32 protein-coding genes and 1 pseudogene (1 of these 33 running past the window's edge) are annotated in these 57,671 nt (G+C 74.1%); 13 read left to right on the forward strand and 20 right to left on the reverse strand.

What is annotated here, in order from left to right; genetic code table 11:
• On the reverse strand, nt 1–1,681 hold a 1,681-nt coding region (locus AC5L34_RS26330), incomplete at its 3' end, for a type I polyketide synthase (RefSeq protein ID WP_494827426.1).
• Between the two features lie 284 nt (nt 1,682–1,965).
• On the opposite strand from AC5L34_RS26330, the gene AC5L34_RS26335 reads away from it, so the two are divergent.
• Nucleotides 1,966–2,727, forward strand: coding sequence for a thioesterase II family protein (locus AC5L34_RS26335; RefSeq protein ID WP_363905175.1), 762 nt, complete (start codon nt 1,966–1,968; stop codon nt 2,725–2,727).
• Nucleotides 2,728–2,797: 70 nt separating this feature from the next.
• On the opposite strand, the gene AC5L34_RS26340 is transcribed toward AC5L34_RS26335, so the two are convergent.
• The 3 genes from AC5L34_RS26340 to AC5L34_RS26350 all read right to left on the reverse strand — a co-directional run bounded on the left by AC5L34_RS26340 (nt 2,798) and on the right by AC5L34_RS26350 (nt 20,263).
• The gene (locus AC5L34_RS26340) at nt 2,798–3,685 is read right to left on the reverse strand and encodes a class I SAM-dependent methyltransferase (protein WP_441176696.1); all 888 of its coding nucleotides are present in this window, start codon (nt 3,683–3,685) and stop codon (nt 2,798–2,800) included.
• 29 nt (nt 3,686–3,714) lie between these two features.
• Nucleotides 3,715–5,286 (reverse strand): bifunctional 3-(3-hydroxy-phenyl)propionate/3-hydroxycinnamic acid hydroxylase MhpA, encoded by a 1,572-nt coding sequence (mhpA, locus tag AC5L34_RS26345; RefSeq protein ID WP_441176697.1) that lies wholly within the window; start codon nt 5,284–5,286, stop codon nt 3,715–3,717.
• Between the two features lie 76 nt (nt 5,287–5,362).
• Complete coding sequence (locus tag AC5L34_RS26350) at nt 5,363–20,263, reverse strand: SDR family NAD(P)-dependent oxidoreductase (protein ID WP_494827427.1); 14,901 nt, start codon at nt 20,261–20,263, stop codon at nt 5,363–5,365.
• A gap of 224 nt (nt 20,264–20,487) precedes the next feature.
• On the opposite strand from AC5L34_RS26350, the gene AC5L34_RS26355 reads away from it, so the two are divergent.
• The gene (locus AC5L34_RS26355; RefSeq protein WP_441176700.1) at nt 20,488–21,324 is read left to right on the forward strand and encodes a hypothetical protein; all 837 of its coding nucleotides are present in this window, start codon (nt 20,488–20,490) and stop codon (nt 21,322–21,324) included.
• A complete protein-coding gene (locus AC5L34_RS26360) occupies nt 21,305–22,345 on the forward strand; it encodes a 3-dehydroquinate synthase family protein (protein ID WP_494827428.1) in 1,041 nt (346 codons plus the stop codon). Before AC5L34_RS26355 ends, AC5L34_RS26360 begins: the two co-directional genes overlap by 20 nt.
• A gap of 123 nt (nt 22,346–22,468) precedes the next feature.
• Here the strand turns inward: AC5L34_RS26360 and AC5L34_RS26365 are convergent, their stop codons facing one another.
• The gene (locus AC5L34_RS26365) at nt 22,469–23,659 is read right to left on the reverse strand and encodes an ATP-grasp domain-containing protein (protein ID WP_494827429.1); all 1,191 of its coding nucleotides are present in this window, start codon (nt 23,657–23,659) and stop codon (nt 22,469–22,471) included.
• A gap of 1,111 nt (nt 23,660–24,770) precedes the next feature.
• Here AC5L34_RS26365 and AC5L34_RS26370 point away from each other — a divergent pair.
• Nucleotides 24,771–28,433, forward strand: a complete 3,663-nt coding sequence (locus AC5L34_RS26370) for a non-ribosomal peptide synthetase (RefSeq protein WP_494827430.1) — start codon at nt 24,771–24,773, stop codon at nt 28,431–28,433.
• A 121-nt stretch (nt 28,434–28,554) separates the two neighbouring features.
• Nucleotides 28,555–32,265, forward strand: a complete 3,711-nt coding sequence (locus AC5L34_RS26375) for a non-ribosomal peptide synthetase (protein WP_494827432.1) — start codon at nt 28,555–28,557, stop codon at nt 32,263–32,265.
• Nucleotides 32,266–32,825: 560 nt separating this feature from the next.
• On the opposite strand, the gene AC5L34_RS26380 is transcribed toward AC5L34_RS26375, so the two are convergent.
• The 5 genes and pseudogenes from AC5L34_RS26380 to AC5L34_RS26400 form a co-directional block, all read right to left on the reverse strand.
• Nucleotides 32,826–32,951, reverse strand: a complete 126-nt coding sequence (locus tag AC5L34_RS26380) for a hypothetical protein (RefSeq protein ID WP_441176706.1) — start codon at nt 32,949–32,951, stop codon at nt 32,826–32,828.
• 104 nt (nt 32,952–33,055) lie between these two features.
• Nucleotides 33,056–33,217, reverse strand: a pseudogene (locus tag AC5L34_RS26385) (SAM-dependent methyltransferase); the annotation flags it as partial.
• A gap of 226 nt (nt 33,218–33,443) precedes the next feature.
• Nucleotides 33,444–34,139 carry an HAD-IA family hydrolase gene (locus AC5L34_RS26390; RefSeq protein WP_494827433.1) on the reverse strand — a complete coding sequence of 232 codons (696 nt, stop codon included), beginning with the start codon at nt 34,137–34,139 and terminating at the stop codon, nt 33,444–33,446.
• Nucleotides 34,140–34,176: 37 nt separating this feature from the next.
• Complete coding sequence (locus AC5L34_RS26395; protein ID WP_494827434.1) at nt 34,177–35,310, reverse strand: Gfo/Idh/MocA family protein; 1,134 nt, start codon at nt 35,308–35,310, stop codon at nt 34,177–34,179.
• Nucleotides 35,307–36,470 (reverse strand): DegT/DnrJ/EryC1/StrS family aminotransferase, encoded by a 1,164-nt coding sequence (locus AC5L34_RS26400; protein ID WP_494827436.1) that lies wholly within the window; start codon nt 36,468–36,470, stop codon nt 35,307–35,309. The genes AC5L34_RS26395 and AC5L34_RS26400 overlap by 4 nt, the downstream gene beginning before the upstream one ends.
• Nucleotides 36,471–36,805: 335 nt before the next feature.
• Between AC5L34_RS26400 and AC5L34_RS26405 the strand changes: the two genes are divergently transcribed.
• The 4 genes from AC5L34_RS26405 (at nt 36,806) to AC5L34_RS26420 (ending at nt 39,200) form a co-directional block, all read left to right on the forward strand.
• Entirely contained in the window at nt 36,806–37,237 is a 432-nt protein-coding gene (locus tag AC5L34_RS26405; RefSeq protein ID WP_311413974.1) for a type II 3-dehydroquinate dehydratase, read from the forward strand.
• A 91-nt stretch (nt 37,238–37,328) separates the two neighbouring features.
• A complete protein-coding gene (locus AC5L34_RS26410) occupies nt 37,329–37,682 on the forward strand; it encodes a DoxX family protein (RefSeq protein WP_494827438.1) in 354 nt (117 codons plus the stop codon).
• A 9-nt stretch (nt 37,683–37,691) separates the two neighbouring features.
• On the forward strand, nt 37,692–38,627 hold the full coding sequence (locus AC5L34_RS26415; protein WP_441176712.1) for an ROK family protein: 936 nt from the start codon (nt 37,692–37,694) through the stop codon (nt 38,625–38,627).
• 12 nt (nt 38,628–38,639) lie between these two features.
• On the forward strand, nt 38,640–39,200 hold the full coding sequence (locus AC5L34_RS26420) for an NADPH-dependent FMN reductase (RefSeq protein WP_494827439.1): 561 nt from the start codon (nt 38,640–38,642) through the stop codon (nt 39,198–39,200).
• A 95-nt stretch (nt 39,201–39,295) separates the two neighbouring features.
• Here the strand turns inward: AC5L34_RS26420 and AC5L34_RS26425 are convergent, their stop codons facing one another.
• The 7 genes from AC5L34_RS26425 to AC5L34_RS26455 all read right to left on the reverse strand — a co-directional run bounded on the left by AC5L34_RS26425 (nt 39,296) and on the right by AC5L34_RS26455 (nt 48,150).
• Complete coding sequence (locus AC5L34_RS26425; RefSeq protein ID WP_494827441.1) at nt 39,296–40,804, reverse strand: MFS transporter; 1,509 nt, start codon at nt 40,802–40,804, stop codon at nt 39,296–39,298.
• Entirely contained in the window at nt 40,801–42,609 is a 1,809-nt protein-coding gene (locus tag AC5L34_RS26430; RefSeq protein ID WP_494827442.1) for an IucA/IucC family protein, read from the reverse strand. The genes AC5L34_RS26425 and AC5L34_RS26430 overlap by 4 nt, the downstream gene beginning before the upstream one ends.
• Complete coding sequence (locus AC5L34_RS26435) at nt 42,606–43,172, reverse strand: GNAT family N-acetyltransferase (RefSeq protein WP_441176821.1); 567 nt, start codon at nt 43,170–43,172, stop codon at nt 42,606–42,608. The genes AC5L34_RS26430 and AC5L34_RS26435 overlap by 4 nt, the downstream gene beginning before the upstream one ends.
• Before the next feature lie 5 nt (nt 43,173–43,177).
• On the reverse strand, nt 43,178–44,476 hold the full coding sequence (locus AC5L34_RS26440) for a lysine N(6)-hydroxylase/L-ornithine N(5)-oxygenase family protein (protein ID WP_494827443.1): 1,299 nt from the start codon (nt 44,474–44,476) through the stop codon (nt 43,178–43,180).
• A gap of 27 nt (nt 44,477–44,503) precedes the next feature.
• Entirely contained in the window at nt 44,504–46,060 is a 1,557-nt protein-coding gene (locus tag AC5L34_RS26445; RefSeq protein WP_441176717.1) for a pyridoxal phosphate-dependent decarboxylase family protein, read from the reverse strand.
• A 141-nt stretch (nt 46,061–46,201) separates the two neighbouring features.
• Nucleotides 46,202–47,443, reverse strand: coding sequence for an MFS transporter (locus tag AC5L34_RS26450; RefSeq protein ID WP_441176718.1), 1,242 nt, complete (start codon nt 47,441–47,443; stop codon nt 46,202–46,204).
• Nucleotides 47,440–48,150 carry a siderophore-interacting protein gene (locus tag AC5L34_RS26455; protein WP_494827445.1) on the reverse strand — a complete coding sequence of 237 codons (711 nt, stop codon included), beginning with the start codon at nt 48,148–48,150 and terminating at the stop codon, nt 47,440–47,442. Before AC5L34_RS26455 ends, AC5L34_RS26450 begins: the two co-directional genes overlap by 4 nt.
• Before the next feature lie 98 nt (nt 48,151–48,248).
• On the opposite strand from AC5L34_RS26455, the gene AC5L34_RS26460 reads away from it, so the two are divergent.
• Together AC5L34_RS26460 and AC5L34_RS26465 are read left to right on the forward strand one after the other, a co-directional pair.
• Nucleotides 48,249–50,318, forward strand: coding sequence for a penicillin acylase family protein (locus AC5L34_RS26460; protein ID WP_494827447.1), 2,070 nt, complete (start codon nt 48,249–48,251; stop codon nt 50,316–50,318).
• Entirely contained in the window at nt 50,315–50,875 is a 561-nt protein-coding gene (locus tag AC5L34_RS26465; RefSeq protein ID WP_441176721.1) for a GNAT family N-acetyltransferase, read from the forward strand. The genes AC5L34_RS26460 and AC5L34_RS26465 overlap by 4 nt, the downstream gene beginning before the upstream one ends.
• Nucleotides 50,876–51,177: 302 nt before the next feature.
• Here the strand turns inward: AC5L34_RS26465 and AC5L34_RS26470 are convergent, their stop codons facing one another.
• Both AC5L34_RS26470 and AC5L34_RS26475 read right to left on the reverse strand, forming a co-directional pair.
• Nucleotides 51,178–52,635, reverse strand: coding sequence for a cellulase family glycosylhydrolase (locus AC5L34_RS26470; protein ID WP_494827449.1), 1,458 nt, complete (start codon nt 52,633–52,635; stop codon nt 51,178–51,180).
• 225 nt (nt 52,636–52,860) lie between these two features.
• On the reverse strand, nt 52,861–54,096 hold the full coding sequence (locus tag AC5L34_RS26475; protein ID WP_441176723.1) for a S8 family peptidase: 1,236 nt from the start codon (nt 54,094–54,096) through the stop codon (nt 52,861–52,863).
• Between the two features lie 269 nt (nt 54,097–54,365).
• Here AC5L34_RS26475 and AC5L34_RS26480 point away from each other — a divergent pair, with 269 nt between their 5' ends.
• Together AC5L34_RS26480 and AC5L34_RS26485 are read left to right on the forward strand one after the other, a co-directional pair.
• Nucleotides 54,366–55,457, forward strand: a complete 1,092-nt coding sequence (locus tag AC5L34_RS26480) for a cellulose binding domain-containing protein (protein ID WP_441176724.1) — start codon at nt 54,366–54,368, stop codon at nt 55,455–55,457.
• A gap of 393 nt (nt 55,458–55,850) precedes the next feature.
• Nucleotides 55,851–56,717, forward strand: coding sequence for a hypothetical protein (locus AC5L34_RS26485; protein ID WP_441176725.1), 867 nt, complete (start codon nt 55,851–55,853; stop codon nt 56,715–56,717).
• A 211-nt stretch (nt 56,718–56,928) separates the two neighbouring features.
• Here the strand turns inward: AC5L34_RS26485 and AC5L34_RS26490 are convergent, their stop codons facing one another.
• Nucleotides 56,929–57,671, reverse strand: the end of a protein-coding gene (locus tag AC5L34_RS26490; protein WP_441176726.1) for an MDR family MFS transporter. The gene runs 898 nt beyond the window's last position; the window shows 743 of its 1,641 coding nt (coding positions 899–1,641); its start codon lies off the right edge, out of view; the stop codon is at nt 56,929–56,931.

Here is a 57,671-nt window from a genome sequence, read left to right on the forward strand (position 1 = left end):
CGTCCGAGCCCCACACCACCGCACGGTGCTCCAACGCCGCACGCGTCGTCACCAACGACCACGACACATCCACCGGCGACAGGTCGGACCGGTCCCGCACGAACGACGCCAACCGCCCAGCCTGACCCGACAGGGCACGCTCCGAACGACCCGACACCACCCACGGCACCGGCGTGCCCGCCGCGTCTGCCGACCCGGTCCGGCAGGGCTCGCCCCGCGACTCCGCGCCCGTGGCGGCCACGGACTCCACCACCGCGGCCACCGGCTCCGGCGTCGCCCCGCCCTCGATCTCCGGCGCTGCCTCCGGCTGCTCCAGGATCACGTGCGCGTTCGTCCCCGAGATGCCGAACGACGACACACCCGCCCGCCGGGGACGCTCCACCGCCGGCCACTCGCGCGTCTGCGTCACCAACTCCACGGCACCGGACGACCAGTCCACATGCGACGACGGCGCGTCCACGTGCAGGGTCGCCGGCACCACACCGTGCCGCATCGCCGAGACCATCTTGATGATCCCGGCCACCCCGGCAGCCGCCTGCGTGTGACCGATGTTCGACTTCACCGACCCCAACAACAACGGCACATCCCGACCCTGCCCATACGTCGCCAACAGAGCCTGCGCCTCGATCGGATCACCCAACGTCGTACCCGTGCCGTGCGCCTCCACCACGTCGACGTCCCCGACACCCAGCCCGGCATTCGCGAGGGCCTGCCGGATCACCCGCTGCTGCGACGGACCGTTCGGCGCCGTCAACCCGTTCGACGCACCATCCTGGTTCACCGCCGTGCCCCGCACCACCGCCAGGATCCGACGGCCGTCACGTCGCGCGTCCGACAGCCGCTGCACCAGCAGCATCCCGACGCCCTCGGCGAGCGCCGTGCCGTCCGCCGCGTCGGCGAACGCCCGGCAGCGGGCCACCGGGGACAGGTTGCCCTGCCGGGTGAAGTCGACGAACACCGCCGGGGTGGGCATCACCGTCACGCCGCCGGCCAGCGCGAGATCGCACTCGCCCGACCGCAGCGCCTGTACCGCCAGGTGCAGCGCCACCAGCGACGACGAACACGCCGTGTCCACCGTCACCGCCGGCCCCTCGAACCCGAACGAGTACGCCACCCGGCCCGAGGCGATGCTGCCCGCGTTGCCGAGACCCAGATAGTCCTCCACGCCCGCCGGCGGGGTCTCCGGCGGATGGGCGTACCCGCTGTGGGTCATGCCGGCGAAGACCCCGACCCGGGCGCCCTTCAGGCTGGTGGGGTCGATGCCCGCCGACTCGACAGCCTCCCACGAGGTCTCCAGCAGCAGCCGCTGCTGCGGGTCCATGGCGAGGGCCTCACGCGGCGAGACCCCGAACAGTCGGGGGTCGAACTCGGCGGCGTCGGGCACGAAGCCGCCCTCGCGTACGGAGGAGGTGCCCGGTCGGGAGCGCTCCGGGTCGTAGAGCGCGTCCAGGTCCCAGCCACGGTCGGTGGGGAAGGAGGCGATGGCGTCGCCGCCGGCCGCGACGAGGTCCCACAGCTCCTCGGCCGTGCGTACCCCGCCCGGGAACCGGCAGCCCGTACCGACGATCGCGATCGGCTGCTGAGCCTCGGCCTCGACGTCCCGGAGCCGTTGCCGGGTCCGCCGCAGGTCGGCGGTGACTCTCTTCAGGTACTCCCGGAGCTTCTCTTCGGTGTCCATCAACCCAGCCCATCGCGATTCACGGCGGAGACTCGACGTAAGCGACGGTACGAATGCGCAGAAGTCTCAGGCGACACCTGTATCTGTCGTTCGGCTCGCTCGGCCGAGAGCCACGCAGATCCCCATCTGCGGGGAGAAGTTATTGGGTCCGCGCGAGCGCGGACAACCCCTAACCAGGCAACCGACCAGCTAGGGGTGTCCGGTCCCGACCCGTCGCACTAGCGTCGCCTCGACCGGGTCCGCGTCGATCCGGTCGGAACCGCAGCCGCCGGAAGGACCGCCACAGGATGACCACGCCAGATACCGACAACGGATTGTGGGTGCGACGTTTCCACCCGGCTCCGGGCGGCGCCCGGCGGTTGGTGTGCCTGCCGCACGCCGGCGGCTCGGCCAGCTTCTACTTTCCCGTCTCCCGTAGCCTCTCCCCCGGCGTCGAGGTGCTGTCGATCCAGTACCCGGGCCGGCAGGACCGCCGCCACGAGAAGTGCATCGGTGACATCCACCAGCTCGCGCGTGAGGTGTTCACCGTGCTGCGGCCGTGGATGGACGAGCCGGTGGCCATCTTCGGGCACAGCATGGGGGCCAGCGTCGGCTTCGAGCTCGCCCGGCTGATCGAGCAGGACGGCGGTTCGGCCGCGCACCTGTTCGCGTCCGGGCGCCGCGCGCCGTCCCAGCCGCGGCACGAGACGGTGCACCAGCTCGACGACGAGGGCCTGCTGGCCGACGTACGGAAGCTGAGCGGCACCAACTCCGCCGTCCTCGGTGACCCGGAGATGCTGCGGGCCGCGTTGCCGGCGATCCGCAGCGACTACCGGGCCGCGGAGACCTACACCTACCGGCCGGGTCCGCCGCTGAGCTGCCCGATCACCGTCTTCACCGGCGACGACGACCCGAAGACGACGGTCGAGGAGGCCCGGGCCTGGTCGACCCACACCACGGGACCGTTCGACCTGAAGGTCTACCCGGGCGGGCACTTCTTCCTGGCCGAGCACCAGCCGGCGGTCCTGCGGGCCATCTCGACGGCCCTGAGCACGGCGCCTGCGGTCTGAATCCGAACGGCCGAGGGGCCCGTCCACCGGTGTCACGACCGGTCGGCGGGCCCCTCGGCCGTGCGGGGCGTCACCGCTTGTGGCCGACCGCGATCACGTAGTCGAGCTGCGCCATCTCGCGCTTCATGAGGTCCTGGTTCTTCCAGTGCGCGGCCATGCTCTTGCGGACGGCGGGCTTGACGACGGCGCGGAACTCCGGGTCCTCGGTCCGTCCGGCCATGTACGCCCGCCAGCCCTCCCAGGTGCGGTCCTTGATCGAGTGCACCTCCGGGTTGGCGAAGCCGGCCTCGACGAGTTCCTGCCGGTACGTGTCCCGGTCGTGCCAGTTCTCCTTGGGGATGCTGAACTTGACGAAGCTCAGCGGGCCGGACTGGATGGCCGCCCGCACGACGTCGCCGCTGACCGGGATGATGTCGGCCGTGGCCAGTACGCCGCCCGGGCGCAGCACCCGCAGCGCCTCGGCGAAGAACGCGCTGCGCGGGTAGAAGTGGAAGGCCGACTCGAGCGCGACGACCCGGTCGAAGGTGTTGTCCTCGAAGGGCAGTTCGGTGGCGCTGCCCAGCCGGAAGTCGGTCCGGTCGGCGAGGCCCTCCTCCTGCGCCCGGCGCTGCGCCGCCTCGACGTGGTGCGGGGTGATGTTCAGGCCGTACACCTTGGCGACCTGGCGTTCGCGCAGCCACTTGAAGTCCTGGTCGGCGTAGCCGAAGCCGACGTCGAGGACGGTGTCGTCGGGCTTGAACCCGGCGGCGTCGGCCAGCTTGTCGGCCAGCGCCTCGGCGGCCGTGTCGAGGTCGGTGACCCCCTCGGACCAGTAGCCCACGTTCATGTAGTGGGTGCGGCGGGCGGCGAACTCGACGTCGGGCGACTGGATCTCGTAGAAGCGCCGGACCCGGGTGATGGGGTCGGCGGTGAAGACCGTGCGGATCGCCCGGCCGGCGATCTTCAGGTTCTCGAACATGTGGGTTCCTTCCGGTGGATGGATGCCGATCAGCCGCGCCGGACCTGCTGGCGCAGGTCCTCGACGAGCGCGGGCACACCGGCCGGGTCGGCGGCCGTGCCGAAGACGTAGAAGTCGGGCCGGACGAGCACCGCCACGGCGTCGTACCGCTTGAGGTGGGGCAGGTACACGTCGTCGAGGTCGAAGGCGGTCGGCGCGGCGCCGGGTCCGGGGGCGGGCGCACCGGCGGGAACGACCCGGACGACCCGGGCGTCGAGCGAGTCCAGGAAGGCCCGGGCGTCCGCGTCGAGCAGGCCGTCGGGGTCCTCGGCGCAGAGCAGGACGAAGCCGGTGCCGACGACCTCGTCGAAGAGCCCCGTGCGGCCGTCGACCTCGACGCGCCCCTGCGGCATCGGCACACCGGCGCCGGCGGCCTCGTCGGTGCGGCCGTGCAGGACCCCGCCGGCGAGGGGCTCCAGCAGGGAACGGGTACGCGGGCGGGCGGTACGCCGGCGCAGCTCGGCGAGCATGGCGGCGTCCCGGCCGGCCGCGGCGGCGCGGTCGGTCTCGCAGATGACCGTGCCCGAGTCCATGGACATCCGGATGGCGTGCTGCACGTGCGCGCAGCGCTCCTCCTGGTAGGTGTCCAGCAGAGCCTCGTCGGCCAGGCCGCGGTGCACCAGGTCGAGCTTCCAGGCGAGGTTGAGGGCGTCGCGGAAGCCCGAGCTCATTCCCTGCCCCATGAACGGCGGCATCACGTGCGCCGCGTCACCGGCGATGAGGATCCGCCCGGAGCGCCAGCGCCCGGCCGAGCACGCCTGGGTGGTGTAGACGCCGTACCGCTCCAGGGTCGCGTTGTCGGGCGTGATGTCGAAGAGGCCGAGCAGCCGCCACACGCTCTCGACGCTCTCGAACTCCTCCCGGCTCTCCCCCGGCACCCGCATGAACTCCCACCGCCGGTGCCCGGGGCCGGCCGACACGGCCGTGCGGGGGCGCGCCGGGTCGCAGACCTGGAGGTTGTTCGGCTTGAACTCGCGGGCCTCGTGCGGCACGACGTCGCAGACCAGCCAGTCGTACGTGAAGCCGAGGTCGGTGACGCCGCCGCCCAGGTGCTCCCGGACGAAGCTGTTGGCCCCGTCGCAGCCGACGACCCAGCGGGCCGCGCGGACCTCCTCGCCGTCCGGTCCGGCGATGGTGACCTCGACCCGGTCGTCGTGCTCGACCAGGCCGGTCACCTGGTACGGGCGCAGCACCGTGACGCCCGGCAGTTCCGCTCCCCGCTCGGCGAGCAGCGCCTCCAGTCCCGGCTGGTAGAAGGAGACCGAGTCGGGCCAGCCCATCGGGCCGTCGCCGGTCACCTTGACGTGCAGCAGGGTCCGACCGAAGCCGTTCTTGAAGGTGTACTCGCCCGACGACTCCACCACCGGGCCGAGCCGGTCGGCGACGCCGGCGGCGGCCAGGATGCGGCTCGCCTCCCCGTCGTACGACACGGCGCGCGGGAAGTTGTACGGGGTGGCCCAGCGCTCGACCGCCGTGACGGTGAGCCCCCGCTGCGCCAGCAGGATCGTGAGCATCTCACCGACGGGGCCGTAGCCCACGATCAGGACGTCGGTCATCAGCATCGGTATCGGTTCCTCGCAGGGTCGGTCGGACACGGTGTCGCAGGGACGGCTGCCGTGCGGGGCGGCCGGACGGCCATCAGAGACCGAGTTCGGAGTCGATGAGGTCGAAGAGGTCGTCGTCGCTGGCCAGTTCGAGGTCGAGGTCGGGATCGCCGCCCGATCCGGCGCGCATCGTCCGCCACTTGGCGATGAGCACCTCCAGGCGCGACCCGATCTGCTCGTGCAGCTCCGGTTCCACGCTGGCCTCGGTCAGCGAGCGTTCGAGGTTCTCCAGGTCCGCGAGGACCGGCGGAACCTCCGGGCCGGTGTCCGGTGCCAGCTGCGACACCAGGTACGTGGCCAGCTCGTTCGGGTCCGGGTAGTCGAAGATCAGCGTGGCCGGCAGGCGCAGGCCGGTGGCCGTGGTGAGCCGGTTGCGCAGCTCGACGGCGGTCAACGAGTCGAAGCCGATCTGGCTGAAGGCCCGGCCGGGGGCGACCGCGGCCCGGCTGCCGTGCCCGAGCACGCTCGCTGCCTGCTCGCGTACGAGGTCGACCACCAGGTTGTGGCGCTCGGGTCCCGCCAGTGCCGCCAACTCGTCGGCGAGGGTGCGCGCGCCGCCGCTCGGGGTGGCCGAGCGCGCGGTCGGCCGTTCCCGCCGCAGGAGCCCGCGCAGCAGGGCCGGGGGCCGCTCGACCCGTTCGCCGAGCGCGGCGACGTCGATCCTGGTCGGCACCAGCACCGGCTCGGCCAACCGCAGGCCGGCGTCGAACAGGGTCATTCCCAGGTCGGACGGGATCGCGAGCTGCCCGTCGCGGGCGGTGATCCGGGGGTCGGTGCGGTCCAGCTTGGCGGTCATCTCGCTGGTCTGCTCCCACAGCCCCCAGGCGAACGAGCGGCCCGGCAGGCCCTCGGCGCGACGCGCCAGGGCGAGCGCGTCGAGGAACGCGTTGGCCGCCGCGTAGTTGGCCTGACCGGGCACGCCGAAGACGCCGGCGCCGGAGGAGAACAGCACGAAGCCGGCCAGGTCGAGGTGGCGGGTGAGTTCGTGCAGGTGCCACGCGGCGTCGAGCTTCGGCGCGAAGACCGTGTCGACGCGCTGCGGCGTCAGGGCGGTGACCACCCCGTCGTCGAGCACCCCGGCGAGGTGCACGACCGCGGTCAGCGGGTGCCGCGCCGGTACCGCCTCCAGCACCCGGGCCAGGGTGTCCCGGTCGGCCACGTCGGCCGCCACCACCGTGGCCTCGGCCCCCAGCGAGCGCAGTTCGTCGACCGCCTCGACCGCCCCGGGGGCCCGCTCGCCGCGGCGGCTGACCAGCAGCAGCCGCCGTACGCCGTGGGTCTCGACCAGCCGCCGGGCGACCAGCCGGCCCAGGGTCCCGGTCCCGCCGGTCAGCAGCACCGTGCCCTCGGGGTCCCACGCCCGGGGCGTGGTCAGCACCACCTTGCCGACGTGCCGGGCCTGGCTGACGTGCCGGAACGCCTCCGGCGCCTGGCGGACGTCCCACACCTGGGTGGGCAGCGGGGTGAGCGTCCCCCGTTCGAAGAGCCCCAGCAGCTCGACGAGCATGCGCTGCACCTCGTCGGGGTCCTCCAGGGTCAGGTCGAAGGCGGTGTAGGCCACCCCCGGGTGGTCGGCGGCGACGATGTCGGCGTCGCGGATGTCGGTCTTGCCCATCTCGATGAACCGTCCGCCGCGCGGCAGCAGCCGCAGCGAGGCGTCCACGAACTCGCGGGCCAGCGAGTCCAGCACCACGTCGACGCCCCGTCCGCCGGTGACCTCGGCGAAGCGGGTCTCGAAGTCGAGGGTCCGGGACGAGGCCAGGTGCTCCTCGTCGAGGCCCATCGACCGCAGGGCGTCCCACTTGGCGGGGCTGGCGGTGGCGTACACCTCGGCGCCGAGGTGCCGGGCGAGCTGCACGGCGGCCATGCCGACGCCGCCGGCCGCCGCGTGCACCAGGACGGACTCGCCCCGGGTGAGCCCGGCCAGGTTGACCAGCCCGTGGTACGCGGTCAGGAAGACCACCGGCACGGAGGCGGCCTCGACGTACGACCAGCCGGCCGGCATCGGGGCCAGCAGCCGGCGGTCGGTGACCGCGACGGGCCCGAAGCAGCCCACGAAGACCCCGAACACCCGGTCGCCGGGGCGCAGGTCGGTCACCTCGGCGCCCACCTCGACGACCTCGCCGGCGCCCTCGCCGCCGAGCGGCCCCGCGTCGCCCGGGTAGAGGCCGAGCGCGTTGAGCACGTCGCGGAAGTTCAGGCCGGCGGCGCGGACGCGGACGCGGACCTCGCGGGGGCCGAGGGCGACGTCGGCGGCGTCGGTGGGAACCAGGGTGAGGTTCTCCAGGCTGCCGCGCACCGGCGCGTCCAGGCGCCACGCGGCGGCGGGCGGTACGGTCAGCTCGCCGGCCGAATCGGCCCGTGCCAGTCGCGGCACGTACGCCGCGCCGCCCCGGATCGCGGCCTGCGGCTCGTCCGCCGCCAGCAGGGCGGCGACCTGGTCGGGGCCGATCCCGTCGCCGTCGACGTCGACGACGACCACCTGGCCAGGGTTCTCCGACTGGGCGGAGCGCACCAGACCCCACGCCGCCGCGGCGGCCGGGTCGGTCACCTCGCCGGCGTGGTGCACGGCCACCGCGCCCCGGGTCACCAGCAGCAGCCGGGACGCCGCCCAGCGGGGTTCGGTGAGCCAGCGCCGGACCAGGTCGAGGGCCCGTACGGCAGCGTGGCGCGCCGCGCGGGGGGTGGGCTGCGCGGGGTCCGCGTCGAGCGGCACGAGCACGACCCCGGGCAGGGCCAGGCCCGCGTCGACGGCGTCGGCGAGCCCGTCCAGTCCCGGCTGGAACGGGAACCCGGCCAGGCCGGGGGCGACGGCCACGGCGTCGACCGGGGTGGCCACGTCGGCCGGCGGCAGCGGCGTCCAGTCGATCCGGAACAGGGCGTCGCGGGTGGCGCGGTCGTCGGTGACGGCCAGCTCCGCGGTGGAGATCGGCCGCATGGTCAGGGCGGTCACCTCGGCGACCGGGGCGCCGGTCGGGTCGGCGGCGGTCAGCGCGATGGCGTGCGGCCCGACCTGGGTGAGCCGTACCCGCAGGGCGTTCGCGCCGGTGGCGTGCAGGCTGACGCCGTTCCAGGCGAACGGCAGCAGCAGCCGCCCGTCGCCGGCCCCGGCGAGACCGCCGAAGTGCGCGGCGTGCAGGGCGGCGTCGAACAGGGCCGGGTGCAGGCCGTAGCGGTCGGCGTCGACCCGCTGGGCCGCCGGCAGCTCCACCTCGGCGTAGACCTCGTCGCCGCTGGTCCACACCGCGCGCAGCCCCTGGAACGCCGGCCCGTACGCGTAGCCGTCGGCCGCCAGCCCGGAGTAGAAGCCGGTCAGGTCGACGGGCCGGGCGTCGCGCGGCGGCCACGTGGTGAGCTGCGGCGGCGCGGCGGGCTGGTCGGCGCAGAGGGTGGCGCTGGCGTGCCGGGTCCACGGGGTGCCCGCCGGCGCGTCGGCGGGTCGGGAGTGCACGGTCACCGGGCGGCGCCCGTCGTCGCCGCCCGCGCCGACCGCCACCTGCACCTGCGTGGCCCCGTCGGCGGGCAGGGTAAGCGGGGCCTCGATGACCAGCTCGTCGAGGACGGGGTGGCCGATCTCGTCGCCGACGCGGAGGCAGAGCTCCACCAGGCCGGTGCCGGGCACCAGCACGCTGTCGGTGACCCGGTGGTCGGCCAGCCACGGCTGTGCGTCGGTCGACAGGCGCCCGGTGAACAGGTGGCCCCTCGTCTCGGCCAGCGCGATCGACGCGCCGAGCAGCGGGTGCCCGGCGGCGTCCAGGCCGGCGGCGCCGACGTCGCCGACCTCGCGCAGGGGCCGGGGCCAGTAGCGGCGGTGGGCGAACGCGTACGTGGGCAGGTCGACCCGCCGGCCGCCGGCCAGCGCGGGCCGCCAGTCCACGGCGACCCCGCACACGTGCAGCTGGGCCAGGGAGAGCAGGAACCGTTCCCGGTCGCCCTGGTCGCGCTGCACCGAGCCGACCACCACGGTCTCGCCGTCGTGGTCGGCGAGGGTCTCCTCGACGCCGACGGTGAGCACCGGGTGCGGGCTGCACTCGACGTACGTGTCGTGGCCCTGGGCCGCCAGCGAGCGGATCGCCCCTTCCAGCTCGACGGGCTGGCGCAGGTTGCGGTACCAGTAGTCGGGCCCCATCTCCTCGCCGTCGAGCCAGCGCAGGTCGGTGGTGGAGAACAGCGGCACGGCCGCCGGGCCGGGGGCGATGCCGGCCAGCACCTCGGCCAACTCGTCGCGGATGCGTTCCACCTGGGCGGAGTGGGAGGCGTAGTCGACGGCGATGCGCCGCACCCGGGCCTGTTCGCCGGCCAGTTCGGCGAGCAGTTCCTCGACCGCCTCCGGGTCGCCGGAGACCACGACCGCGGCCGGGCCGTTCACGGCGGCGACCGAGATCCGGTCGCCGAAGCGGGCGATCCGGTCGCGGACCGTGTCGGCAGGCAGCGCGACGGAGGCCATCGCGCCGTGCCCGGCCAGGGCCCGCAGCGCCCGGCTGCGCAGCGCCACCACCCGGGCGGCGTCGGGCAGGGAGAGCACCCCGGCGACGCAAGCGGCGGCGATCTCGCCCTGCGAGTGGCCGACCACGGCGGCCGGCTGCACGCCGTGCGAACGCCACAGCTCGGCCAGGGACACCATCATCGCGAACAGGGCGGGCTGCACCACGTCGACCTCGTCGAGGCCGGGCGCGCCGGGCACCTGGCGCAGCACGTCCAGCAGCGACCAGTCCAGGTACGGCCGCAGCGCCGCGTCGCAGGCCGCCATGCGTTCGGCGAACACGGGGGCCTGGTCGAGCAGGTCCAACCCCATGCCGAGCCACTGGGAGCCCTGCCCGGGGAAGACGAAGACGCACCGGCCGGCGGGCCGGGCCTCGCCCCGCGTCACCGCCGGGTCGGGCCGGCCCTCGGCGAGGGCGTCGAGGGCGGCGGCGACGCGCTCCGGCGACGCGCCGACCAGCACCGCCCGGGAGTCGAAGGTGCTCCGGCTGGTGGCCAGCGACCAGGCCACGTCGAGGGGCCGCTGGTCGGGCCGGGCGGCGAGGTGCTCGCGCAGCCGGCGGGCCTGGCCGGCGAGCGCCTCGGGGGTACGCGCGGAGAGCAGCCACGGCAGGGCGTGCGCCTGCGGCGGCGTGGGAGCCTCGGCGGCCTGCGGCGTCGCCTCGGCGACCGCCTCGACGATCACGTGGGCGTTGGTGCCGCTGATGCCGAACGACGAGACGCCGGCGCGGGCCGGCCGGTCCGCCGGGCGCCACGGTCGGGCCTCGGTGAGCAGCTCCACGGCCCCCGAGTCCCAGTCGATCCGCGAGCTGCGGCGCTCGGCGTGCAGGGTGCGGGGCAGCCGGCCGTGCCGCATGGCGAGGACCATCTTCAGCACCCCGGCCACGCCGGCCGCGGCCTGGGTGTGCCCGAGGTTGGACTTGACCGAGCCGAGCAGCACCGGCGGGGCGCCGACGGGGCGCTGCCCGTACGTGGCGAGGATCGCCTCCGCCTCGATGGGGTCGCCGAGCGACGTGCCGGTGCCGTGCGCCTCGACGACGTCCACCTCGGCGGCACTCAGCCCGGCGGCGCCGAGCGCGGCCTTGATGACCCGTTCCTGCGACGGCCCATTCGGGGCGGTCAGCCCGTTGGACGCGCCGTCCTGGTTGACCGCCGAGCCGCGGACCACGGCCAGCACGGGGTGGCCCCGGCGGCGGGCGTCGGAGAGGCGCTCGACCACCAGCATCCCGACGCCCTCGGACATGCCGAAGCCGTCGGCGTCCTCGGCGAACGCCTTGCACCGCCCGTCGGCGGCGAGACCACGCTGCCGGCTGAAGCCGGTCAGCCCGGCCGGGGTGGACATCACCGACACGCCGCCAGCGAGGGCCAGGTCGCAGTCGCCCTGGCGCAGGGCCTGCACGGCCAGGTGCAGCGCCACCAGCGACGCCGAGCAGGCGGTGTCCACGGTGACGGCCGGTCCCTCCAGCCCGAGCGCGTACGCGACGCGACCGGAGAGGACGCTGCCGGCCGTGCCGGTGAGCAGGTGCCCCTCGTCGGCGGTGACCTCGCCGTCGTCGGACACGACGCCGGGGGCGACCCGGTCGGCGTAGTCCTGCCCGTGGGTGCCGGCGAAGACACCGGTACGGCTGCCGCGCAGGGTGACCGGGTCGATGCCGCCGCGTTCCAGCGCCTCCCAGGAGGTCTCCAGCAGCAGCCGGTGCTGCGGGTCCATGGCGAGGGCCTCGCGGGGGCTGATGCCGAAGAACGCGGCGTCGAAGTCGGCGATCCCGGTGAGGAACCCGCCGGCCCGCACGTACGTGCGTCCGGGCGTGCCGGGCACCGGGTCGTAGAGGTCGGCCAGCGGCCAGCCGCGGTCGTCGGGCAGGTCCCCGATGACGTCGGCGCCCGCGTCCAGCAGCCGCCACAGCTCCTCCGGGGAGCCGATGCCGCCGGGGAACCGGCAGGCCATCGCGACGATCGCGACCGGTTCGTCCAGGGCGACGGTGGTGGCGTCGGTGACCTCGGTGGCGGCGGTACCGAGCAGCCGGGCGTGCAGGTGCGCGGCGAGCAGCTCCGGGGTGGGGTGGTTGAACACGGCGTGCGGGGCGAGCCGGACGCCGGTGACGGCGGTGAGCCGGTTGCTCAGCTCCACGGCCATCAGCGAGTCGAAGCCGAGGTCCTTGAACGGGCGGCGCGGCTCGACCTGCTCGGGGCCGGTGTGTCCGACGACGGTGGCGCACCGGGTGCGGACGAGCTCCAGCAGCAGCTCGGCGCGGTCGGGCTCGGCGAGTTCGGCCAGCCGGTCGGCGAAGCTGCTGGCGGAGGCGGGCGCGGAGTCGGCGTTGACGGCCCGGCGGGGCGGCGGCGGCAGCAGGGCCCGCAGCAGGGCGGGCACCTCGCCGGAGGTGCGTACGGCGGCCAGGTCGAGCCCGATCGGCACGAGCGCCGGCCGGTCGACGTGCAGGGCGGCGTCGAACAGCGCCAGTCCGGCGGTCGTGTCGAGGGGGCGGGTGCCGCCCCGGGCGAGCCGGGCCAGGTCCGCCGGGGTGAGCCGGCCGGCCATCCCGTCCTGGGCGGCCCACAACCCCCAGGCCAGCGCGGTCGCCGGGAGTCCCTGGGCGCGGCGGTGTGCGGCGAGCGCGTCGAGGAACGCGTTGCCGGCCGCGTAGTTGCCCTGACCGGGGCTGCCGAAGGTGGCGGCGGCCGAGGAGAAGAGCACGAACGCGGCCAGGTCGAGGCCGGCGGTGAGCTCGTGCAGGTGCCACGCGCCGTGCACCTTGGACCGCAGGGCCCGTGCCCAGCGGGTCGGGTCGAGGTCGGTGAGCAGGGCGTCGTCGGTGGCCCCGGCGGCGTGCACGACGGCGACCAGCCGGTCGGCCAGCGGGGCGACGACCTCGGCGAGCGCCGCCCGGTCGGCGACGTCGGCCGCGACCACGCGGACGGTGACGCCGGCGTCGGTCAGCGCGGTCGTCCAGTCGCCGGCCCGGCCGCTGCGGCTGACCAGCACCAGCTCGGCGACGCCGTGCACGGTGGCGAGGTGGGTGGCGACGTGCCGGCCGATCCCGCCGGTGCCGCCGGTGACCAGCACGGTGCCGCCGGCCAGCGCCGCGAGCGGCGTACCGGTCGGGGGCCGTTCGACGGGGTGGAGGCGGGGCAGCAGCGCCCGGCCGTCGCGGACGGCGACCTCGGGTTCGTCCGCCGCGACGGCCAGCGCCGACCGGACGGTGGCGTCGTCGGTGGCGTCGAGGCTGAGCAGGAGGAAGCGGTCGGGCTGCTCGGCCTGGGCGACCCGGACGAGCCCGGCCACCGGCGCGTGCACCGGGTCGCCGTCGCGCACGGCGAGGGCGAGGCGGGTGGTCTCCGCGCGGGGGTCGGCGAGCCAGTTCTGGAGCACGCCGAGCACGGCGAGGCCGACGGCGTGCGCCCGGTCGGGCACCGGCCGGCCCGGCTCCCCGTCGCCGACCCGCAGCACCAGCAGCGGCGGCAGCGGGCCGTCCGGCGGTGTGCCGTCGGCGAGCGTCCAGGTGGGCGCCGGGGTCGCCGGGAACGCCGCGGGCAGCCAGTCGACGGCGTACAGCCCGGCGGGCGCGGCCGGGGGCGCCGGCGCGTCGGCGGGCGGCAGGTCCACGCTCCGCAGCACCACCCGGTCCACGTCGAGCACGGGCACGCCCGCGTCGTCGACGGCGCTCAGCGTCACCGCGTCCGCCCCGGCCGGGGCCAGGCAGACGCGCAGCGCGTGCGCCCCGACGGCGTACCGGCGCACGCCCGTCCACTCGGTGGGCAGCAGCCGGGCGGTGGGCCCGGCGTCGGCGCCGGGCGCGAAGTCGGCGAGCGGGAGCAGGCGCAGGGCCGCCTCCAGCACCAGCGGGTGCACGCCGTACCGCTCGGCGTCCGGGTCGCGGGTGTCCTCGGGCAGGCGTACGTCGACGAAGAGCCGGTCGGCGGCCACCCACGCGGCCCGGGCCAGCTCCCCGACCAGCGCGCGGTGCTGCGGGGCGGTGAGGTCCACCGGCCGGGCCCCGGTGGGCGGCCAGGTCGGGGCGAGGGTGCCCCGCCCGTTCTCCGGGTCGACCGGGCCGAGCACGGCCTCGGCGACCTCACGCCAGGGCTGCCCGTCGCCGGCCCGGACGTGGCAGTGCGCCACGCGGCGCCGGTGCTCGTCGGGTGCGGAGAGGCCGACCTGCACGTCGAGGGTCGCCTCGCCGGGCAGCGGCACCGGCCCGGGGACGCTCAGCCGCTGCACGGTCGGGGTGCCGAACTGGTCGCCGAGGTGGGTGAGCATGTCCAGCAGGGCTGCGGCGGGCAGCAGGGCGGCGGTGCCGTCGGCGGGGGCGGCCAGCCACGGCCGGGTGGCCGCGGGGACCTGACCGGTGCAGACGACCTGTCCGGTGCCGGCGACCGGCAGTACGCCGCCGAGCAGCGGGTGCCCGGCGTCGACCAGCCCGACGCCGGCCGGACCGCCGGTGCCGGTGGGAGCGGGCAGCCAGTAGTGCCGGCGCTGGAAGGCGTACGTGGGCAGGTCGACGCGGCGGTGCGGCCCGGGGCCGGCGAGGGCGGCGCGGTCCACGGCGACGCCCCGCACGTGCAGCCGCGCCACGGCGGCGAGCAGCGCCTCGGCCTCGCCGGCGGTGCCCCGGACGGCGGGGACGAACGCCAGCTCGTCGGCCTCGGCGACGAGGCAGTCCTGGGCCATCGCGGTGAGTACGCCGGCCGGGCCGATCTCCAGGAAGGTGGTGACGCCCTGCCCGTGCAGGGCCCGTACGCCGTCGTGGAAGCGGACGGTGGCCTGCACGTGCGCCACCCAGTAGTCGGGCGAGCAGAGCCGGGCCGGGTCGACGGGGTGACCGGTCAGGTTGGACACCACCGGCAGGTGCGGGGTGCGGTACGTGAGGCCGGCGGCCACCGCGCGGAACTCGTCGAGCATCGGCTCCATGCGCGGCGAGTGGAACGCGTGCGACACCCGCAGCCGGCTGGTCCGGCGCCCGGCGGCGCGCAGGGTGGCCGCGACGGCCAGCACCGCGTCGGTGTCGCCGGAGACGACCACGCTGGTGGGGCCGTTGACGGCGGCGAGGCCCACCCGGTCGGTCAGGTGCGCGGCGACCTCGGCCTCGTCGGCCTCGACGGCGACCATCGCGCCCCCGGCGGGCAGCTGCTGCATCAGCCGGGCGCGGGCGGCGACGAGCGCCGCCGCGTCGGCGAGGGGGAACACCCCGGCCACGTGCGCGGCGGCCAGCTCGCCGACGGAGTGGCCGAGGACGGCGTCGGGGCGCACCCCCCAGGATTCCAGGAGGCGGTACAGCGCCACCTCGAAGGCGAACAGCCCGGGCTGGGTGTAGAGGGTCTGGTCGAGCAGCTCCGCCAGCTCGGTGCCCTCGGCGGCGAGGACGACGTCCGCGACGGGGTGCGGGGCGTGGCCGGCGAGGCAGCGGTCGAGTTCGGCGCAGGCGGCGTCGAAGGCGTCGGCGAAGACCGGGTACGTGGCGTGCAGCTCGCGCCCCATGCCGGCGCGCTGGCCGCCCTGCCCGCCGAAGAGCAGGCCGAGCTGGCCGTCGACGACCCGGCCGGTCAGCACGGTCGGCACGTCGGGGTCGGGCTCGCCGCGGGTCAGCGCGGTCAGGCCCGTACGGGCGGTGGTCGGGTCGGCGGCCAGCACCACGGCCCGGTGTTCGAGGGCGGCGCGGGTGGTGGCGAGCGCGTGCCCGACGTCGGCCGGGTCGGCGTGCGCCCCCGGCCCGTCGAGCCAGGCCAGCAGGCGGGCCGCCTGGTCGCGCAGCGCCTCGCCGGAGGCGGCGGCGAGCAGCCACGGCACGGGCGGCCGCCGGGTGGCGGCCCCGGACGACGGCTGCCGTTCGGCGGTCGCGGCCGGCGGCTGCCGGTCCGCGTCCTGCGGTCCGGCCGACGGGTCGGCGGGTGCCTCGACGATGACGTGGGCGTTGGTGCCGCTGATGCCGAACGACGACACGCCGGCGCGGCGGGGCCGGCGTACGTCGGGCCACGGGCGGGCCTCGGTGAGCACCTCGACGGCGCCGGCCGACCAGTCCACCTCCGACGTCGGGGCGTCCACGTGCAGGGTGCGCGGCAGCGTCCCGTGCCGCATGGCGAGCACCATCTTGATCACCCCGGCGGCCCCGGCGGCGGCCTGGGTGTGGCCGAGGTTGGACTTCAGCGAGCCCAGCCGCAGCGGTTCGGCGTCGCCGCGTCCCACCCCGTACGTGGCGAGCAGCGCCTGGGCCTCGATCGGGTCGCCCAGCCGGGTGCCGGTGCCGTGCGCCTCGACGACGTCCACGTCGGCGGCGGAGAGCCCCGCCGCGTCCAGCGCCCGGCGGATGACCCGCTCCTGGGCGGGCCCGTTGGGGGCGGTCAGCCCGTTGGACGCGCCGTCGGAGTTGACGGCGGAGCCCCGCAGCACGGCGACGACGGGGTGCCCGAGACGGCGGGCGTCGGAGAGCCGTTCCAGCAGCAGCACGGCGACGCCCTCGGACCAGCCGGTGCCGTCGGCCCCGTCGGCGAACGCCTTGCACCGGCCGTCCGGGGCGAGCCCGCGCTGCCGGCTGAACTCCACGAACGCCTGCGGGGTGCCCATCACCGCCACGCCGCCGGCCACGGCGAGGGAGCAGTCGCCGGCGCGCAGCGCCTGGGCGGCCAGGTGCAGCGCCACCAGCGACGACGAGCACGCCGTGTCGACGGTGACCGCCGGCCCCTCCAGCCCGAGCGCGTACGCGACGCGGCCGGAGACGACGCTGCCGGCGGTGCCGACGCCGAGGTAGCCCTCGGTGCCGGGCGGCGCCTGGCGCAGGTTCGCGGCGTAGTCGTGGTGCATGACGCCGGTGAAGACGCCGGTGGCGCTGCCGCGCAGCGAGGTGGGGTCGATGCCGGCCCGCTCGAACAGCTCCCAGGACGTCTCCAGCAGCAGCCGCTGCTGTGGGTCCATGGCGAGCGCCTCGCGGGGGCTGATCGCGAACAGGGCGGCGTCGAAGTCGGCGGCGTCGGTCAGGAAACCGCCCACCCGCACGTACGAGGTGCCGGGACGGTCGGCGTCGTCGGAGAACAGGTGCGCCAGGTCCCAGCCCCGGTCGGTGGGGAACTCCGTGAGCCCCTCCCTGCCCTGCTCGACCAGCTCCCACAGCTCTTCGGGGGAACCGACGCCGCCGGGCAGCCGGCAGGCCATGGCCACGACGACCACCGGATCGTCCATGGTGGACGGGCTCGGCCGGTCCGTCCCGGGACCGACCCGGCCGGTGGCGCCGCGCAGGCGCTCGGCGAGGTGTCGGGCGAGGGCGTCCGGGCTGGGCCGGTCGAACGCGGCCGTGGCGGAGAGCCGTACCCCGGTGGCCCGCGCCAGCCGGTCGCGCAGGGCGACCGCGCTGACCGAGGTGAAGCCGAGTTCCTTGAAGGCGCGGCCGGGGCGGACGGCCGCCGGGCCGGACAGGCCGGCCACCTCGGCGGTGGCGGCGCGCACGAGGTCGAGCAGGAGCCGGTCCCCCTCGGCGGTGCCCAGCCCGGCCAGCCGGCGGCGCAACTCGGCGGCGTCCCGGTCGTCCGTGGCGTCGTCGGGCGCCGCGACGGGACCGCGCCAGGCGGGGTGCGCGGTGTCGGCGTGGCCCGCCGGGTGGGCGAGCAGGACCAGGTCGTCGCCGTCGTGCGCCACGTCGAACGCGGCGAGGTCGGCGCGGACGGCCGCCGTCGCGGCGCCGGTGGGCTCCCCCGGGCGACGTGCGGTCGCCCCGGCGGTGCCGGGCGACGGCTCCCGGTCGGCGGGCGCGCTCGTGCCGACGAGGCGGGCCGGGAGACCGGCGGTGCGGCGGCGGGCGGCCAGGGCGTGCAGGGTCCCGACGGCGGCGGCGGCCCGCTCCCGGCCGGCGGCGCCCAGCAGCAGGACGGACGGGACGAGGACGGTGAACGCGGCGGCCGGTTGCCGGGTCGCCGCGTCCAGCGCCGCGGCGAGGCCGAGCAGCCGGGCCACGCCCTCGTCGTCGGCCAGGTCGTCCTCGGACGGGCAGAGCACGACACCGCCGGTCGGCTCGTCGCCCGCCCGGTCGGCGGGCAGGACGGTGGCCTCGGCGCCGGCGGCGGAGAGTTCGGCGGCCAGGTCGCTCAGGGTTGCCCCGGCCGTATCGCCGACGTGCAGCAGCCGCAGCCGGCGGACCCGGTGCGCGGCGACGAGGTGCCGGGCCAGCGCCGCGCCGGTCGGTCCGTCGGCGCCGGTGATCGACACCGGGCGGTCCGGGTCGGCCACGGTCGCCGGCCGCGCCGGCACGGCCGCCGGGGCCGGCACGAGGGCCGCGTGCAGGGCGGCTCCGGCCCGCAGCGCGACCTGCGCGGCGCCGGCATCCACCACGGCGGGCAGCAGGGCGACCGACCGGTGTCCGGCGTCGTGGTCGACCAGCACGATCCGGTCCGGGTACGCGGCCTGGAGGGCGCGCCCGATGGCCGGGACGGCACCGGCCGCCGGATCGGGCCCGACCCCTCCGGCGGCGGCGTCGCCTGCGACACCTGCATCGCCCGCGCCGGGGCCGGTGGCCGCGTCGCCCGCGTCGGGGCCGGTCGGGTCGTCACCTGCGGGGCCGGTCAGCAGCACCAGCCGGGTGCCGGCGTACCGGTCGTCGTCGAGCCAGCCACGCAGCCGGTCGGCGAGGCCCGGCGCGGCGACGTCGGCCGGCCCGGCCAGCAGCACCGTCACGTCGGGCACGTCCGGGGCCTCGCGCAGGGCGGGCAGGTCCCGGTGGCACCGGAACCGGTCCCCGGGCGCCGCCGCCCGCAGCGGCTCCACCAGCGCCTCGCTGCCCGGGCCGACGAGCGCCCAGTGTCGGGCCGGGGCGACGGCGGCCTGCGCGGCCGTCGGGACGGGCGCTTCGAGCGGCGGTACGGCGGCAAGGTCCAGCGGCCGCCAGGCGGACAGGCTCAGCGCCTCGTGGTGGCTGCCGTTGACCGCCCGCAGCCGCGCCGGCCGCTCGAGCAGGAGCCGCCGGGTGACCTTGCCGGAGGCCGTACGCGGCACCTGCCCGATCTCGTACAGCTCCTCCGGCACCTTGTGGTAGGACAGCTTCTCCCGGCAGGCCGCGTACCCGGCGCGGGGGTCGAAGCCCTCGGGACCGGGCACCACGAACGCCACCGGCACCTCGCCGAGCACGTCGTGCGGGCGGCCGGTCACCGCCACGTCCGCGACGCCGGGCACGGCGCGCAGCGCCTCCTCCACCTCGGCCGGGTGGATCTTCTCGCCGCCCCGGATGATCAATTCCTGGTGCCGGCCGGTGACGAAGATGTTGCCGTCGGCGTCGCGGCGGGCCAGGTCACCGGTGCGGTACCAGCCGTCGCGCAGGGCGGCGGCGGTGACCTCCGGCAGGCCGTGGTAGCCGAGCATGACGCTCGGGCCGCTGACCCAGACCTCACCCTCGGCGCCGGTCGGCACGTCCAGGCCGGTCTGCGGGCTGACCAGGCGCACCTCGACGCCGGGCACCGCACGTCCGCAGGAGCCCTCGACGCGGGGCTGGTCCGGCCGGGTCACGGCGATCGACCCGCAGGTCTCCGTGCTGCCGTACGCGTCGAGCAGCGGCGCGTCGAAGACCTCGTCGAACGCCCGGCGCAGCGCGCCGGTGGTGATCGCCCCGCCGACCAGGCAGACCCGCAGGGCCGGGGCGCGGAAGCCGGTCTCCCGGGCGGCGGTGACCAGGTGGTGGTACATGGCCGGCACGCCGGCCAGCACGGTGGCCTCCTCCTCGTCGACCGCGCGTAGCACGTCGTCGGCGGAGAAGCCGTCGATGAGCCGGGCCGTGGCGCCGACCGCGGTCACGCTGAGCACGCACCCGATGTGCGAGAGGCTGTGGAACAGCGGCAGCGGCCAGACCACCCGGTCGGCGTCGGTGAGCCCGGGGATCGGCACGTAGCAGGCGGCGACGGACCAGAGGCAGGTGCGCTGGGTGGAGAGCACGCCCTTGGGCCGGCCGGTGGTGCCGGAGGTGTAGAGCATCCAGGCGACCTCGTCGAGCCCCAGGTCGTCGCGGGCGTCCACGCCCGGCTCGGTGTCGACCAGGTCGCGCCACGCGATGACCCCGGCGGGCACGGGGCCGTCCCCGGTTACCACCAGCCGCAGGGCCCGCCGGTCGGCGCGCAGCCGCAGCAGTTGGTCGAGGTGCCGCTGGTCGGTGACCACCAGCACCGCACCGGAGTCGTCCAGCAGGTGGGCCAGTTCCGCGTCGGTGCTGTGCGGGTTCACCGGTACGCCGACCGCGGCGGCCCGCGTCACGGCCAGCCAGGTCTCGACCGTCTCCACCCGGTTGCCGAGGCAGAAGGCGACCCGGTCGCCCCGCCCGACGCCCGAGGCCGCCAGGTGACCGGCCAGCCGGCGGGTCCGCGCCGCCAGGTCGGCGTAGCCGACCGCCCGGCGCTCGTCGCGGAACGCGACCTTGTTCCCCAACCTGGCGGCGTGCGCCTCGATCAGATCGGACAACGGCTGGATCAGGTCGCTCCGAAGCATGTCACCACATCCGTCCGTCGGCGAGACTCCTCATCCGCGGCGTAGACCTCGCTCGCCGTAGCGGCCCAAGTCTTCCGAGCACCCTGCCGGCGTCCTACCCCTGTCACCCCCTAAGTCGTCCCCAGTTCGGACCGCCGATCCGGTGGTGGGACGGGCCGCAGGTCGATGATGGTGCGACCCCCGCAGACCGTCGAGTCCCGTGCTCCACCCGCCCGTCAGCCGAGGTGCCGTCGTTGGAACGCTGCTGGATGTTCGCCCGCTCGGCCGTGCCGGCCGAGGGATGCCCGGACACGCGGGTGATCGAGCTGGTCGGAACGGTTCTCACCGGCCTGGTCGCCGCCGCCCGCCGGGCCGATCCGGGCCTGGACTGGTTCTTCGACCCGGAGGGCTCGCCCGCCGGGCCACACGTGAGCCTCGGCTTCCACGCCACCCCGCCCGCGCTCGCCGCGGTACGGGCGCGGCTGCTCGCGTACGACCCGGGGGTGTCCTTCCCCGCCGACCGCCGGGTGGTGCGCGACGCCGCCCGGGGCGGCCCGCTCGCGTCCGCCGGCAGCGACCTGGCCCTGACCCTGCTCGGCGGGGACGCGCCCTGGCTGGCCGGCGTCGAGCTGCCGCTGGCCGTGGCGCACCTGCGGCACCTGACGGCGCTGGTGCCGGCGGCCGACCGGCTGGCGTTCCTCTTCCTGCACTGGCAGGAACGCAGCCAGCGGCTCACCGGCGCGCAGCGGCGGGACCTGGCGGCGCAGGCGGACGCCGGGGCGGAGAAGATCGTCCTGTCGGCCGGTGACCTGCCGCTGGGCGGGGAGGTCGCCGTGGCGTGGCAGCACTACCTGGACCGGGTGGCGGACGTGGTCGACCGGGAGCATCCGGCGACGCCGTCCGGCTTCCTGCTGGCGCACCACGCGCAGCTCACCCACGACCGGTGGGGCATCGGGCCGCAGGTCGACTCGCTGGCCGCGCTGGCGCTACGCCTGTCGATGGTCCGGGACCGCCCGGTCGTCGCCGCGCCCGTCCCCGTCGCCCGGAGGAGGCAGCAACCCCATGCAAGCGTCCGCGCCTGAACGCCGCGCCCCCGCCGAGCCCGCCCGGATCGAGGTGGCGCTCGGGGAACGCGCGTACCCGGTGCTGATCGGCCCCGGCGTGCGCCACCGGCTGCCGGCGGAGGTGGCGCGGATCGGCGCGCGGCGGGTCGTGGTGGTCTCGGCCCGGCCGCCGGAGTGGACGCCCGACCCGGGCGTGCCGCACCGGGTGGTGCCGGCCCGCGACGGCGAGCACGACAAGAACCTGGCCACGGTGGAGCAGCTCTGCCGGGCGTTCGCCGAGTTCGGGCTGACCCGCGCCGACGCCGTCGTCTCCTGCGGCGGCGGGACGACCACGGACGTGGTCGGGCTGGCCGCCGGTCTCTACCACCGGGGCATCGCGGTGATCCACCTGCCGACCTCGCTGCTCGCCCAGGTGGACGCCAGCGTCGGCGGGAAGACCGCGGTCAACCTGCCGGAGGGCAAGAACCTCGTCGGGGTGTACTGGCAGCCCCGGGCGGTGCTCTGCGACACCGAGCACCTGGACACGCTGCCGCGCCGGGAGTGGCGCAACGGGTACGGCGAGATCGCCCGGGCGCACTTCATCGGCGCGGGCGAGCTGCGCGGCCGCCCGGTGGCGGAGCAGATCGCCGCCTGCGTGGGGCTCAAGGCCCGGGTGGTGGCGGCCGACGAGCGCGACTCCGGCCTGCGGCACATCCTGAACTACGGCCACACCCTGGGCCACGCGTTGGAGCGGGCCACCGACTTCGGGCTGCGGCACGGCGAGGCGGTCGGCGTCGGCACGGTCTTCGCGGGCCGGCTGGCCGGCGTCCTCGGCCGCGTCCCTGCCGAGCGGGTGGCCGAGCACCACGACGTCGTGGCGGGGTACGGCCTCGACACCGACCTGCCCACCGGCGCCGACCACGACGAGTTGATCGCGCTGATGCGCCGGGACAAGAAGGCGACCTCCGGCCTGTCCTTCGTCCTGGACGGCCCGGCCGGGCCCGAGCTGGTCGCCGACGTCCCCGAGTCCGCCGTCCGGGCCGCCCTCACGGGCATGTGACGCCCGGCCGCTCGTACGGCGTCCGGGTCGGGCGGTTCGGCGGGCCCGGTCGCCGCCCACCGCGGCCCCCACTGGGCGGACCGGTCTCCCCCGGGCCGCCGGCACGGCCCGGGGGACGACACGTCAACTGCCCAGCGCCCGCTGGATCTGCGCGATCAGCACGCCGCAGGCGTACCGGTCCGAGGCGCCGACCATGCCGACGATGCTCGCCGGCAGCGGTCCGTTGTCCGTCTCCGCCGGGTCGTGGTGCATGAACACGACCAGCTCCCCCCGGTCGATGAACGGCGCGAGGATCGGCTCGGCGTCGACGCCGGGGGCCAGCGAGAAGAACGTGGTCATGGCGCACCGGTGCTGGCCCAGCAGCGAGCTGCGGTGCAGGACCGAACTGGTGGCCCCGCTGACCCGGAAGTTGGGATCGATGACCCGCAGTTCGCCGTCGCGGCCGATCCCGGCGTCGAAGGAGCAGTACCCCCGGTACCCGAGCGCACTGGCCTTTCGGACCCCTACGGTCAGCGCTTCGATCAGCTCCGCCGGCGGCTGGTCGTCGTCCATCACACAACCGACCCACGTCGACGTGGGCTGCGGCAGGTGTACGGACGCACCGAAGTAGTGCACCGCTCCGCTCTCCGTCACGCCGAACTGGAGGCCCCAGATCGTCCGGAAGGGCACCTCCTCCTCGACGATCCACCGGTCGCTGACCTGTTCGAGCTGGTTGAACAGCGACCGGTTCCGCCGGTCCTGCAAACGCCTGGTGAAGATCGCGATTCCGCTGTAGACCTCGACGCCTGCCGGTTTGATCACCGCCGGTCGGCGGTCCTGCCGCACGATGCGGCGCACCTCCTCGGGGGTGGCGACCTGGCGACGGGGCAGGTATTCCGGTGCGAGCAGTGTCTCCAGCACGGTCTTGTTGTTGAGGCGGGCCAGCAGCTCCGGCGACACCCGGGCCTGCGCGGCCCGCAGGTGCGGATCGTGCGGGGAAAACTGGAACTCCAGCGTCTCGCCCCGCTCGGCGGCGTCGCGGGCGAGGCGCACCGCCTGCGCGCCGGAGCGGAACTCGCGCAGATCGCTCGGCGTCTTCAGACCGCACCGGCTGATGAGCCGCAGCGACTTGTCGGCACTGGATCCGGTGCTGCAGATCGCCGCCGACTGGTGCGGGAGGGTCAGATGGAGGCCGGTGATCATGTCCAGCCCGTTGTGCAGGGCGGCGCCCGCGCCGGCGAGATAGCGGCTTCCGGCGGTCGCCACCGGGTCGGGCGGCCGGGCGAGGACCACCCCGTCGTGGGCGAACACCTGTACCTGGATAGGCCCGTGCATTTGGATCTCCTGACATGCCGGCCCACAGGGGGCCTCGGGGTGGCACGAAGTCCGGGTGCCCACGACCACGAACAGCGGAGAACGTGGACGGTTGCGGGGCTCCCGGTCCTGATGAGGCCGCTCGGCCACGAGAGTCGGGCGTGCCGCGTGCACCGACCGGACGGTCTCAGGGCTGGACCGGCCAGGTAGCGGGCTGGCTTGTGGTCAGCGCCGCGTCGGCGGGGTGCACACCATCAGTCGGTGGCTGACGTGCAGTCACCGACTTGGTCATGATCGGGAAAGCATAGTCAGTCCTCATTGCCCGGGGATGGGCCGGTCAGCCGGACACGGGCGGCCCTTTTCGCGACTGGAATCGCCAGTTCTCCAAGCCGGCCCGTCGACTCGGGCTGACCAAAAAGACGCTTTCCGAAAAGGGCTGCGGGACCATTCACCGCCGAACCCGGACAATCGCACACCGACCATCTCGGAGGGCACCTACCATCCACTATAGAAAAGATATAGCGGCATGTGCTTTCACTGAAAGGTTGGCGCATCCGAGCGGGATCGTGATCGGCAATTCGGATGGACCACCCCGCTGAGCAGGGCACTTTGGCGATCGGGCCGCGACGAGGCCGTACGGGGACCCGGGCGGCTCGCCGCCGCCGACGGATCGCGGCGGTCCCCGGCGGGCGATCTCCGGCTGACGGACTAGGGGTCGACGTGCGCATCTCTAGGGGTGTACGCCACTCCACGGGGCTTCGTAGGGTCGGGCCCCATCGGTTCGTCGTTCCCTTTTCAGTGCACCGGATCGGGGACGAATGTGGGTGCGCGACGCCCGGACGGACGGGAGGTGCCGGTGACCGGATCGGACACCGATCTGCTCCTTTCGATCAATGACGCGGCCGCGGCCCGGGATCCGGACGGTGACCCCGTCCTGATCGCGCGGCGGTTCCCGCACGCCGGCCGCCCGACCGGACCGCACGCCCCGCGAACCGCTCCTGCCGCGCCGACCGGAGTCCGCCCGGCGGTACGGCACCTCGGCTGACCGGCCGTTGCGGCCCCGTGCCTTCCGGTCGCCACCTTTCGATCGGAGGTTGAGCTGATGTCTGTCGGGTTCGATGGTGCCCGGAGCGTGGCCGGTGCGGTTGACGCCGGGACCCTGGACCTGGTGGGGGACCTGCGCCGTCCGACGGTGTGGCCCGCCCGGGCGGCCTCGGAGTTCCGGGCGCTGGACCTGCCCGGCCTGCCGGACGTCGGACCGGCCGTCGACGTCGTGCTCGCCGGGCTCGTGGCGGTCCTGGCCCGCCACACCGGTCAGGGCGAGGTGGCGGTGGGGCTGTCGTCGGGTGGGGTGCTGCGGGTGGACGTGGCGGGTGACCCCGGTTTCGCCGAGTTGACGGCGCGGGTGGGTGCGGCGTTGGCGGCGCCGGTCGCGTTGGGTGCCGGTGTGGTGGGTCCGGTGGTGGTGGGTGTGGTGGACGTTCCGGTGGCGGAGGTGGGGCCGGGTGTGGTGGGTGTGGATCTGGTGGTGACGGTGGCGTCGGACGCCTCGGCGGTGCGGGTGGATTACGCGGTGGAGGGTTTTTCGGGGCAGTGGGTGCGGGGTCTGGTGGATCAGGTGGTGGGGTTGGTGTCCGCGGGGTTGGCGGGCTCGGGGGTTGGTGTGTCGGGGTTGCCGTTGGTGGGTGATGCCGAGCGGGAGCGGTTGTTGGCGTGGGGTCGGGGTCCGGTGCGTGAGGTGCCGGGTGAGCCGATCCACGAGTTGGTGTTGGCGTGGGCGCGGCGTTCGCCGGAGGCGGTGGCGGGGGTCTTCGGCGGGGAGGTGTTGACGTACGGGGAGTTGGATCGCCGGTCGGGGGTGGTGGCCGGGTATCTGCGTGGCTCGGGTGTCGGCGTCGGTGACGTGGTGTCGTTGGCGTTGGATCGCAGCCTGTGGACGTTGGTCGCGACGATGGGTGTGCTGCGGGCGGGGGCGGCGTACACGCCGATGGACATGTCGTGGCCGGTGGAGCGGATGCGGATGTTGCTGGCCGACCACGGCGCGCGGGTGGTGCTCACCGTCGGCGAGGTCGCCCCACGCATCCCCCGCCCCGACGGCGTACGGGTGGTCGCCCTCGACGACGACTGGCCCGCCGTGGAAACGGCCGACGGGGTCGACCTGCCACAGGTGCCGGCAGACGCACCCGCGTTCGTGATCTACACCTCGGGCTCCACCGGCACCCCGAAGGGCGTCGTACTGACCCACGACAAACTCACCAACTTCCTGGCGTGGATGACCGACGAGTGCGCCATCGGCCCCGAGAGCCGCATGCTGCACTCGGCGGCCCCGGTCTTCGACGCCGCGTTCGGGGAGATCTTCGCGACGCTCACCGGTGGCGGTCGCGTCGTCGTCTGCTCCCGCGACGACCTGCTCGACGCGCGCCGGCTCACCGACCTCGTCAACACCCACGACGTCACGCACACGTTCGGGCCGGCCACGAACATCGCCCCGCTCGACCCGGCCGCCTGCCCGGGCCTGCGCTGCATCATCTTCGGCGGCGAGGCCGTCCCGCCGCAGTTGGCCCAGCGCTGGCTGGCGGCCGGTACGCGGGTGGTGAACGCGTACGGGCCGGCGGAGATCGCCGTGGCGTGCACGTGGTTCGACGCGTCGGCCGGCTGGGGCGGCGCCTACGTACCCATCGGCTGGCCCATGCCCAACCGCCAGATCCGCGTCGTCGACACCAACCTCAACCTCGTCCCCATGGGCGTACCCGGCGAAATCCTCATCACCGGCCACGGCGTCGCCGACGGCTACCTCAACCGCCCCGAACTCACCGCCCAACGCTTCGTCACCGACCCCCACAGCGGCGCAACCGCCTACCGCACCGGCGACCTCGGCCGATGGAACGCCACCGGCGCCCTGGAAATCCTCGGCCGCATGGACCACCAGGTGAAGGTCAACGGCATCCGCATCGAACTCGGCGAGATCGAAGCCGTGCTCGAACAGCACACGGACGTCGGCACGGCCGTCGTCGTGCGCCGCGAGGACAACGGCACCGCCCGACTCGTCGCCTACGTCACCGGACGCAACGGCCGTACCCCCGCCGTCGGCGACCTGCGTGCACACGCCGCAGCTCTGCTGCCCGCCTACATGGTCCCCGCCGCCATCGTGGTCCTCGACCGCTTCCCCGTCGGCGGCACCGGCAAGATCGACCGTAACGCGCTGCCCGCACCCGACACCCAGCGCCCCGACCTCGGTGTCGAGTACGTCGAGCCGACGACGAACTCCGAACGGCTCGTGGTGGGGGTGTTCGCGACCGTCCTCGGCATCGACCGGGTCGGTACGCGGGACAGCTTCTTCGACCTGGGCGGCACGTCGTTGCAGTCGGCGGCGGTGGCCACGCGCCTCGACGAGGCCGCGGACGTCGTCGTGCCCGTCTCGCAGATCCACCGCACCCCCACACCACAGGGGCTCGCCCGGTGGCTGACCACCGCGCCCCGCCGGGTGGACACCGGCGTGAGCGCCGGGCAGGCCCGTCAGCGTCCCGGTCCGGTTCCGCTCGCGCAGCAGGTCGCGAAGTGCCTGATGTCGCCGCTGGAGGTCGTCGTCCCGGTCACCTGGTGGATCGAGGGGGAGCTGGACCTGCGCGCGCTGATGGCCGCGCTCGGCGACGTGCACCGCCGGCACGAGGCGCTGCACGCCCGCTACCGCCGCACGGATCCGCCGGTGGCGCTCGTGCCGCCGAACCCCGGCATGCCGCAGCTGCGGCTGCTCACCGACGCCGCCACCGAGCAGGAAGCCCTGGACCAACTCGCCGACGCCGTGCAACAACCCCTCGACTACACCCAGGGCCGCAACTGGCGCGCCGCCCTCATCCGCGACAAGTCGACCGGACGCGTCCTGTTCGGCGTCGGCATCCACCACATCGCCTTCGACGGCTGGTCGTACGCGCTGCTGGTGCGGGACCTGAGTCACGCCTACACGGCGCGATTGTCGGGGACGGCCCCCGAGTGGGCGCGGCCCGCGCCGACGCTGCGGCAGTCGTACGAGGAGTACACCCGACTGCGCGACGCCGCCGACCTCGAAACCCAGCGGGCCTACTGGCGCGAACAACTGCGCGGCCTGCCCCGCCAGGGCAAGGGTCCGGTCACCGCCCCGCTGGAGCAGGCGCTGGCCTGGGGCCCGAAGGCCGGGCACACCGTCACCGTCACGCCCGAGGTCATGCAGCGCTGGGACCGGGCCGCCCGGGAACAGCGGTTCAGCCGCTCCAGCTACTTCGTCGCGGCATTCGCCTCGGCGCTGCGCGCCATCCACCAGCAGGACGACATCGGCCTGCTGATGGTGGTGGCGAAGCGGGGCAGCCGCGTGCTCGACTCCGCCTTCACCACCCGACTCAACCTCAACTGCGTCCGGGTGCGCTTCGAGGGGCCGGAGGACGACAAGCTCGTCCTGCGGGTCAACGAGACGATCACCGACCTCATGCGGGCCCAGGACGTCCCCTTCGCGGAGACCGCCGACGACCCCGCCGCCGGGCTCTCGGGCGAGGTCGTCGCCAGCCTGCCGACGTTCGTGTTCCAGGACAACGTGGTCGTGCCGCTGGAGTTGCCCGGCTGCCGGACCGAGGAGGTCGTCGACCCGTACGCCCGGGAGGTGCCCAACGGACTCACGGTCGAGGTGCTGCCCCGCCTCGACCACGCCCTGCTGCGTGTCACCATCCGCACCGACTACCTGCCGTACAGCTTCGCCGAGGAGCTGAACCGCCGCATGCTGCGCTTCCTGGAAGCCGGACCGGCGGTCTCCCCCGCCGCCGGCTGAGCGTCCGTATCAAACTGCTCTCCCATGCCGACGGTGCGGAAGGCCGCGTCCCCGGCAGTCCTGCTTCTACTGTCCCGGGGTACCCGAGCGGGTGCTGCCGGCCCTGATCGGAGGTTGGCTCATGTCTGTCGGGTTTGTTGGTGGCCAGGCACAGGCCACGGGTCTCGCCGGGCTTGGTACCGACTTCGAGGCCCTCGACCTGATGGGCGACCTGCGTCGGCCGCTGGCGTGGCCGGCCCGGGCGGCGTCGCAGGTGCGGACCTTGCAACTGCCCGTCCCGGCCGGCGTGGAGCCGGCCGGGACGGTGGTGCTGGCGGGACTCGTCGGGGTGCTGGCCCGGTACACCGCTCAGGGGGAGGTGGTGCTGGGCCGGTACTCGGGTGGATCGGTGCTCCGGGTAGGTGTGGCGGACGATCCGGCGTTCGGTGACCTGGTGAGCCGGGTGGGTGAGGCGTGGGCCGCGCCGGTGGTGACCGCCGGTGTGCTGGGTCCGGTGGCGGTGGGCCTGGTGGACGGCCCGGTGGCCGAGGTGGGTCCGGACGTGGTGGACGTCGACCTGCTGGTGACCATCGCCTCGGACGGCTCCGGACTGCGGGTCGATTACGCGGCGGAGGGTTTCTCCACCGACTGGGCACGGGGCCTGCTGGACCAGACCGGGACGCTGCTGTCGGCCGGGTTGTGCGAACCCGACGTCCCGCTGTCCGGGTTGCCGTTGTTGGGCACGGCCGAGCGGGACCGGCTGCTCGCATGGGGCCGGGGGCCGAGCTGCCCGGTGCCGGGCGAGCCCCTCCACGAACTGGTGCTGGAGTGGGCACGCCGGACGCCGGACGCGGTCGCGGGCGTCGCCGACGGCGAGGTCGTCACGTACGGGGAACTGGCCCGCCGCTCGGAACTACTGGCCCGCTACCTGCGTGCGGTCGGGGTCGGGGTCGGGGACGTGGTGTCGCTGGCGTTGGACCGCAGCATCTGGACCCTCGTCGCCACCCTGGCGGTGCTGCGGGCGGGAGCGGCCTACACGCCGATGGACGTGTCGTGGCCGGCAGAGCGGATGAAGATGCTCCTGGCCGACCACGGCGCCCAGGTCGTGCTCACCGTCGGCGAGGTCGCCCACCGCATCCCCCGCCCCGACGGCGTGCGGGTGGTCGCCCTGGACCAGGACTGGCCCGCTGTGGAGGCGGTCGAAGCGGTCGACCTGCCGGTGGTGGACGCCTCCCAGCCGGCGTTCGTGATCTACACGTCCGGATCGACCGGGACGCCGAAGGGCGTCGTACTGTCCCACGACAAGCTGACGAACTTCGTCACCTGGATGCGCGACGAGTGCGCGGTCGGCCCGGACAGCCGGATGCTGCACTGCTGCGCCCCGGTCTTCGACGTGGCCCTGGGCGAGATCTACACCGCGCTGGCCTCCGGCGCCCGCGTCGTGGTCTGCTCGCGGGACGACCTGCTCGACGCCCGCCGGTTGACGGAGCTGATCGCCAAGGAGCAGACCACCCACGCGTTCTGCCCACCCACCAACCTCGCCGCCGTCGACCCGGCCGACTGCCCGAGCATGTCCTGCGTGACCCTCGCCGGGGAACCCATCCCGCCACGCATGGCCCAACGGTGGATGGCCGCCGGCGCCCGCCTGATCAACGCCTACGGCCCCGCCGAGGCATCCGTCGCCTGCACGTGGTTCGACGCCAAGGCCGGCTGGGGTGGCGCGTACGTGCCGATCGGCTGGCCCATGCCCAACCGCCAGATCCGCGTCGTCGACCCCAACCTCGACCTCGTCCCCATGGGAGTCCCCGGCGAAATCCTCATCACTGGCGCCGGGGTCGCCGACAGCTACCTCAACCGCCCCGAACTGACCGCGCAACGGTTCGTCACCGACCCGTACGGCGGCGGGGTCGCCTACCGCACCGGCGACCTGGGCCGGTGGAACGCCTCCGGGGCGCTGGAGATCCTCGCCCGGATGGACCACCAGGTGAAGGTCAACGGCATCCGCATCGAACTCGGCGAGATCGAAGCCGTCCTCGAACAGCACCCGGACGTCGGCACGGCCGTGGTCGTCCGCCGTGAGGACCGGGGCGTCGCCCGGCTGGTCGGTTACGTGACCGGGCGCGACGGCCGGGCCCCGGCCGTGAGCGAACTGCGGGAGCACGCCGCGACGGTGCTGCCCTCGTACATGGTTCCCGCCGTCATCATGGTGCTCGAAAGGTTCCCCGTCGGCGGCACGGGGAAGATCAACCGGCGGGCCCTGCCGGAACCGGGCTCGCAGCGCCCGGACCTCGGCGTGGCCTACGTCGAAGCCGCGACCGCCGAGGAACGGCTGGTCACAGGTGTGTTCGCCTCCGTACTCGATATCGATCCCGTCGGCACCGAGGACAGCTTCTTCGCCCTCGGCGGCACCTCCCTGCAATCAGCCGCCGTCGCCGCCGCCATCGACGAGGCCGCCGACGTCGTCGTACCCGTCTCGCAGATCCACCGCACACCCACCCCACACGGCCTGGCCCGCTGGCTCGCCACCGCACCCCGCCGGCCCAGGGCCGAACCGGAACCGCCCGTCACCGGACGTCCCGCCCCGACCGGGCCCGTCCCGCTGACCCCATCGGTCGCCAAGTGTCTCGTGCTCCCGTTCGAGCTGGTCTGTCCGACCACCTGGTGGATCGAGGGCGAGCTGGACCTGCGCGCGCTGATGGCGGCGCTCGGCGACGTGCACCGGCGGCACGAGGCGTTGTACGCCCGCTACCGGCGGGTGGACCCGCCCGTGGCGATCATCCCGCCGAACCCGGGGATGCCCCAGCTCCGGCTGCTCACCGACGCCGCGAGCGAACAGGAAGCACTCGACCAACTCGCCGAGGCGGTGCAGCAGCCGCTGGACTACACCCAGGGCCGCAACTGGCGGGCCGCCCTGATCCGGGAGAAGTCCACGAACCGGGTCCTGTTCGGCATCGGCATCCACCACATCGCCTTCGACGGCTGGTCACACACCCTCCTCGTTCGCGACCTCAGCCATGCCTACACCGCACGGCTGTCCGGCGCGGCCCCGGTGTGGGCGCGACCCGCGCCCACCCTCCGCCAGTCGTACGACGAATACACCCGACTCCGCGAGGCCGCCGACCTCGACGCGCAGCGGGCCTACTGGCGCGAACAGTTGCGCGGGCTCGCCCGCCAGGGCGAGGGCCGACCCCAGGAGCTCGTGGAGCAGACCCCGATCTGGGGCCCCAGGACCGGGCACATCGTCGCCGTCCCCGCCGACGTGTTGGACCGCTGGGACCGGGCCGGCCGCGAACAGCGGTTCAGCCGCTCCACCTACTTCGCCGCCGCCTATGCCTCCGCGCTGCGCACCATCCATCAGCAGGACGACATCGCCCTGCTGATGATCGTCGCGCAGCGCGGCAGCCGGATCCTCGACTCCGCCTTCACCAGCAGGATCGGTTCCAACTGTCTTCGGGTCCGGTTCGACAGCCCCGAGAAGAACCTCGTTCGGACCCTCCAGCAGACCGTGGACCGGCTGATGGCGGCCCAGGACGTCACCTTCCTGGAGATGACCACCGACCCGGTCCTCGGGATGTCCCGCGAGGTGATCAACAGCCTGCCCTCCTTTGCCTACCAGGACAACCTTGTCCTCCCGCTGAAGCTGCCCGGCTGCCGAACCGAGGAGGTCGTCGACCCGTACGCCCGGGAGTGGTCGGGTGGCTGTGTCGCCGAGGTCCTGCCCGGTAACGGGGGCGCCCTGCTTCGCGTCACCATCCGCACCGATCTGGTCCCGACCCCGGTCGCCGAGATGTTGGCCACCAACATGCTGCGCTTCCTGGAGGCCGGACCGGAGGCCGCCGACCAGGCGGACTGAGCGGCCCTCGCCGGAGGCCGCCCCGCCCGGCCCGCCACCGTCACGCCGACGGTGGCGGGCCGGTCGCGGAGCGAGAGGACGCCGGCGACTGGGCCGGGGGGTGGCAGCGCGACGGCGACGACGATCGACCGGCCCGGCGAGCCAAGGGTTTCCGGCCTTTCCGCCTCCCTCTTACCGGGTTCGCCCCGCCAGGCCCGCCGGATCGTGCGGTGCCCCGGTTGTGCGGTGCCGAGTCGTGGGTGCTGTCGATCTGCCGCTACAGACGGGGCATGGTGCGCGGCCCGGTTGGTCGCATACACGGGGCAGCTCGACAGCGTCATACCAACACGGCCGCCGGTCCCGCGATCGCCGCGCGACCCGGCAGCCGGGCCAGCCGGGTAACTGCCGAACGCCAACCGGTAGGTCGGCGTGACCTCGAACTCGGCCCCGCGTGGGGCTGCGTCGAGACCACGAACGTCCCCGCCCCGACGTCCCGATACCGACGTTGCCCGGAGCGGACAGGTCCGGGTGGGGAGCCCAGTCGTCCTGCTTGGCGTCCGAGGGCTGGTTCGGCTGCTGCGTCAGCTCATGTCGATGTCGTACGCCTCCTCGTGCACGTCGGCGTCCTGGTGCCGGTGCAGTCCGAGAAGCAGGTCCCGCCACGGTTCCTTCCAACCCACACCCGCGGCGTCAAGAACGAGCGTCACCCGGCGGCGGTTCGCCGTGCCAGACGCGAAGCAGCCGGCGGCGGCCGACCACGACGGCGACGCCGAGCGTGACCAGCGCGCCTGCGGGATCCGTTCCCGGCCGGCGCGTTCGCCGCGACCGCGGCGTACGGCCGGTGGGTGCCGTCGCCGGGCCGGTGCAGGCGCTCGACCTCCGTGAAGCCGGTCCGCGTCAACCGCGCCGAGAACTCGTCGACAGGCCGGCGGTAGGCCGTCACGACCTTGTGGTCGAAGGCGACGACCTCATCCACATCCCACCGGCGTCGGTGAGCTCCTCGGGCAGGCGCGGGTCGACCAGGCCCTCGGGGTCCCGCACCACCGTGACGCGGTGCCCCACTGTGCCCTCCGGGTTGTCCGGGGCGCCGATACTGCTCCCGGGCGACGGAGTGTGTCGTGGTCACTCACGACGGGCAGCGGACCGGCCGGCCCGAGCGGGGAGGTCCGTGTCGGCCCGGCTCCAGCGACCGGGGTCGGTCAGTGGACGAGGGCCGCCGGGCAGTGCGCGAGCAGGTCCGTCGGGGCGTGCAGGACCAGGTCGGGGCCGGCGGCGAGCAGCGCGGCGACGTCCCCGCCGTGCCACGTGGTGGCCACGGCGGTCGCCCCGGCGTCCCGGCCGCTGAGCAGGTCGATGACCGCGTCGCCGACCATCATCGCCTGCGCCGGCGGCACGTCGAGGTGGCCGAGGGCCTGGAGCACGATGTCCGGGGCCGGCTTCGGGCGGGCCACCTCGTCGGAGCCGATCACCTGGTCGAACAGGCCCAGCACGCCGAGCGTGTCCAGCAGGGAGCGGGCCCGGGGCCCGCTCTTGCCGGTGGCGATCGCCATCCGGATCCCCCGCGAGTGCAGCGCCTCCAGGGTCTCCCGTACGCCGGGGAAGAGCGGCACCAGGTGGGCCATCCGGTAGCTCTCCCGGACGAACGGTTCCTCCATTTCCAGCGGCAGCCCCATCAGCCGCATGATGTCCGGGAAGTACCGGCCCATGTGCCGGTTGTACTCCTCGAACGGCGCCGGCCCGTCGCCCACCACCTCGGCGTACGCGATGCTGAACGCCTCCCGCATGACGGCCGAACTGTCGACGATGACGCCGTCGAGGTCGAACACGACCGCGCGGATCGGGCCGCGGGCCGGCGACGGCGCGGTCACCTCTACGGTGGACGATGGATGGCTCATGGCTGCTCCCGGAAGCGAGTGGGGCCGACGGTGGTTCTCACCGGTCGCGATGGCCCGCCAGCGCGTGCTGCCGCTCCGGCCGGATGGGCCGGGCGGACTGGTAGATCCGTTCGATGATGTCGATGGTCCGGTGGGCCTCGGCGACGGCTGCGCCGCGGGACGCCGGGTCGGCGAGCAGCGCGGGCAGCTCGTCGAGCTGGCGGTCGTACTCGGCGCCGATCGGCTCCTCGGGCAGCGGCAGCCGTACGGTCTCGCCGTCACGGGTGCGGGTCAGCACCGGCGACGGCTCCCGGTTGGGGCTGAACCCGAACGTGCAGCGCAGCGTCGCCGACCCGGCGGCACCGTGCACGGTGACCGTGGTGCGGTCCAGCGACTCGTGCGAGGCCCAGCAGGCGTGCAGGGCGACCGACGCCCCCTCGGCGGTGAGCAGGAAGCCGCGCGCGGTGTCCTCGACGTCGCCACGGTCACGGCCACCGCCGCCGGCGTCGCTGCGCCAGGCGGCGTGCGCGGCGCTGTCGTTGACGAAGTCGTCGGAGACGCTGCCGATGGCGTGGGTGACCCGGGTCGTACCGAGCATCGGCAGCACCGTGTCGAGCAGGTGCCAGCCGAGGTCCACCAGCGCTCCCCCGCCGGACAGGTCGCGGCGGGTGAACCAGCCGCCCGCGTCGGGCACCCCCCGGGCGCGTACCCACGCCACGTCGACGTGCCGGATCGGGCCCAGCTCGCCGGCCACCCCGGTCAGCGCCCGGATGTCGGCCCGGTAGCGGGCGGCGCTGCCGGCGAGCAGCACCGCGCCGCCCTCGCGCTCGGCCTCGGCCAGCAGGGCCGCCTCGGCGGAGGTCAGGCAGACCGGCTTCTCCAGGAACACCGGCACGCCCCGGCGCAGCAGCCGGACGGCGACGGCGGCGTGCAGGTGGTTCGGCACCGCCACCACCACCAGGTCGGCCGCCCCGGCCGGCAGGTCGTCGACGTCGGCGTACGCGGACGCGACGTGGTGGGTGTCGCGCGCCCGGTCACGTACGCCCGGCTCCGGGTCGACCACGGCGGTCACCTCGAAACCCGGATGCGCGGCGAGCCGGGGCAGCCAGATCTCCCGCCCGGCCCAACCGAGGCCGGCCACCGCGACCCGCACCGGTCGGTCCGACGCGGCGGCCGGGGGCAGGGCGGTCATCCGGCGAGGACGTCGGCGAGCACGGCGGCGATGTCGTGCATCTGCTGCTCCGTGCCGAGCAGGGTGCGGTGGTGCAGCCAGATGCAGTCGGAGTGGATCTGCTCGACGTTGGGGCAGCGGGCCGCGATCGCCTCGACCGACTCGTCGGGGGCGCCGGCCTTCCAGAAGCCCTCGCACCGGTAGATCGCGCGGAACGCCACGAAGGCCGGGACGCCCCGGGCGGTGAGCGCGTCCACCACCGCGCGGCGGCGCTCCATGGTGATGCCGGGAACCCGGAACATCGCCATGTAGTGCGGGTTGCGGTCCGTACGGGGGTCGGTGGTCTGCGGGACGACGCCGGGGATCTCGGCGAGCAGGCGCGACAGCAGTGGCCAGCGCTGCTCGCGTACGGCGATCTGCTCGTCCAGCCGGGACAGCTGCGCGCGCAGCACGGCGGCGGTGAACTCGCCCATCCGGTAGTTCGAGCCGGTGGTGCCGTGCAGGTAGTCCCGGTCGGTGCGGGGCCGGCCGCAGCTGTGCACGAGGAACGCCCGCTCGCGCAGCTCCTCGTCGGGGAAGACGACTGCTCCGCCCTCGCCGGCGGTCATCAGCTTGCCGTTCTGGAAGCTGAACGCGGCCACCGAACCGAGCGCGCCGGCCCGCTTGCCCTGCCACTGCGCGCCGTGGGCGTGCGCCGCGTCCTGCAGCAGCGCCACGCCGGCGTCGGCGGCGAGCTTGTCCAGCGCGTCCATGTCGGCGAACTGCCCGGCCATGTGCACCGGCATGATGACCTTGGTGCGGGGCGTGATCGCGGCCTCGACGGCGGCCGGGTCGACGCAGTAGGTGTCCAGGTCGACGTCGACCGGGACGGCGACCGCGCCGAGGCGCTGGGCGGCCAGCGAGGACGAGATGAACGTGAAGGCCGGGACGATCACCTCGGTGCCCGGACCGACGCCCAGCACCTCCAGCGCGACCTCCAGGGCGTGGGTGCCGTTGGTGACGGCGAGCGCGTGGGGCGTGCCGTGGTAGTCGCCGAACTCGCGCTCGAAGGAGTCAACCTCGCTGCCGCCCATCCGCCACCACTGGCCCTGTTCGAGGGCGCGGATCAGGCCGGCCCGCTCCTCGTCGCCGAACTGCGGCCACTCGGGGAACTCCGACACCGTCGAGGGCTGACCACTCATGACTTCCCACTTCCCAACTCGGGCAGACCAGGGGCTTCGCCGGACCATCGGCCGGGACGACCCGGGACCGCCGGTACGCGGTCCGGGCACACCGGGGCGCCGGATGGCCGGTACGAGGTAGGTGACGCTGCCGTTGGAGCCGGCGTCGTCGCTTCAGCAGGGAGGACGGTAACCGACCCGGCAGCACGGTCACCGCCCCTAACAGCCCCTAGCCACCCCTTAGTCCGCCCGTGCCAGGGCCGCCGCCGGTTCGCCCGGCGCCCCGGGCGTAGTAAGACTGCGTGGACCAGTCATCGGGCCTTGTCGGGACAGGGCCGCGCCCCGCGAGGTGAAGTGTGTCGGACGTGCTGCTGCTGAACGGCCCGAACCTGGGCATCCTCGGCCGACGGGAGCCGGAGATCTACGGCACCGACACGTTGGACGACATCGAACGCGCCGTCGGCGAGGAGATCGCGGGGCGGGGCTGGCGGGTGGTGGCCGAGCAGCACGACTGCGAGGGCGCCCTGATCCGCGCCATCCAGGACAACTACGACACCGTGGGCGCCATCGTCAACCCGGGCGCCCTGATGATCGCGGGCTGGAGCCTGCGTGACGCCCTGGCGAACTACCCGCGCCCCTTCGTCGAGGTGCACCTGTCCAACGTCTGGGCCCGGGAGAGCTTCCGGCACGATTCGGTGATCGCCCCGTTGGCGAGCGGCGTCATCGTCGGGCTCGGGTCGCTGGGCTACCGGCTGGCCGCCCGGGCCCTCGTCGCGACCGTCCGGTGACGACCGCGGGCCCCACCGTCGGGTCCCGTCTGCGCCGCCACGGCAGCGGTACGGTCGTCCGCACGTCCCGACTCTTCCCGAAGGACCTCACGTGCACATTCCCATCCTCGTCCTGACCCTCATCCTCGCCGCGGTGTTCGTGGGCACCGCCGTGCCGAAGCTCACCGGGCAGGCACAGATGCGCGAGCGGATGGACCACCTCGGCGTCTCGCCCGGGCTGACCCGCGTGCTCGGAGTGCTGGAACTCGCCGCGGTCGCCGGCCTGCTGCTCGGCCTGCTCTGGCCGCCGCTGGGCATCGCGGCGGCGATCGGTCTCGCCCTGCAGATGGTGGGCGCGGTCGTCTACCACGCCCGCGCGAAGGACCCGGCCGCGATGACCCTGACGCCGGTGATCTTCGCGGTGGCGGCCGTCGCGCTCGTGGTCCTGCACGTGCTGCAGGGCTGAGGTCCGGGCGTGACCGGTCCACAGCGGACGCCCGGTGTGCTGGGCGTCGACGTCGGCGGTACCAAGGTGGCGCTGCGCGCGGAGGCGGCCGGGCGGCCGGCGTACGAGCGCAGCTTCCGCTGGCCGCCCGGCGCCGACCTCGGCGAGGACCTGGCCGCGCTGGCCGCCGAGGTGGACCGGCTGCGCGACGCGTGGGGGCCGGTGGGCGCGGTCGGCGTGGCGATGCCGGCGACCACGGACCCGGCGGGCACCGTCACCACCTGGCCCGGGCGGCCCGGCTGGGCGGGGCTCGACCTCGCCGGCGCGTTGCGCCGCCTCTTCCCGGACGCGGCGACCGCCGTGGCCGACGACGGTGACCTCGCCGCGCTGGCCGAGGCCCGACGCGCCGGCGCGGACGACGTGGTCTACCTGGGCGTGGGCACCGGGATCGGTGGCGGCGTGGTGCTGGCCGGGCGGTCGGTGCCCGGCCGGTCCTCCGCCGAGATCGGTCACATGGTCGTCGCCCTCGACGGCGAGCGCTGCGACTGCGGTCGGCGCGGCTGTCTCCAGTCGATCGCGTCCGGCCCCGCCACCCTGCGCCGGGCCGGCGCCGGCCGGGGCGCCGAGGTCAGCTTCGAGTACCTGCGGGCGGCACTCGACGAGCGCCGGCCCTGGGCGGTGGCGGCGGTCGACGCGAGCTGCCGGGCGCTGGCGGCGGCGGTGGTGAGCCTCGGCGAGCTGCTGGACCCGGCGCTGGCGATCGTCGGCGGCGGGTTCGCCGCCGGTCTGCCCGACTTCGTGCCGCTCGTCGCCGAGCGGGCCCGCGCCGCCGGCCGTCCCGGGCGGCCGGCGCCGCCGGTGCGCGCTGCCGCCCTCGGCGCGACGTCGTCCCTGCACGGCGCGCTGGAGCTGGCCCGTGATCTGGCCGGCCTGCCGGTGCCCGTGCGTCCCGTCCCCACCCCGTAGAGGAGATCAGCCATGGTCAGGATCGGTGTCATCGTCGGCAGCACGCGGCCGGGCCGCAAGGCCGACGCCGTCGCCCGATGGGTGACCGACGTCGCCGCCAAGCGGAGCGACGCCACGGTCGAGCTGGTCGACATCGCCGACTACGACCTGCCGCACTTCGACGAGCTGCTGCCGCCGTCGATGGCGCCGTCGAGGCGCCCCGCCGTACGCCGTTGGGCGACGACCGTCGCCAGCTTCGACGGCTTCGTCTTCGTCACCCCGGAGTACAACCACTCCATCCCGGGCGCGCTCAAGGACGCCGTCGACTTCCTGTTCAAGGAGTGGCAGCATGCCGCCGCCGGCCTGGTCAGCTACGGCGTGCACGGCGGCACCCGGGCGGCGGAGCACCTGCGGCTGGTGCTGGGGCAGCTCGGGGTGGCCGACGTCCGCTCGCAGGTCGCGCTCTCCCTGACGACCGACTTCGTCAACTTCCGCGACTTCCGGCCTGCGGCGCACCAGGAGCAGGCCCTCGGCACCGTACTCGACGAGGTGGTCGCCTGGGCCGGCGCGCTGCGTACGCTCCGCCGGGGCTGAGCCGCCCACCCGCTCGGACCGGGCGTCCCGGGGTCTGGCGGCGGCCCCGCCCGCCTGGCGCCGACCGGCGTCGCCCGGGAGCGGACGCCCCCGGGTCAGCCGGCCCGCTCGGCGCGGCGCAGCAGCGCGGCGGCGACGCAGCCGCCCGCGAAGACGGCCACGGCGCCGACCGTCTGACCGGTCTCCAGGGCGGAGCGGAACGCGTCGGAGACGAGCGCGCGCTCCGACTCGCTGCGCGCGGCGGCCAGCGCGGCGGGGAACGAGCCGGCGCCGGCCACGGCGGCCGGCAGCAGGGCGGCGAACCGGGCGTTGAGGATGGCGCCCAGCACGGCGACGCCGAGGCTGCTGCCGACCTCCGTCATGGTGCCGTCGACGCCAGCGCCGGCCCCGGCCTTCTCCGGCGGGATCGCGCTCATCACGGCCTCGACGATGGCGGGGTTGGCCACGGCGCAGCCGGCGCCCATCACCAGCAGGCCCGCCAGCAGCACCGGGTAGCCGTCCGTCGGGGCGTGGGTGATCAGGGCGAGACCGCCGGCGAGCAGCGTCATGCCGAGGGCGATCGACCACGCCAGCCCGAGTCGGCGGATCACCAGCGCCGCGACCCCGCCGACGTTCAGCAGGACGATGGAGAGCGCGAACGGCATCATCCGCAGGCCGGCCTCCCAGGCCGGGTACCCGCGCACGAACTGGAGGTGCTGGGTCAGCAGGAACAGCGCGCCGGTGGCGCCGAACGTGATCAGGACGACCCCGGAGACCGCCCCCACGAAGCGGGGGTTGCGGAAGAAGTGCATGTCCAGCATGGGGTCGGCGACCCGCCGCTCCCAGGTCACGAAGGCGGCGAGCAGGAGCACTCCGGCGACCGCCGCGCCCAGCACCCCGGCGGCGGTCCAGCCCTGCTCCGGCCCGGCGATGATCGCGTAGACGACGGCGGTCAGGCCGGCCGTGGAGAGCAGCACCCCGCCCAGGTCGAGGCGGCCGCGGGCCGGCTGGCGCGACTCCGGCACGAGCGCCCACGCCGCCACCAGGCAGACCAGCACGATCGGGACGTTGACCAGGAAGATCGCCCCCCACGGCAGGTGGGCGAGCACGAGCCCGCCGAAGGGCGGCCCGGCCGCGAACCCCAGGGCGCTCGCCGCCGCCCAGAGGCCGATCGCGCGGGTCCGCTCGGCGTCGTCGAAGACCTGCATCGCCACCGCGAGGGTGGCGGTGACCAGCAGCGCGCCGCCGATCCCCATGCCGGCGCGGGCGGCGATCAACTGGCCGCTGGACCCGGCGAGCCCGGCGGCCAGCGAGCCGAGCCCGAACAGCACGAGCCCGGCCAGCAGCATCCGGCGGCGGCCGTACCGGTCGGCGGCGCTGCCCGCGGTGAGCAGCAGGCCGCACTGGACCAGCGCGTACGCGTTGATCATCCACTGCACGTCGGCGGTGCTGGCGGCCAGCTCGGTGGTGAGCACGGGGATCGCCACGGTCAGCACCGTGTTGTCGAGCACCACGGTGACCTGGGCGAGGCAGAGCACGGCGAGGATCAGCCACCGGCCGCGTACCCGCCCGTCGGCGCCGCCGACCGGTGGTTCCGCGGCCGGCGCGAGCGTCGTGGTCGTCATCGGGCCGACGGGGCGAAGCGGGCGATGGGGTTGGTCAGGGTGCCGACGAGTTGCAGCGCGGCCGACGGGTCGGCCAGGTCGACCATCTGCTGGTTGTTGCGCAGCTGGAGCCGGTTCAGGCAGGACAGCGCGAACTCCGGGGCGAACAGGTCGTAGCGCCGCAGCCGCTCGGCGAGGTGCGGGACGCTATCGGCGTAGTCGGCCGCGCACTCGGCGACCGTGCGCCAGAAGGTCTCCTCGTCGAGGACGTCCTCGGTGACGAGGATGGCGCTGAGGTAGCGCAGGAAGCAGTCGAAGACGTCGGTGAAGATGGACAGCAGCTTCATGTCCTCCGGCACGTCGGCCCGGACCCGTCGGACCTGCGGCGGCAGGTCGGCATCGGGGTCCATCACCACGATCTCCTCGGCGATGTCCTTGAAGATCGCCCGTTCGACCGTCGCGCCGTCGAGGACGAGGATGACGTTTTCGCCGTGCGGCATGAAGGCCAGGTCGTGGGCGTAGAAGCTGTGCAGCAGCGGGGTGAGGTAGGCGTCGAGGTAGCGGCGCAGCCACGCCTTCGGCGCCAGGCCCGAGCGGGCGATGAGCGCGGCGGCGAACGAGCGGCCGTCGCGGTCGGTGTGCAGCAGCGACGCCATGGTGGCCAGCCGCCGGCCCGGCTCCAGCGCGGGCACCGGGCTCTCCCGCCACAGAGCGGCGAGCATCTTGCGGTACGGGGAGTACCGGTCGGTGGCCGCCTCGTACTCCAGGTGCCGGTAGCCGACGGCGGCCCGCTCCCGGATGATCGTCAGCCCGGTGCCCTTGAGCACCTCGTCGCCGTCGATCAGCTCGGCGAGCCAGTCGTTGATGGCCGGGGTGGCCTCCATGTACGCGGCCGACAGCCCCCGCATGAAGCCCATGTTCAGCACGGACAGCGCGGTCTTGACGTAGTGCCGGGTCGGGTCGGTGACGTTGAAGAAGGTGCGGATGGACTGCTGGGCCAGGTATTCGTCGGGGCCGGGGCCGAGGCAGACCAGCCGCCGCTGCGCCACCTCGGCGGCGAAGGTGACCGAGATCCTGTTCCACCACTGCCACGGGTGCACCGGGACGAGCAGGTAGTCGGCCGGATCGAGGCCGAGCCCGGTCAGGGTGTCGGCGAACCGGGCGAGGGTGTCGTCGCCGAGTTCCGCGCGGATCAGCGTGTCGTAGTCGAGGTCGGCGGCGCAGGTGAAGGTCGTCCGGTCGCGGTGCGCGGCCACCCAGATCAGCCGCACCGGGTTGCCGGCCTCCGGGGCGTACGCCCGGTATTCGTCGACGCCGAAGCCGATGCGCCCGTTGTTGGCGACGAAGCCGGGGTGGCCCTCGGTCATCTGGGTCTCGATGGTCTGGAAGTCCGCGTCGGCGAGCTCGGCGGCGCTGACGGCCGGCTTGTCGAGCTTGTACGCGGTGCTGGCCAGGGTGGAGCTGATCTCCTCCAGGTAGACGGGGAGGATCTGGTCGGTCAGGCCGAGCGCGCCCCGCAGGTCGAGGCAGAACTCCAGGGCGTCCAGCGGCAGCTCGGTGTCGCCGCGGTGGCGGGTGATGCTGTCGGCGTCGATGCGCCAGTGGTCGAGGGCCAGCAGGCTCGCGATGAACCGGTAGACGACCTCCCCGTCGTCGCCGCGCACCTGGTACCGACGCGCGGCGGGGGCGGGCTCGTCGCCGGGGACGGGCTCGGGCGCGAGGAGCCGCTCGTGGGCGAACTCGGCCAGCGCCTTGCGGACCAGCAGCCGGTTGGCGTGGGCCCAGTTCGCGGGCGTCAGGTGGGCCACGGATGCGAGCGGGTTCACGCGGGCACGTCTCCTCGGGTTGCGGCGTGGAACTGGTCACGGGTGCAGACGCTGAGCAGCGCGTCCTTCTCGGGCTTGCGGATCGGGCCGATGACGGTGAAGCCGACGGCCGCGTTGAGCGCGTGCACCGCCGTGTTGCGCACGTCGGGCTCCACGACGACCCGGCGGGTGGCCGGGTCGGCGAAGAGCCACGCCATCACCGTCGTGATCACCGCCAGGGTGAAGCCGTGCACCGGGGCGTCGGCGGGGGCGCAGAGGAAGTGCATGCCGACGTCGCCGTCGGCCGCGTCGTAGAGGCCGACGAGTTCGACGTGGGCGGGGTCGTACCGCTCGGCGAGGAACGCCGGGCGGCCCTCGTGCAGGCCCAGGAACGCGTCGTGGTGCGGGTGCGCGGCGATCCGCCGGTACTCCTCGGCGACCCGCGCCACGTCGGCGTCCTGCATGAGCCAGAACGCCGCCTTCGGGTGGGTCACCCAGCGGTGCAGCAGCGGCGCGTCGGCGTCCGGATCGAGGGTACGCAGGGCGAACTCGCCGAGCCGCTCGTCGACCCGGCGGTGGACCACCTCGGTCACGACGCGGCCCCGGCCGGCACGCCGAACTCCTGGAAGGCGATGCCCTTCTCGATCGGGTAGTGCTCGCGGCCCAGCAGCTCCCGGATGATCCAGGAGTTGCGGTACGGGCCCATGCCCAGGTCGGGCGAGGTGACGCTGTGCGTGTGGGTGCCGGCGTTCTGCAGGAAGATGCCGCGTCCGGTGTGGTCGATGCTGTAGTTGCGGGCCACGTCGAAGCGCCCGTGCGCGTCCCAGCGGATGCGCTCGCGCACCGGCTCCAGGAACTCCGGTACGCGGTAGTGGTAGCCGGTGGCCAGCACCAGGCCCTCGGTGTCCAGCGTGAAGTCGCACTCCTGCTCGACGTTGCGCAGGCCCAGCGTGTACGTCCCGCCGGACTCGTCGTACGCGGCGGCGGTCAGCTCGGTGTTGGTCAGCAGCCGGGTGCGGACGGGGCCGGGGATGCTCTTGGCGTAGAGCAGGTCGTAGATCTCGTTGATGAGGTCGGCGTTGATGCCCTTGAACAGCCCCTTCTGCTCGGACTCCAGCCGGTAGCGGGTGGGCTCCGGCAGGGCGTGGAAGTAGTCCACGTAGTCCGGCGAGGTCATCTCGAGGGTGAGCTTGGTGTATTCGAGGGGGAAGAACCGGGGCGACCGGGTCACCCAGTTGAGCTGGTAGCCGCACGTGTCGATGTCGGCGAGCAGGTCGTGGTAGATCTCGGCCGCGCTCTGCCCGCTGCCGATCACGGTGATGCTCCGCTTCGCGCGCAGCGCCGCCCGGTGCTCCAGGTACCGCGAGTTGTGGATCATGTCGCCGCCGAGGTCCGCGCAGGCGTCCGGCACGTACGGCGGGGTGCCGGTGCCGAGCACCAGGTGCCGGGCCCGGTAGGTGACCGGCTCCCCCGTGGCCGCCACCGTCGCCGTGACGGTGTAGTGCTCGTCGGCCGGGTCGTAGCCGACGGCCGTGACCTGCTGTCCGAACCGGATGCTGCCCAGCTTGCCGGCGGCCCAGCGGCAGTAGTCGTCGTACTCGCTGCGCAGCGGGAAGAAGCTCTCCCGGATGTAGAACGGGTAGAGCCGCCCGGACTCCTTGAGGTAGCTCAGGAAGGAGTACGGCGAGGTCGGGTCGGCGAGCGTGACGAGGTCGGCGATGAACGGCGTCTGGAGCCGGGTCGACTCCAGCAGCATCCCGGGATGCCAGCTGAAGCTGTCCCGCGCCTCCAGGAAGATGCCGTCGAGTTCGTCGATCGGCTCGGTCAGGCAGGCCAGGCCCAGGTTGTACGGGCCCAGCCCGACGGCGATGAAGTCGTGCGTCGACATGCGGTTCTCCAGAGCGGGGGCGGATCGTCAGCCGACGGGGCAGGACAGCTCGGCGGTGGCCCTGGTCCGGGCGTACCAGCCGGCGTGTTCGGCGATGAGGTCGAGGACGTGGGCGATGTCGTCCAGCGTGGTCTCGGGGTTGAGCAGGGTGAACTTGAGGTAGTGCGCGCCGTCGACCTTGGTGCCGGCGACGAGGCCGGCGCCGGAGGCGGCCAGCGCCTCGCGGGCGTACAGGTTGGCGTCGTCGACGACCTCCCGGCCGGCGGCGGCCGGCAGGTAGCGGAAGACCACGGTGCTCAACTGCGAGCGGGTGACCACCTCGAAACGGGGGTCCTCGGTGAGCAGTTGCCACGCGGCGGCGGCGCGGTCGATCACCTCGTCGAAGAGCGCGCCGATCGCGTCCGGCCCCATGATCCGCAGGGTCAGCCAGAGCTTGAGGGCGTCGAAGCGGCGGGTGGTCTGGATGCTCTTGTCGACCTGGTTGGGGATGCGCTGCTCGACCATCCGCGCGGGGTTGAGGTAGTCGGCGTGCCAGGTGGCGTGCCGCAGCACGCGCCGGTCGCGTACCAGCAGCGCGCTGGAGCTGACCGGCTGGAAGAACGACTTGTGGTAGTCGACGGTGACCGAGTCGGCCCGCTCGATGCCGTCGAGCAGGTGCCGCCGGGTCGGCGACACCAGCAGCCCGCAGCCGTACGCGGCGTCGACGTGCAGCCAGACGCCGGCGGCGGCGCAGATGTCGGCGATCTGCGGCAGCGGGTCGATGGTGCCGAAGTCGGTGGTGCCGCCGGTGGCGACGACGGCCATCACCACCAGCCCCTCCTCCCGGCACCGGGCGATCTCCCGGGCCAGGTCGGCGGTGCGCATCCGCCGGTCGGCGTCGGTGGGCACGGTGATCACGGCGTCGGCGCCGAGGCCGAGCAGCTTGGCGGCCTTCTGCACGCTGAAGTGGCCGGCCGCCGAGGTGAGGATGCGCAGTCGGGACAGCAGCTCCGGGCGGGACTGCCGCTCGGTCGCCCGGCCGACCAGGTTCGCGCAGGTCTCCTCGCGGGCCAGCAGCATCGCCTGGAGGTTGGACTGGGTGCCGCCGCTGGTGAAGATGCCGTCGGCGGCGGGCCCCAGGCCGATCCGGTCGGCGGTCCAGTCGATGAGCCGGCGCTCGATCAGGGTGCCGCCGGCGCTCTGGTCCCAGGTGTCCAGCGAGGAGTTGACGGCGCTGAGCACGGCCTCGCCGAGCAGCGCGGGGATCACCACCGGGCAGTTGAGGTGCGCCAGGTAGCGGGGGTGGTGGAAGTAGACGGCGTCGCGCAGGTAGACGTCGTGCAGTTCGTCGAGCGCGGCCCCGCTGTCGCCCAGCGGCCGGTCCAGGTCGATGCCGGCGATCCGCGGCGCCAGCTCGTCCGGCGTCGCGCCCGTGAAGGGCCGGTCCACCTCGCTCACCCGGGCCGCCACCCGGCCGATCCCCTCGGCCAGCACCCGCCGGTACTCCTCGACCGAGCCGGCGGTGAACAGGTGGGCGCGGGCGCCGTCGGACCCGGGGGTCACCCCGGTCGAAGGCACCTGGACGGTGGATCCGGGCAGGCTCATGCGGGTCCTCAAACGGTCGGGAATGGACGCGGGGCGGGATGGCGGGACGTCACCGCCCGCCCGCAGTCGGTGATCGAGCGAGCTTAGGTTACCCTAACCTAAGGATGTGTCAACATCGCCGTCCACATTGAGCTGCATCACTCAGCCCGGCACCTTCGCCAGCTCCCGCTCACCCGGCGTCGCACCGGATCGGTGCCGGAAGCGCCGCTGGTGCCCGAGGCCCAGCGCGACGCCGAGCGCCACCAGGACGACGGCGGCCACGGCGACCACCGGGTAGCCGAACACCTCGGCCGCCGCCAGCGCCACGGAGGCCGCCACGAAGGAGCAGACCAGCCCGAACGACGACAGCACGGTGAAGTCCGTGCCGCCCGTGCCGGGCCGGGAATAGTCCATGTTGACCGTGTAGAGCACGACGTTGGCGATCGTGTAGGCGGCCATGAAGCAGCAGAGCGCGGCAACCGTCCCGGCGAGCGGCGCCCGGCCGTTCATCAGCGGCAGCAGCATCGCCGTCGAGAGCGCGAGCGCCACTCCCCCGGCCACGAGGACGCGGCCGCGCCCGAACCGGCCGATCGCGGCCCCGGCGAGCAGACCGGCCACGATGGCCGGCAGGCTGGTCACCACGCCGGTCACCACGCCGATGCGCGCCAGGGACCAGTCCGCGTCCACCAGGGCGGGCGTCACGAGGGCGTACGTCGCGCCGGCGCCGATGTAGACCGGCGGCACCACGCCGAAGGTCCACCACCGGCAGCCGGGTTGGCCCAGCACCGACAGCAGCGCCCGGTACGCCGCGCCGGCGCTGGCGACGCGGTCGGTGCGCTCCGGTTCCCGGAACCGCCACACCACCAGCAGCCCGACGGCGGTCAGGGCGGCCAGCAGCAGGATCGCCGGCACCCAGCCGAACCGGTCGTAGACGACCACGCAGGCGCCGCCGCCGAGCAGGTTGCCGACGTAGCTCGCGGCGACCTGGATGCCGTTTCCGGTCCCCCGCGAGCGCCCGGAGAGCAGCCGGACGGCGACGGCGTCGACGGCGATGTCCTGCGTGGCGGAGAGGAACACGTACGCGACGCAGATCGCGACGACCGGGCCGAGCTGCCCGGCCGGGCGGTCGAACGGCAGCAGGGCCAGCAGGGCCAGCACCATGCCGCCCTGGAGCACCAGCAGCCAGGACCGGTAGTGGCCGCGGTGGCGGGAGCCGTACCGGTCGATCAGGGGCGCCCAGAGGAACTTGATCGGCCAGACCAGACCGACGAACTGCAACAGCGCCAGCGTGTCGAGGGAGGTGCCGCCGTCACGCAGGATGGCGGTCAGCCCGACGGTGATGAAGCCGATGCCGAGGTACTGCGTGACGTAGAGCGCGGTGAGGGTGCCGAGCCGACCCCTCACCTGGCGCTCCAGTAGGCCAGCGAGGTGAGCTGGTGCTTGCCGACGCCGAGGTTGCGTCGTACGTGCTTGGTGATGCCGCGCGTGCTGGCCGCCTCGCAGGCCACCCAGTAGTGGGCGTCCTCGGCGGCGGGCAGGGCCGCGCAGACGGTCTCGACCAGGTGCCGCCCGTCGTCGCGGCGCGGCACCCAGTTGACGTCGTGCGGGGCCGCGGCGCGCGGCGCCAGTTCCTTCTCGCCCTCGTGGGCGTACTCCAGCCACACCGTCGCCGGGACGTCGGGGGCCGCGGCGAGCAGGCTGTTCACCGCCGGGAGCGAGGCGGCGTCGCCGACCAGGTACAGGTGTCGCGGGGCGGGGTCCGGCAGGCTGAACCCGGTGCCCTGCACGGTGGCGTCGATGGTGTCACCGACCTGCGCGGCGGCGGCCCACCGGGCGGCGCATCCGTCGTGGATGGCGAACTCCAGGTCGAACCGGCCGGTCTCCGGGTCCGGGTCGACGATGGTGTACGCGCGCTGGTGCGGCTTGCCGTCGTTGTCGAACCACAGCCGTACCCACATGGTGGGGTGCACGCCGCACGCCTCCAGCAGCCCGCCGCCGTCCATGCGCAGTCGGCGGTAGTGCTCACCGACGGACTCCGTGCCGAGCACGGTCAGCCGGAAGTCACGGCCGCCCATCGCCTTGAGCACCAGGGCTTCCCAGTTTCGCTTCACGCACCCCTCCAGGTAAGGTTCGCCTCAGTTAGGGGAGGGTAGCCTAAGTTGACATTCCTGTGGCAGGTGGGCCGAGCGCCCATCCGCGAGGCGCGACGATGACCGGCATCCATCGCGACCGGTGGGGGATCCCCCACCTGCGCGCCGACGACGTCGACGGGCTCGCCCGGTTGCAGGGGCGGGTCGCCGCCCTCGACCGGGCCTGGCAGATCGAAGTGGAGCGGTGGCGCTCGGAGGGCCGGCTCGCCGAGCACGTCGGCCCCGCCGAACTGCGCTGGGACCGCTTCGCCCGCCGGGCCCGCCTCGACGACACCGCCCGGCGCTGCTTCGAGCGGCTCGCCCCCGACACCCGCCGGTGGGTCACCGCCTACGTCGACGGGGTCAACGAGGGGCTGGCCGAGGGGGCCGCGGCGGCACCGGAGTTCGCGGCGGTCGGCTGCGCCCCGGGACGGTGGCGGCCGTGGTCGCCGCTGGGGGTCTTCCTCGTCCAGCACGTGCTCTTCTCCACCTTCCCCAACAAGCTGTGGCACGCCCACGTCGCCGCCACCCTGGGCCCGGCGGCTGTCGACCTGTTCGCCGTCGAGGGGCCGGGCGGGTCCGGCAGCAACGCCTGGGCCCTGCCCGCCGACCCCGCCTCCGGCCGGGCGCCCGTCATCGCCGGCGACCCGCACCGCATCCTGGAACTGCCCGGCATCTACCAGCAGGTGCGCCTGGCCTGCCCCGAGTTCGACGTGTTCGGCTTCGCCTTCCCCGGGGTCCCGGGCCTGCCCCACTTCGGGCACGCCGGCGAGGTCGCCTGGGCCGTCACCAACGCCATGGCCGACTACCAGGATCTCTACCGGGAACGGTTGCGCCGCGACGGCGACGTGATCCTCGTCCGCGAGGCGGACGGCTGGGCGCCGGCACTCCGGCACGTCGAGCGCGTCGAGGTCCGCGGCGGCGAGCCGGAGACCGTCGAGGTGATCGAGACGCCGCGCGGGCCCGTCGTCGACCACGACCGGGGCACCGATGAGGCGATCAGCCTGCGCGTGCCGAGCCGGGTCGAGCAGCGCCTCGGCTTCGACGCGCTGTTGCCGCTGCTGCGGGCCCGCAGCGCCGACGACGTGGCCGACGCGCTGCGCGACTGGGTCGAACCGGTCAACAGCGTCCTCGTCGCCGACCGGCACGGGGCGGTCCGCCAGCTCGTCGCCGGGCTCGTCCCGCTGCGCGACGAGCGGTGCCGCCGCGAGCCGGTGCCCGGCGACGACGCGCGCTACGGCTGGCACGGCGGCTACGCCGGGCCGCGCCGCACCGTCGTCGACGGGCCGGCCGTCTGCGCCAACGACCGCCGCCCCGACGTGGCGGACCTCGGCACCGGCTTCGCCCCGCCGCACCGGGCCCGCCGCATCCGCGCCCTGCTCGCCGAGGGGACCCGGGCGGAGGCCGTACACATGGACACCCGGCTGGAGGCCGCGACGCTGCGGGGCGTGTTGGCCCGGGTCGACCCGGGCGCGCTCAGCGGGCCGGCGCGGCGCCTGCGCGAGCGGCTGACCGCGTGGGACGGGCAGATGCGGGCCGACAGCGCCGACGCCGGCGCCTGGGCCGCCTGGCGCGCGGCCCTGGCCCGCCGCCTGTACGACCACCCCTGCCTGCGCCCGCTGCGCGACGCCCCGAGCGCGTTCGACGGCCTCTTCGCGCCGTGGACCGACCCGCTGTCGCGCATCGGCCACGCCCTGGACGGGGTGGCCACCGGGCTGCACCGCCTCGGTGGCGACGTCGGGCCGGTGGCGGCCGGCGCGCTCGAGGACGTCGCGGCGGGCGAGCCGCCGGGGCCGTGGGGCCGGCGGCACGTGCTGCACCCCGTGCACCTCGGCGTGGCGGCGGCGGTCGACGAGGCGGTACGGGGCATGCGCGAGCGGGTCGCGCTGGGCGGCGACGCCGACTGCGTGCTGGCCACGTCCAGCGTGCCCGGCGTGTCCGACGCGTGCTGGCGGGGCCCGGTGGCCCGCTACGTGTGGGACCTGACCGACCGCGCGGAGAGCCGTTGGATCGTCCCCTTCGGCGCGTCCGGGCGACCCGGCGACCCGCACTTCGCCGACCAACTGCCACTGTGGGCCGCCGGGGAGCTGGCTCCGGTGGTCACCGACTGGCGTGAACTCACCCGAGAACCAGGAGACGCGACATCGTGACATACCAGGAGAAGATTGCCGGCTTCGGCGAGCTGTCGCTCGTCGTGCTGGACCCGAGGGCCCACGCGGAGCTGGTGCACGGCTGGGTGACCGAGCCCCGGGCGGCGTTCTGGGGCATGGGTTCGCACTCGGTCGACGAGGTGCGGGAGATCTACGAGTTCGTCGACAGCCTCGACACCCACCACGCGTACCTGATCATGCTCGACGGCACGCCGATCGGCCTGCTCCAGACGTACCAGCCGGAGGCGGATCCGGTCGGCGAGCGCTACCCCGTGCGGCCCGGCGACGTCGGGATGCATCTGCTGCTCGCCCCCGGCAGGCGCCCGCCGAAGGGCCTCACCACGGCCATCGGGCCGGCCCTGGCCCGCTTCCTGTTCGCCGATCCCACCCGGCTGCGGATCGTCGTCGAGCCCGACGTCCGCAACGAGCGCGCGCTGGAGCGGCTGCGGCGGGAGGGCTTCACCTTCGCCGACGAGATCGACATGCCCGACAAGCGGGCCCAGCTGGCGTTCCTGACCCGGGAGCGGTTCGAGTCGGAGCACGCCGTACCCGCCTGAGGGTGCGCCGGCCGGTCGGCTGCGGTCGGTCACGCGGCTGCTGGCCGGATGGCGGATGCTCCGCGCTCCGCGCTGCGGTTGTGGTCGCCGAGCCGGTCCGCGGCGGAAGGGTCGCGCGACGCTGTCGAGCTGAGTCGTCTGTGACATCAGGCGGCTTCTGAGCCACCGAGGGCGGCGGTGAATCGTCCACGACATCAGCTCGACAGCGTCCCGCGGGTGGATCCTCCGCCGGCCGGCGCCTCGTTGGAGACGCGCACGGCGAGGCCCCGCCGGGTGCGGCGGGGCCTCGCGCGGGAACGGGATCAGGCGGTGGGGAAGTTGTCCGGCGTACGGATGCGGTCACGGATGAGGGCGCCCGAATCGGTGAGCACGCCCGGGCCGGTGTAGGTGCTCCCGGCGCAGGTGCCCGGCCGCAGCGCGGCGCTGCCCTCGGCCTTGTCCGAGTAGGTCCAGTTCGCGTAGCTGATCTTCAGGCGGTCCAGCAGGTCGATCCAGGCGTTGCTGCTGGCGACGTCCACCCCGCCGTCGCCGGTGTAGTCCACCGTGCCGAACTCGGTGACGAACAGCGGCAGCCGGGCGGCGGCCCGCTCCACCTCGGCGCGGTAGTTGTCCCGGTGCGACGCGGCGTAGAAGTGGAACGTGTACATGACGTTGGCGGCGTTCACCGGGTTGTTGATGACCTCGTTGGCGTTCGAGCCGTCGGAGACGCCCAGCGAGGACCAGCCGCGGGTGCCGACCACGACCACCGCGTCCGGGTCGTTGGCGCGGATCACCGGGATGACCTGCTCGGCGTAGCTCTTGATGGTCGCCCAGCTGACGCCGTTGGGCTCGTTGGCGATCTCGTAGATGACGTTCTTCTTGGCGGCGTTGCGGGCCGAGACGGCGGCGAAGAACGTCTTGGCCCGGTCGAGGTTGTACGTCGGGTCGCCCGGGGTCAGGGTGTGGAAGTCGATCAGCGCGTACATGCCCCGCTGCTCGGCCTCGTCGACGAGGGCGTTGACCCGGTTGGTGAACCCGGCCGGGTCGGTCTCGTAGCCGTCCTCCTGGACGTACATGGCGATGCGCAGCAGGTCGGCCCGCCAGTCGTCGGCGAGCGCGTCCAGTGAGGCGTCGTTGTAGCAGCGGGCGAACCACTGGATCCCGTGGGTGCTCATGCCCCGCAGCTGGATCGGCCGGCCGTACTGGTTGCACAGGTTGACCCCGCACACCCGCAGCTGGCCGTTGATCGCGACCGGCGTCTGCCCGCCCGGCGGTGGGGTCGTGGGCGGCGGGGTCGTGGGCGGCGGGGTGGTCGGCGGCGGGGTGGTCGGCGGCGGCGGAGTGGTCGGTGTGGTCGCGCCGGTGCAGGCGGTGCCGTTGAGGGTGAACGCCGTCGGCGCGGGGTTGGCGGCGGTCCAGGTGCCGTTGAACCCGATGCTGGTCGACGCGCCGGTCGCCAGCGCGCCGTTCCAGCTCACGCTGCGGGCGGTGACGGCGGCGCCGGTCTGGCTCCAGGTCGCCGACCAGCCCTGGCCGACCCGCTGGCCCGCGTCGGGGAAGGCGAAGCCGAGCGTCCACCCGTCGACCGCGTCGCCGAGGTTCCTGATCGTGATGTTGGCGGTGAAGCCACCGGCCCAACTGCTGGTCGTGTAGGTGACGGCGCAACCGGTGGCGGCCTGGGCGTCGGCGGGCGGGACGGCGGCCGACGCCGCGACGGTCAGCGCGCCGACCGCGCCGGCCATGAGCAGGGTGCGCCGGGACGGGCGCGCAGGGAGCTTCATGCGGGTGCCTTCGCTTCCGAGGGGTGGTGGGGGTGCCGGCGGTCCGACGGCGGATCGTCCGGTAGGGAGGCTCGCGGACACCCTGCCCACGGGGCCGGGAGCGCTCCCATTGACGGCAGCCTAGGCGGGCCGCCCGCTCCCCGCAACATGGACGCACGTCGACATCTGCGCACGCGCCGGCCCCGGGGCGCGTACGCCCCGGGGCCGGTGTGCCGACGGTGTCGGTCAGAACGTGGGAGCCAGGTAGAGCAGGCGGTTCGGGGAACCGGTGCCCGGGCTGGTGATCACGTTCGTGGTGGCCTGGCTGACCAGGTACGAGTGCACCTGGGCGGGCGTCCAGCTCGGGTTGACGCTGAGCACCCGGGCCGCCGCGCCGGCGACGTGCGGCGAGGCCATCGAGGTGCCGCTGATGGTGTTGGTGGCGGTGTTGCTGTTGTACCAGGCCGACAGGACGCCCACGCCCGGGGCGAAGATGTCGGTGCAGGTGCCCCAGTTGGAGAACGAGGCCCGCGCGTCGTTGCTCTGCGAGGCGTTGACGGTCAGCGCCGTCGGCACGGAGGCCGGCGAGAAGTTGCAGGCGTTGGCGTTCGAGTTGCCGGAGGCCACCGCGTAGGTGATGCCGTCGGCGATCGAGTTCGCCACCGCGGTGTTCAGGGAGGCGTTGGTGGCGCCGCCGAGGCTCATGTTCGCCACGGCCGGCTGGCCCGCCTGGTGGTTCGAGGTCACCCAGTTGATGCCGGCGATGACCTGCGCCCAGGTGCCGCTGCCCTGGCAGTTGAGCACCCGCACGCCCACCAGCCGGACGTTCTTCGCCACGCCGTAGGTGTTGCCACCGACGGTGCCCGCGACGTGCGTGCCGTGGCCGTTGCAGTCGGCGGCCGGCAGCGCGTTGTCGATCGCGTCGTAGCCGTCGACGGCCTGACCGGCGAAGTCGTTGTGGCTGGTCCGGATGCCGGTGTCGATGATGTACGCCGTCACGCCGGTGCCGCTGCTGTTGTAGGTGTAGGTGCGGCTGAGCGGGAGGGGCCGCTGGTCGATGCGGTCCAGACCCCACGGCGGGTTGCTCTGGGTGGCCGCGAGCGACACGGCGTGGTTCTGCTCGACGTAGTCGACGGCGGGGTGCGCGGCGAGGCGCTTGGCGGCCCGCTCGGAGAGCTTCACCTCGAAGCCGTTGAGCGCGTCACCGTAGACGTGCCCGACGCTGCCGCCGAAGCGGGCGGCGAGCGAGCCGGCGGTGCTCTTCACCTCGCCCTGCCGGGTGCCGGCACGACCGCCGACGCTGGTGTCCTTGAGTACCACGATGTAGCTGTCGGCTACGGCGGTCGCGCCACCGGCGCTGAGGATCTCGCCGGTGGCCGAGGCCGCCGCCGGGGCGCCGAGCATGGTGGTGACCATGGCGGCGCTGGCGAACACGCTGGCCGCAGCGGCGAGGGTACGCCGATGAGTGCGAGGGAGTGTCATCTCCCGGTCCTCCTACTGTGGTGGCCCCCGGGTGGCTCGTGGCGCACCCGACGAGCGGTCTGGACGATGAGCAAACCTTAGCCGCCACATTCATGATCGTAAATTTTGTTGATGTTCACGATGTGAGGACGATGTTGAGAAAAGAATTCGTGAATGTCTTGCGTGAGGCGAGATTCCATTGAGATGCGTCAACTTTCCTGGTTGACTGCCCCAGGGAGCACCGGGCCGTCACACCTCGCACCTCGACCTGTGACAGGAGTTCCTCCACCATGCTCCGAAGGCCCTTGCTCCATGCCCTGCTGGCCGCGCTGGCGGCGATCCCCCTCGCCCTCGTCGTCGGGTTCACCGCCCCCTCCCCCGCCCTGCCGGCGGCCGCCGCACCGGTACGGGTGATGCCGCTGGGCGACTCGATCACCGGCTCGCCCGGCTGCTGGCGCTCCGTGCTCTGGAACCGCCTCCAGGCCACCGGCCACACCGACGTCGACTTCGTCGGGACGCTCGGCCCGCAGGGCTGCGGCCAGCCCCACGACGGCGACAACGAGGGACACGGGGGCTACCTGGTGACCACCGTGGCCAACCAGAACCTGCTGCCGGGCTGGCTCGCCGCCACCCGGCCCGACATCGTCCTGATGCACTTCGGCACCAACGACGTGTGGAGTGCGGTCGCGCCCGCCACGATCCTCGCCGCGTACGGCCGGCTGGTGGCGCAGATGCGGGCCAGCAACCCGGCGATGAAGGTCCTCGTCGCGAAGATCATCCCCATGGCGCCGCCCACGTGCCCGGAGTGCGGCCAGCGGGTGGTGGCCCTCAACGACGCGATCGACGGCTGGGCGGCGACGATCTCCACCCCGGCCTCGCCGGTGGTGGTGGTCGACCAGTGGACCGGTTTCAGTACGGCCACCGACACCTACGACGGCGTGCACCCGAACGCGTCGGGCGACCGGAAGATGGCCGACCGGTGGTATCCGGCGCTGACCGAGGCGCTGGGCGGTGTCACCCCGACGCCCACCGCCAGCCCGACGCCCACCAGCCCCTCGCCCACACCCAGCGGCCCGGCCACCGGCTGCACCGCGAGCTACCGGGTGGTGGGCCAGTGGCAGGGCGGCTACCAGGGCGAGGTGACCGTACGCAACTCCGGCGCCACGCCGGCCTCCGGCTGGACCGTCCGCTTCACCCTCTCCGACGGCCAGCGGATCACCCAGTCCTGGAACGCCCGGCTGACCCAGAGCGGGGCGGAGGTGACCGCCGGTGACGTCGACTGGAACGGCGACCTCGCTCCCGGCGCGCAGGCCACCTTCGGCTTCCTCGCCACCACCTCCGGGGGCGCCGGCACGGGGCCGGTGAGCTGCACGGCCACCTGACCCGTACGCACCGGCCAGGGGCGGTCCGGACACCGCGGAAGGCGTCCGGCCACCCTGGCGGGGCGGGGCGGCACCGGTGTCGCCCACATCTCGGCCCGATCGCGAGTGATCTTCGTCACACGTCCGAACTCGACGTGCCGGCAGCCCGCACTCCCGGCCGCACAACGGAATTCCCTTCCGGCGGCCCGGATCCACGCCGTCGACAAATCCGGGGCGATCCGGCCTCTCTGCACGTACCGAGCCGTAACTCGTACGCAGAGTCACCTGCGGTGCCGTCGACGTGGGATGGCGACTCCCCACGGGTTCAGCCGCCCGTCGTCGCAATTTGCGGCGCTCACTACCCTGATCCTTGATCCCGTGCCTGGGCACACGTCGACAGCGATAGGGCTTCACATGAGCGACAGTTACCCTCCGTACGGAGGGCAGCAGCCGGACCCGAACGTCACCCCTTGGAGCGGGCCGCCGGCCCCGCAGCAGGGCGGGTACCCGGGATACGGGCAGCCAGCGCAGGCGCCGCAGTTCGGCGCTCCCTTCCCGCCGCCGAAGAAGTCGAACAAGGGCCTGATCATCGGGCTGGTCGCCGGCGCGGTGGTCCTCGTGCTCGCCATCTGCGGCGCGGGCATCGGCCTCATCCTGGTCAACGGTGACGACGACGAGCCCACCACGGTCGCGACCGCCGGCCCCACCGCCGGCCCGGGTGCCAGCGGCACCCCGGGCACCGACGCCTCCCCCACGCCGGGGCAGCAGGAGACGCAGGAGCCGAACAACAACGCGGTGACCGCCCGCTACTCCAGCGACCTGTCGAACGTCTGCGAGGGCGGCCAGATCCTGAACGCGGCCCCCTACAACGGCCCGACCGGCGCCAAGGCGTACACGTTCTCGAACAACCCCGACCGGCCGAACTTCTGGTCGACGAAGTCGGTCGCCTCGAACAAGCCCTACTACGCCAAGAGCGCCGACTTCGAGACGGTGTCGGTGGTCGGCTGCCTGAAGTTCGTGGAAGGCAGTGAGGGCGCGCCGAAGAAGTGCCAGTACAAGGACAGCGCGGGCAAGCAGGTCACCATCGACTACATCTCGTCGCGCTACACCCTGACCTTCTACGCCGCGAAGACCGGCGAGAAGATCGGCGACGGCGGCACCATCACCGCCCCGGCGGCGCGCTGCCCGAGCTTCATCTCGTACAACAAGACCACCATGAAGTCGCACGCGGCGCCGGACTCCGGCAGCATCGAGGCCGCCCTGGACAAGTTCCTGTCCTGAGCGGTCCGCGCACGGTGTGGAGAGGGACGCGGCGCCGTCCCTCCCCACCGTCGTCTTCCACGGGGCGGTCCGGCGCTCCGCCCGCCTGAAACGGCCCGCCCGCCGACACTCCGGATCGTCCCTCGCTGGGCGTCCCAGCCGCCCGAAAGGGGTCGGGGCCGTCACCGTCTTCCGACGGTGGCGGCCCCGAGTCGTACGCGCGGCGGGCCCGTCAGCGGCGGGCCGGCACCTCGCGTACGGGGGCGTCCCCGGTCACCTGGTCGAAGGCGGGAGCGCCGTCGACGGCGTCGGCGCCCACGGCCGCCGACCTGGCCGGGTCGGGCAGGTCCAGGCTGCTGCGCAGGCCGACCGGCTTCAGCAGGACCGCGGCGATGACGCCGACGACGGCGATGGCGGCGGAGATGAGGAAGATGTGGCCGGTCGCGTCCCCGTACGCCGCGCGCACGATCTGCTGGACGGCGGCGGGCATGGCGTCGAGGTTCAGGCTGCCGGCTCCCGCGCTGCCGGAGGTGGGGATGCCGGCGGCGGAGAGGTCTGTGGTGATCTGGTCGGTGACCCGCCGGGCGAGGACCGCGCCGAGCACCGAGACGCCGATGGTGCCGCCGAGCGAGCGGAAGAACGCGACGGTCGAGCTGGCCGCGCCGATGTCCCGCAGCGAGACGGTGTTCTGCACCGCGAGCACGAGGTTCTGCATCGTCATGCCGACCCCGACGCCGACGATGAACATGGCCGCGCCGACCAGCACCAGCGAGGTCTCGTGGTCGATGGTGCCGAGCAGGGCGAACCCGATGACGAGCACGATCGCGCCGAAGACGATGTACGGCTTGATCTTCCCGGTCTTCGTGATCAGCCGGCCGGCGATGATCGACGAGCCGAGGACGCCGGCCATCATCGGGATGGTGAGCAGCCCGGCTTCCGTGGGGCTGTAGCCACGGCCGATCTGGAAGTACTGCC

This window comes from Micromonospora sp. ZG13, from assembly GCF_059359355.1.

Bases quoted from the DNA above. Each gene is read 5' to 3' on its own strand.
- AC5L34_RS26445 (WP_441176717.1), bottom strand. From the start codon at position 46,060: ATGAGCCTGCCCGGATCCACCGTCCAGGTGCCTTCGACCGGGGTGACC.
- AC5L34_RS26440 (WP_494827443.1), bottom strand. From the start codon at position 44,476: ATGTCGACGCACGACTTCATCGCCGTCGGGCTGGGCCCGTACAACCTG.
- mhpA (WP_441176697.1), bottom strand. From the start codon at position 5,286: ATGCTGATGACCGACGTCCTGATCGTGGGCTACGGCCCCGTCGGTGAG.
- AC5L34_RS26475 (WP_441176723.1), bottom strand. From the start codon at position 54,096: ATGACACTCCCTCGCACTCATCGGCGTACCCTCGCCGCTGCGGCCAGC.
- AC5L34_RS26420 (WP_494827439.1), top strand. From the start codon at position 38,640: ATGGTCAGGATCGGTGTCATCGTCGGCAGCACGCGGCCGGGCCGCAAG.
- AC5L34_RS26390 (WP_494827433.1), bottom strand. From the start codon at position 34,139: ATGAGCCATCCATCGTCCACCGTAGAGGTGACCGCGCCGTCGCCGGCC.
- AC5L34_RS26360 (WP_494827428.1), top strand. From the start codon at position 21,305: ATGCAAGCGTCCGCGCCTGAACGCCGCGCCCCCGCCGAGCCCGCCCGG.
- AC5L34_RS26400 (WP_494827436.1), bottom strand. From the start codon at position 36,470: ATGAGTGGTCAGCCCTCGACGGTGTCGGAGTTCCCCGAGTGGCCGCAG.
- AC5L34_RS26485 (WP_441176725.1), top strand. From the start codon at position 55,851: ATGAGCGACAGTTACCCTCCGTACGGAGGGCAGCAGCCGGACCCGAAC.
- AC5L34_RS26395 (WP_494827434.1), bottom strand. From the start codon at position 35,310: ATGACCGCCCTGCCCCCGGCCGCCGCGTCGGACCGACCGGTGCGGGTC.
- AC5L34_RS26335 (WP_363905175.1), top strand. From the start codon at position 1,966: ATGACCACGCCAGATACCGACAACGGATTGTGGGTGCGACGTTTCCAC.
- AC5L34_RS26340 (WP_441176696.1), bottom strand. From the start codon at position 3,685: ATGTTCGAGAACCTGAAGATCGCCGGCCGGGCGATCCGCACGGTCTTC.
- AC5L34_RS26480 (WP_441176724.1), top strand. From the start codon at position 54,366: ATGCTCCGAAGGCCCTTGCTCCATGCCCTGCTGGCCGCGCTGGCGGCG.
- AC5L34_RS26460 (WP_494827447.1), top strand. From the start codon at position 48,249: ATGACCGGCATCCATCGCGACCGGTGGGGGATCCCCCACCTGCGCGCC.
- AC5L34_RS26470 (WP_494827449.1), bottom strand. From the start codon at position 52,635: ATGAAGCTCCCTGCGCGCCCGTCCCGGCGCACCCTGCTCATGGCCGGC.
- AC5L34_RS26350 (WP_494827427.1), bottom strand. From the start codon at position 20,263: ATGCTTCGGAGCGACCTGATCCAGCCGTTGTCCGATCTGATCGAGGCG.
- AC5L34_RS26425 (WP_494827441.1), bottom strand. From the start codon at position 40,804: ATGACGACCACGACGCTCGCGCCGGCCGCGGAACCACCGGTCGGCGGC.
- AC5L34_RS26375 (WP_494827432.1), top strand. From the start codon at position 28,555: ATGTCTGTCGGGTTTGTTGGTGGCCAGGCACAGGCCACGGGTCTCGCC.
- AC5L34_RS26365 (WP_494827429.1), bottom strand. From the start codon at position 23,659: ATGCACGGGCCTATCCAGGTACAGGTGTTCGCCCACGACGGGGTGGTC.